Annotated in this window: 49 protein-coding genes, 9 tRNA genes, 1 rRNA gene and 1 other RNA gene; 54 read left to right on the top strand and 6 right to left on the bottom strand. The window is 46.8% G+C overall.

Annotated elements, in window-relative coordinates; genetic code table 11:
• The 33 genes from BM415_RS23385 to BM415_RS23220 form a co-directional block, all read left to right on the top strand.
• Positions 1-187 (top strand): 23S ribosomal RNA (locus tag BM415_RS23385); the annotation flags it as partial.
• 153 nt (positions 188-340) lie between these two features.
• A tRNA-Ser gene (locus tag BM415_RS23380) sits at positions 341-432 on the top strand.
• A gap of 66 nt (positions 433-498) precedes the next feature.
• Positions 499-575, top strand: a tRNA-Met gene (locus BM415_RS23375).
• Positions 576-584: 9 nt separating this feature from the next.
• Positions 585-660 (top strand) — tRNA-Val (locus BM415_RS23370).
• A gap of 5 nt (positions 661-665) precedes the next feature.
• Positions 666-741, top strand: a tRNA-Thr gene (locus tag BM415_RS23365).
• Positions 742-756: 15 nt separating this feature from the next.
• Positions 757-833, top strand: a tRNA-Asp gene (locus BM415_RS23360).
• A 95-nt stretch (positions 834-928) separates the two neighbouring features.
• Positions 929-1,001, top strand: a tRNA-Phe gene (locus BM415_RS23355).
• A 12-nt stretch (positions 1,002-1,013) separates the two neighbouring features.
• Positions 1,014-1,099 (top strand) — tRNA-Tyr (locus BM415_RS23350).
• 8 nt (positions 1,100-1,107) lie between these two features.
• Positions 1,108-1,180: transfer RNA gene (locus tag BM415_RS23345), tRNA-Lys, on the top strand.
• A 229-nt stretch (positions 1,181-1,409) separates the two neighbouring features.
• Entirely contained in the window at positions 1,410-2,522 is a 1,113-nt protein-coding gene (locus BM415_RS23340) for a PucR family transcriptional regulator (protein ID WP_091161705.1), read from the top strand.
• A gap of 143 nt (positions 2,523-2,665) precedes the next feature.
• Complete coding sequence (ugpC, locus tag BM415_RS23335; protein ID WP_091161703.1) at positions 2,666-3,790, top strand: ABC transporter ATP-binding protein; 1,125 nt, start codon at positions 2,666-2,668, stop codon at positions 3,788-3,790.
• 352 nt (positions 3,791-4,142) lie between these two features.
• Entirely contained in the window at positions 4,143-5,081 is a 939-nt protein-coding gene (gene hprK, locus BM415_RS23330) for an HPr(Ser) kinase/phosphatase (protein ID WP_091161702.1), read from the top strand.
• Between the two features lie 75 nt (positions 5,082-5,156).
• The gene (gene lgt / locus BM415_RS23325) at positions 5,157-6,179 is read left to right on the top strand and encodes a prolipoprotein diacylglyceryl transferase (protein ID WP_091161701.1); all 1,023 of its coding nucleotides are present in this window, start codon (positions 5,157-5,159) and stop codon (positions 6,177-6,179) included.
• Positions 6,180-6,185: 6 nt separating this feature from the next.
• The gene (ppaX, locus tag BM415_RS23320; RefSeq protein WP_091161699.1) at positions 6,186-6,830 is read left to right on the top strand and encodes a pyrophosphatase PpaX; all 645 of its coding nucleotides are present in this window, start codon (positions 6,186-6,188) and stop codon (positions 6,828-6,830) included.
• Positions 6,831-6,832: 2 nt separating this feature from the next.
• On the top strand, positions 6,833-7,354 hold the full coding sequence (locus tag BM415_RS23315; RefSeq protein WP_091161698.1) for an acyltransferase: 522 nt from the start codon (positions 6,833-6,835) through the stop codon (positions 7,352-7,354).
• Positions 7,355-7,580: 226 nt separating this feature from the next.
• On the top strand, positions 7,581-8,801 hold the full coding sequence (locus tag BM415_RS23310; RefSeq protein ID WP_091161696.1) for an ATP phosphoribosyltransferase regulatory subunit: 1,221 nt from the start codon (positions 7,581-7,583) through the stop codon (positions 8,799-8,801).
• Positions 8,802-8,834: 33 nt separating this feature from the next.
• Entirely contained in the window at positions 8,835-9,470 is a 636-nt protein-coding gene (gene hisG, locus BM415_RS23305; protein WP_091161695.1) for an ATP phosphoribosyltransferase, read from the top strand.
• 175 nt (positions 9,471-9,645) lie between these two features.
• Positions 9,646-10,932 carry a histidinol dehydrogenase gene (hisD, locus tag BM415_RS23300; protein ID WP_091161693.1) on the top strand — a complete coding sequence of 429 codons (1,287 nt, stop codon included), beginning with the start codon at positions 9,646-9,648 and terminating at the stop codon, positions 10,930-10,932.
• A gap of 108 nt (positions 10,933-11,040) precedes the next feature.
• Positions 11,041-11,667 (top strand): imidazoleglycerol-phosphate dehydratase HisB, encoded by a 627-nt coding sequence (gene hisB, locus BM415_RS23295; RefSeq protein ID WP_091161691.1) that lies wholly within the window; start codon positions 11,041-11,043, stop codon positions 11,665-11,667.
• Positions 11,668-11,671: 4 nt separating this feature from the next.
• Entirely contained in the window at positions 11,672-12,295 is a 624-nt protein-coding gene (gene hisH / locus BM415_RS23290; protein WP_091161690.1) for an imidazole glycerol phosphate synthase subunit HisH, read from the top strand.
• 76 nt (positions 12,296-12,371) lie between these two features.
• Positions 12,372-13,118 (top strand): 1-(5-phosphoribosyl)-5-[(5-phosphoribosylamino)methylideneamino]imidazole-4-carboxamide isomerase, encoded by a 747-nt coding sequence (gene hisA, locus BM415_RS23285; protein WP_170862597.1) that lies wholly within the window; start codon positions 12,372-12,374, stop codon positions 13,116-13,118.
• Between the two features lie 28 nt (positions 13,119-13,146).
• Complete coding sequence (hisF, locus tag BM415_RS23280) at positions 13,147-13,905, top strand: imidazole glycerol phosphate synthase subunit HisF (protein WP_091161687.1); 759 nt, start codon at positions 13,147-13,149, stop codon at positions 13,903-13,905.
• Positions 13,902-14,594 carry a bifunctional phosphoribosyl-AMP cyclohydrolase/phosphoribosyl-ATP diphosphatase HisIE gene (gene hisIE, locus BM415_RS23275; RefSeq protein ID WP_091161685.1) on the top strand — a complete coding sequence of 231 codons (693 nt, stop codon included), beginning with the start codon at positions 13,902-13,904 and terminating at the stop codon, positions 14,592-14,594. Before hisF ends, hisIE begins: the two co-directional genes overlap by 4 nt.
• A gap of 22 nt (positions 14,595-14,616) precedes the next feature.
• On the top strand, positions 14,617-15,435 hold the full coding sequence (gene hisJ, locus BM415_RS23270; protein ID WP_091161712.1) for a histidinol-phosphatase HisJ: 819 nt from the start codon (positions 14,617-14,619) through the stop codon (positions 15,433-15,435).
• Between the two features lie 89 nt (positions 15,436-15,524).
• The gene (locus BM415_RS23265) at positions 15,525-16,475 is read left to right on the top strand and encodes a ribose-phosphate diphosphokinase (protein WP_091161683.1); all 951 of its coding nucleotides are present in this window, start codon (positions 15,525-15,527) and stop codon (positions 16,473-16,475) included.
• 214 nt (positions 16,476-16,689) lie between these two features.
• Complete coding sequence (locus BM415_RS23255; RefSeq protein ID WP_091161680.1) at positions 16,690-18,474, top strand: tetratricopeptide repeat protein; 1,785 nt, start codon at positions 16,690-16,692, stop codon at positions 18,472-18,474.
• Positions 18,475-18,506: 32 nt separating this feature from the next.
• Positions 18,507-19,466 carry a thioredoxin-disulfide reductase gene (trxB, locus tag BM415_RS23250; RefSeq protein WP_091161679.1) on the top strand — a complete coding sequence of 320 codons (960 nt, stop codon included), beginning with the start codon at positions 18,507-18,509 and terminating at the stop codon, positions 19,464-19,466.
• Between the two features lie 228 nt (positions 19,467-19,694).
• Complete coding sequence (locus BM415_RS23245; RefSeq protein WP_091161677.1) at positions 19,695-20,645, top strand: ROK family glucokinase; 951 nt, start codon at positions 19,695-19,697, stop codon at positions 20,643-20,645.
• Between the two features lie 51 nt (positions 20,646-20,696).
• Positions 20,697-21,596, top strand: a complete 900-nt coding sequence (gene rapZ, locus BM415_RS23240; RefSeq protein WP_091161676.1) for an RNase adapter RapZ — start codon at positions 20,697-20,699, stop codon at positions 21,594-21,596.
• A 348-nt stretch (positions 21,597-21,944) separates the two neighbouring features.
• A complete protein-coding gene (locus BM415_RS23235) occupies positions 21,945-22,931 on the top strand; it encodes a gluconeogenesis factor YvcK family protein (RefSeq protein WP_091161674.1) in 987 nt (328 codons plus the stop codon).
• Between the two features lie 5 nt (positions 22,932-22,936).
• Complete coding sequence (gene whiA, locus BM415_RS23230) at positions 22,937-23,893, top strand: DNA-binding protein WhiA (RefSeq protein WP_091161673.1); 957 nt, start codon at positions 22,937-22,939, stop codon at positions 23,891-23,893.
• 106 nt (positions 23,894-23,999) lie between these two features.
• Complete coding sequence (locus tag BM415_RS23225; RefSeq protein ID WP_047913898.1) at positions 24,000-24,269, top strand: HPr family phosphocarrier protein; 270 nt, start codon at positions 24,000-24,002, stop codon at positions 24,267-24,269.
• Positions 24,270-24,470: 201 nt separating this feature from the next.
• Positions 24,471-25,229, top strand: a complete 759-nt coding sequence (locus BM415_RS23220; RefSeq protein WP_091161671.1) for an SIMPL domain-containing protein — start codon at positions 24,471-24,473, stop codon at positions 25,227-25,229.
• Between the two features lie 112 nt (positions 25,230-25,341).
• Here the strand turns inward: BM415_RS23220 and clpP are convergent, their stop codons facing one another.
• Both clpP and BM415_RS23210 read right to left on the bottom strand, forming a co-directional pair.
• Positions 25,342-25,941 carry an ATP-dependent Clp endopeptidase proteolytic subunit ClpP gene (gene clpP / locus BM415_RS23215; protein WP_091161670.1) on the bottom strand — a complete coding sequence of 200 codons (600 nt, stop codon included), beginning with the start codon at positions 25,939-25,941 and terminating at the stop codon, positions 25,342-25,344.
• Positions 25,942-26,147: 206 nt separating this feature from the next.
• Positions 26,148-26,222, bottom strand: a tRNA-Arg gene (locus BM415_RS23210).
• A gap of 323 nt (positions 26,223-26,545) precedes the next feature.
• On the opposite strand from BM415_RS23210, the gene BM415_RS23205 reads away from it, so the two are divergent.
• The 9 genes from BM415_RS23205 to rnr all read left to right on the top strand — a co-directional run bounded on the left by BM415_RS23205 (position 26,546) and on the right by rnr (position 37,428).
• Entirely contained in the window at positions 26,546-27,568 is a 1,023-nt protein-coding gene (locus BM415_RS23205) for a sugar-binding transcriptional regulator (RefSeq protein WP_091161711.1), read from the top strand.
• 87 nt (positions 27,569-27,655) lie between these two features.
• On the top strand, positions 27,656-28,660 hold the full coding sequence (gene gap / locus BM415_RS23200; protein WP_091161669.1) for a type I glyceraldehyde-3-phosphate dehydrogenase: 1,005 nt from the start codon (positions 27,656-27,658) through the stop codon (positions 28,658-28,660).
• A 251-nt stretch (positions 28,661-28,911) separates the two neighbouring features.
• A complete protein-coding gene (locus BM415_RS23195; RefSeq protein WP_091161667.1) occupies positions 28,912-30,093 on the top strand; it encodes a phosphoglycerate kinase in 1,182 nt (393 codons plus the stop codon).
• A 31-nt stretch (positions 30,094-30,124) separates the two neighbouring features.
• Positions 30,125-30,880, top strand: a complete 756-nt coding sequence (gene tpiA / locus BM415_RS23190) for a triose-phosphate isomerase (RefSeq protein WP_091161665.1) — start codon at positions 30,125-30,127, stop codon at positions 30,878-30,880.
• 1 nt (position 30,881) lies between these two features.
• Entirely contained in the window at positions 30,882-32,426 is a 1,545-nt protein-coding gene (gpmI, locus tag BM415_RS23185) for a 2,3-bisphosphoglycerate-independent phosphoglycerate mutase (RefSeq protein ID WP_091161664.1), read from the top strand.
• A gap of 191 nt (positions 32,427-32,617) precedes the next feature.
• Positions 32,618-33,904 (top strand): phosphopyruvate hydratase, encoded by a 1,287-nt coding sequence (gene eno, locus BM415_RS23180; protein ID WP_091161662.1) that lies wholly within the window; start codon positions 32,618-32,620, stop codon positions 33,902-33,904.
• 127 nt (positions 33,905-34,031) lie between these two features.
• Positions 34,032-34,211 (top strand): YjfB family protein, encoded by a 180-nt coding sequence (locus BM415_RS23175; protein WP_091161661.1) that lies wholly within the window; start codon positions 34,032-34,034, stop codon positions 34,209-34,211.
• Positions 34,212-34,306: 95 nt separating this feature from the next.
• Positions 34,307-34,537 carry a preprotein translocase subunit SecG gene (secG, locus tag BM415_RS23170; RefSeq protein WP_091161659.1) on the top strand — a complete coding sequence of 77 codons (231 nt, stop codon included), beginning with the start codon at positions 34,307-34,309 and terminating at the stop codon, positions 34,535-34,537.
• Between the two features lie 275 nt (positions 34,538-34,812).
• Entirely contained in the window at positions 34,813-37,428 is a 2,616-nt protein-coding gene (gene rnr / locus BM415_RS23165; RefSeq protein ID WP_091161658.1) for a ribonuclease R, read from the top strand.
• Between the two features lie 143 nt (positions 37,429-37,571).
• On the opposite strand, the gene BM415_RS23160 is transcribed toward rnr, so the two are convergent.
• Positions 37,572-38,624: a response regulator gene (locus BM415_RS23160; protein WP_091161656.1), complete on the bottom strand. Its 1,053-nt coding sequence runs from the start codon at positions 38,622-38,624 to the stop codon at positions 37,572-37,574.
• Positions 38,625-38,641: 17 nt separating this feature from the next.
• On the bottom strand, positions 38,642-40,462 hold the full coding sequence (locus BM415_RS23155) for a cache domain-containing sensor histidine kinase (protein WP_170862596.1): 1,821 nt from the start codon (positions 40,460-40,462) through the stop codon (positions 38,642-38,644).
• Positions 40,463-40,601: 139 nt separating this feature from the next.
• On the opposite strand from BM415_RS23155, the gene BM415_RS23150 reads away from it, so the two are divergent.
• The 10 genes from BM415_RS23150 (at position 40,602) to ssrA (ending at position 50,625) form a co-directional block, all read left to right on the top strand.
• Positions 40,602-41,975, top strand: coding sequence for an ABC transporter substrate-binding protein (locus BM415_RS23150; protein ID WP_244533699.1), 1,374 nt, complete (start codon positions 40,602-40,604; stop codon positions 41,973-41,975).
• Between the two features lie 23 nt (positions 41,976-41,998).
• Positions 41,999-42,961 (top strand): carbohydrate ABC transporter permease, encoded by a 963-nt coding sequence (locus tag BM415_RS23145; protein WP_091161653.1) that lies wholly within the window; start codon positions 41,999-42,001, stop codon positions 42,959-42,961.
• A 50-nt stretch (positions 42,962-43,011) separates the two neighbouring features.
• Positions 43,012-43,842: a carbohydrate ABC transporter permease gene (locus BM415_RS23140; protein ID WP_091161651.1), complete on the top strand. Its 831-nt coding sequence runs from the start codon at positions 43,012-43,014 to the stop codon at positions 43,840-43,842.
• 18 nt (positions 43,843-43,860) lie between these two features.
• A complete protein-coding gene (locus BM415_RS23135; protein ID WP_091161650.1) occupies positions 43,861-44,859 on the top strand; it encodes a sugar phosphate isomerase/epimerase family protein in 999 nt (332 codons plus the stop codon).
• Between the two features lie 58 nt (positions 44,860-44,917).
• Complete coding sequence (locus BM415_RS23130; RefSeq protein ID WP_244533697.1) at positions 44,918-46,033, top strand: Gfo/Idh/MocA family protein; 1,116 nt, start codon at positions 44,918-44,920, stop codon at positions 46,031-46,033.
• Positions 46,034-46,039: 6 nt separating this feature from the next.
• Complete coding sequence (locus tag BM415_RS23125) at positions 46,040-47,068, top strand: Gfo/Idh/MocA family protein (protein WP_091161648.1); 1,029 nt, start codon at positions 46,040-46,042, stop codon at positions 47,066-47,068.
• A gap of 58 nt (positions 47,069-47,126) precedes the next feature.
• On the top strand, positions 47,127-47,927 hold the full coding sequence (locus BM415_RS23120; RefSeq protein ID WP_244533695.1) for a glucosamine-6-phosphate deaminase: 801 nt from the start codon (positions 47,127-47,129) through the stop codon (positions 47,925-47,927).
• 277 nt (positions 47,928-48,204) lie between these two features.
• Entirely contained in the window at positions 48,205-49,338 is a 1,134-nt protein-coding gene (locus tag BM415_RS23115; protein ID WP_091161647.1) for an N-acetylglucosamine-6-phosphate deacetylase, read from the top strand.
• 135 nt (positions 49,339-49,473) lie between these two features.
• On the top strand, positions 49,474-49,953 hold the full coding sequence (smpB, locus tag BM415_RS23110; protein ID WP_091161645.1) for an SsrA-binding protein SmpB: 480 nt from the start codon (positions 49,474-49,476) through the stop codon (positions 49,951-49,953).
• Positions 49,954-50,263: 310 nt separating this feature from the next.
• Positions 50,264-50,625, top strand: a transfer-messenger RNA (tmRNA) gene (gene ssrA, locus BM415_RS23105).
• A gap of 62 nt (positions 50,626-50,687) precedes the next feature.
• Here ssrA and BM415_RS23100 read toward each other — a convergent pair.
• Positions 50,688-50,903, bottom strand: coding sequence for a hypothetical protein (locus BM415_RS23100; RefSeq protein ID WP_091161644.1), 216 nt, complete (start codon positions 50,901-50,903; stop codon positions 50,688-50,690).
• A 223-nt stretch (positions 50,904-51,126) separates the two neighbouring features.
• Between BM415_RS23100 and BM415_RS23095 the strand changes: the two genes are divergently transcribed.
• Positions 51,127-52,083: a hypothetical protein gene (locus tag BM415_RS23095; protein WP_091161642.1), complete on the top strand. Its 957-nt coding sequence runs from the start codon at positions 51,127-51,129 to the stop codon at positions 52,081-52,083.
• A 513-nt stretch (positions 52,084-52,596) separates the two neighbouring features.
• On the opposite strand, the gene BM415_RS23090 is transcribed toward BM415_RS23095, so the two are convergent.
• Positions 52,597-53,058 carry a hypothetical protein gene (locus BM415_RS23090; RefSeq protein WP_091161641.1) on the bottom strand — a complete coding sequence of 154 codons (462 nt, stop codon included), beginning with the start codon at positions 53,056-53,058 and terminating at the stop codon, positions 52,597-52,599.
• Positions 53,059-53,430: 372 nt separating this feature from the next.
• Here BM415_RS23090 and BM415_RS23085 point away from each other — a divergent pair, with 372 nt between their 5' ends.
• The gene (locus BM415_RS23085) at positions 53,431-53,898 is read left to right on the top strand and encodes a hypothetical protein (protein WP_091161639.1); all 468 of its coding nucleotides are present in this window, start codon (positions 53,431-53,433) and stop codon (positions 53,896-53,898) included.
• Positions 53,899-54,264 lie beyond the last annotated feature (366 nt).

Below are 54,264 nucleotides of genomic sequence, written 5' to 3'. Positions count from 1 at the left end.
AGGAGCACCGCTGGGTAGCTATGTACGGACGGGATAAGCGCTGAAAGCATCTAAGCGTGAAGCCCCCCTCAAGATGAGATTTCCCAACTAGTAAGACCCCTTGAAGACGACGAGGTAGATAGGCTGGGGGTGGAAGTGCAGCAATGCATGGAGCTGACCAGTACTAATCGGTCGAGGGCTTATCCAAAAAAACACCCCACAAAGTGAAGTGAATGCTTCCGGAGTAAATTCCGAATACTTTGCGGGGACCCCGAGAATAACGGGGAAAGCAATAAATCGCAGATTGTTTCGTATCTAGTTTTCAGGGAGTAAATCCTTGAAGGAAAATTACACATCTTTTGGAGAGATACCCAAGTGGCTATAAGGGGACCCTCTGCTAAGGGGTTAGACTGCGTAAGCGGTGCGAGGGTTCGAATCCCTCTCTCTCCGCCACTAATTATCTAGTTGATTTTCAGAATCGGCTGTGATAACATAGGACAAGTTGTGTGATAAAAATATGGCGGTGTAGCTCAGCTGGCTAGAGCGTACGGTTCATACCCGTGAGGTCGGGGGTTCGATCCCCTCCGCCGCTACCATATTATCCTGGAGACTTAGCTCAGCTGGGAGAGCATCTGCCTTACAAGCAGAGGGTCGGGGGTTCGATCCCCTCAGTCTCCACCATATACGCCGGTGTAGCTCAACTGGTAGAGCAACTGACTTGTAATCAGTAGGTTGGGGGTTCAAGTCCTCTCGCCGGCACCATTTTTCATAAAGTTAGGAACTGTGGTGTAGAGGCCTAACATGCCTGCCTGTCACGCAGGAGATCGCGGGTTCGAATCCCGTCAGTTCCGCCATTTAACTTTTTGAGAAATGTCAATGAAGCACATGTTCCACGTATAAAGTGGGAAGGGGTTTACCCGACACTTTATTTTTTTTGCCACAACACCTTGGCTCGGTAGCTCAGTCGGTAGAGCAGAGGACTGAAAATCCTCGTGTCGGCGGTTCGATTCCGTCCCGAGCCACTTTTTAATCCTGGAGGATTAGCGAAGTGGCCAAACGCATCAGACTGTAAATCTGCTCCCTTACGGGTTCGGTGGTTCGAATCCATCATCCTCCACCAGTTTTTATGAGCCATTAGCTCAGTTGGTAGAGCACCTGACTTTTAATCAGGGTGTCGAAGGTTCGAGTCCTTCATGGCTCATCACTAAAGTCATCAGTTCAATACTGATGGCTTTTTTTGTTGTATAATGAGTTCATTGCTTGGCCGTGTTTTTTGGAACATAGTCCTTTATAATAAAAATAATGAAGATAAAGATGTGCTTATAATCATTGAACCATCATTGATATCGAATAATCATGCATAAATATCTAAATACGCTTGCTCTACTTATTGATTTAAACATAAAGTCGCAAAGTGGTGAGGAATTGTGATGGATCATAAATCGTTATTACAGAAGCTGCAGCACATTATGGAGACACCGTTCGAAATTAATGGACTTCAAACCATAGAGAATGCCAAATTTAAAGCTGAAGAGAGTTTAGGAGAAGCGTCGTTCATTGTGAATGATCGGCTGTATTTTCATTTGAGTAATGAAAATCAAGAGCAGCCACTTGTGATATCTGTCCCAGCTCATCAGGTTAGTGCATCAGAGAGAGCTTTAATCGAATGGATTATTACTTCTATGCAGTCTGCTTCTCCGATGCATGCGGATCATACAACAGAGCAGTCTAATATGAATATGCTGGGCGCCTGGATTATTGAACAGATCGACAGTTCGGATGCAGTAACTATACCAGAAGGACTGGATAATCTTACATCTGTTTTTAGAGTAGGGATCGTTCCCTTTTATATAACGTATGAGGGCGGACATGATTCTGGTGTTGCTCCAAAATCGATGTACAAGCTGCTTCAATCTTACTTTGGCGGAGAGATCATGCTTGTACTCTTGCAACAAGATAAATGGCTCGTTCTTGCAGAAGAAGCTATGGTTCTGGATCGGACAGAGTTAAAAGATGTGGATCAAGGTGCGGAAAGAACAGAACTGGCACTTGAGAGCGAACTGATGGCATTTGCCGAAGGCTTATATGAAGTCGTAGCTAATGAGTGGGTAGGCGTATTTAATCTATCCGTTCATTCTCCGCTGTATTCCTTGGACAGCCTGCCGCACGTAACCTCTCTGCTGATGGAGACGATTCAGCTTGGGAAGATTTTTAGAATGAGTGAACATGTGCATTTCCCTTGGCGGTTTACACTTGAGCGCTTGGTATCCAGAATACCAGAAGAGCAGAGATCAAGTTATTTGAACGAGGTGAAAGATTCCTCCATACTATTTGATGAAGAAACGATATCAACACTAGAGATTTTCTTTCAGCTGGATTGTAATGTCAGTGAAACCGCAAAACGTCTCTACATTCACAGAAATACCCTGATATACCGGCTGGACAAGATTAAGCAAGAGACCGGTTTAGATGTTCGAAGCTTTAAGGACGCCGTTTTGGTGAAGCTGACACTGCTCTTGTACAAAGTGACGAAAAGGCTCTGATTTTTTTGTATGAATTGTGCATAGTCATAAGAGACCGAACTAGGTTAATATAAGAACAGAAAATGAATTCGATTACATTATTGATATTGCTGTGTGTATTCGTTTACATGAATTAATGAAATTATGCTGAGGAGGCAATAATCATGGCTGGTGTACGTTTAGAACATATCTACAAACAATATCCAGGTTCAGATAAGGCGACGGTAGTTGATATCAACTTAGACATTAAGGATAAAGAGTTTCTGGTACTTGTAGGTCCTTCCGGTTGCGGTAAATCCACAACACTTCGAATGATTGCCGGCCTTGAGGAAATCTCCGACGGTAAACTATATATCGGTGATCGTGTCGTTAACGACGTGGCTCCAAAAGACCGCGATATCGCGATGGTATTCCAATCCTATGCCTTGTATCCGCATATGAACGTATATCAGAACATGGCATTCGGTTTGAAGCTTCGTAAAGTGAAAAAAGAAGAAATCGATAAGAGCGTTCGCGAAGCAGCTAAAATTCTCGATATCGAGCATTTGCTGGATCGCAAACCAAAAGCTCTTTCCGGTGGTCAGCGTCAGCGTGTCGCATTGGGACGTGCGATCGTCCGTAATCCTCAAGTCTTCTTGATGGATGAGCCGCTCTCCAACTTGGATGCTAAACTTCGTGGACAGATGCGCGCGGAGATTACTAAACTGGCTAAACGTTTGGAAACAACCGTTATCTACGTAACGCATGACCAAATCGAAGCAATGACGATGGGTGATCGTATCGTTGTAATGAAAGACGGATATATTCAACAAGCGGCTTCTCCGGAAGAGCTGTATAACAATCCGACGAACTTGTTCGTTGCCGGCTTTATTGGATCTCCAACAATGAACTTCATCAAAGGTAAGCTGTCTCAGCAAGGAGACACTCTTCGCTTTACAGCTACTGGTGTTGATGTAGAGATCCCGCAAGGGAAAGCTCAGATTCTGAAGAGCAAAGGCTATGCGGGTAAAGATGTGATTCTGGGTGTTCGTCCAGAAGATATTCATGAAGAGCCTGTATTTCTGGAAGCTTCCCCACACACTGTGTTTACGGCTAAAGTAGATGTAAGTGAGAACCTTGGTCATGAATTGCTCTTGTACCTCAGCGGTGTAGGCAGCGATGTTACTATTGCCCGTGTTGATGGACGCTCCAATACTCGTGATGGCAGCACTGTAAAAATGGCAATCGACATGAACAAAGTTCATATCTTCGATATCGAAACAGAAGCTAATGTACTTGTTCAAGACTAAGATCTTTGGACAGAATAGAGAGGGTTGTCTTGGCTTAGCGCCAGGGCAGCCCTTTTCATTTTATATTAGTACTGAATAAATCATTCATGGCATGAACATTGCATTCAGACCTAATTTCCTATACGATAATGACATTGAAACTTCCGATTATAGGTAAAGAGATGTACATAACATATGTTAACCGAATCAATTTCATAACTCATTAAAAAGGTGAATCGAAACTATATAGACAAAAAATCAATTTGATCTATATATATCCCTGATTTAAGCAGCTAAAGGTATTATGAAATTGATTCAACAGCAAGATAATTCGCAGGAGTCATCCTGATTGTAATGGAAGGAAGAATCCAACATGGCTAAAAAAGTAAAAGTAACAGAGCTAGCTAACGAATTTCAGCTTGAGGTCGTTTCAGGCGAGAAAGGTCTTAAGCGGCCTATTACAGTAGATGATCTGAACAGACCAGGCCTTGAAATGGCCGGTTATTTTGAATACTATCCAACGGAACGAGTACAGCTGCTGGGCAAAACAGAGCTTGCCTTCTTGCAGATGCTGCCTGAAGAAGAGCGTCGAGATCGAATGAGCCGTTTATGTCATGAAGAAACACCGTGTATTGTGGTGACTCGCGGTCTGGATGTGCCTCAGGAGCTGGTTGATATCAGTAATGAGCGTGATCTGCCTGTTCTGCGCAGTTCAATGTCGACAACGATCTTATCAAGTCGTATTACAGGTTTCTTGGAGGGTAAGCTTGCACCAACGACAACCATTCATGGGGTTTTGTGTGATGTGTATGGCATTGGTCTTCTCATTACAGGAAGCAGTGGGATTGGTAAGAGTGAGGCAGCTCTTGAACTCGTAAAACGGGGTCACCGCCTTGTCGCGGATGATGCAGTCGAAATCAGCCAAACGGCAGATAATCAATTACATGGTACCGCACCTGAGCTCATCAGACATTTGCTTGAGATTCGCGGAGTGGGGATTATCAATGTAATGACACTATTTGGTGTGGGCGCTATTCGGAATCACAAGAGGATTACGCTTGTTGTTCGGCTTGAGGCTTGGCAGCAGGATAAGCAATATGACCGTCTTGGGCTTGACGAGGAGACGACTCGTATTATTGATACGGATGTGCCGCTCGTTACGATTCCGGTCCGCCCTGGCCGTAACCTGGGTGTCATTATTGAAGTAGCAGCTATGAACTTCCGTTTGAAACGAATGGGTGTTAATGCTGCGCTTCAGTTTACGAACAAACTGACGGCAACGATTGCAGAAGACAATGATGATATGGACTGATTATGTCCATACCTATGCACCTATCGACGCGAATAAAGTATAACAAAAGTGATGATAAATTTAAGGAGTGGACAAATGGGTACCTTATTACTTGATCCTATTGCTTTTTCCATTGGTTCTCTTAATGTTCATTGGTATGGGCTGATATTAGGGACTGCAGCCATTGTAGGCTTACTGCTGGCCATGCAGGAAGGCAAACGTTTCGGTATACCTTCTGATTTCTTTATGGATTTATTACTGCTGGGTGTCCCTTCGGCCATTATCGGGGCAAGGATTTATTATGTTGCCTTTCAATGGGATGACTACAAGGACAACTTCTGGGATGTGTTTAAGATATGGCAGGGCGGTATCGCCATATATGGTGCGCTGATTGGCGCAATCATTTGTGCATTTTTCTATTTCAGGCATAAAGGATATAACTTCTGGCGAATCGTAGATATTTGTGCGCCAGGATTGCTTATCGGTCAGGCCATCGGCCGTTGGGGGAACTTCGTTAACCAGGAGGCATACGGTGGATCTGTGGAAGAATCTTTCCTGAGAAATACACTTCATCTGCCTGACTTTATTGTTAATCAGATGAACGTGCAAGGTACATATCATCATCCGGCATTTTTGTACGAATCGGTTTGGAATATCGTGGGCTTGCTGATCCTGTTTATTCTGCGTCGTCAGAAGTTCATGCGTGCCGGCGAGCTGTTCATGTCCTACTTCATCTGGTACTCTATCGGACGTTTCTTTATCGAAGCACTGCGTACAGACAGCCTGGCATTCCAAGGTCCAGAATGGCTTGCATCGATGATTCACGGTATGTGGTCACCTATGATCGCTATGGGCTTCGAAATGGGTTATTTGGATCCCGAATATGGCAATATCCGGATTTCGCAGCTGCTGTCTATCGCTTTTGTATTGATTGCAATCGTTCTGATCGTTGTGCGCCGAGTGACTGGTGCCTCCAAGGAACGTTATTCAGATCCGATTGTGTCAACGAAGACACCGGCAGTTAAGGAAGATGACGAGCTGACAAGTATGGATAAAGAAAAGGACATCAAAGATGCTTCTCACAGCAACAAGGGGAGCTCTGATCAGAAAAAGGAGTAGTCCAGCATGATTAACACCGTTTTATTTGATTTAGATGGAACAATAATAGATACGAACGAGCTGATTATCAGCTCGTTTCTGCATGTCCTGGATCAGCTTGGTCCAGGAGCTCTTCCGCGCGAGGAGATTATTCCGCATATGGGCGGAACCCTGGAGCAGCAGATGCAGGCTTTTACAGGGAAGTCAGATGTAGCTGAGTACGTCACAGGCTATCGTGCATACAATGCGATCCACCATGACGCAATGGTTAATCCGTTCCCTCATGTTACAGAGGTCTGCGAGAAGCTTCGTGAGCAAGGAATCCGGATGGGGGTTGTAACGACAAAAATTCGGCCAAGCACGCTCAAGGTGCTTGAAATGTATGATCTTAAGAAGTATATGGAGGTCATCGTTACAGTATCGGATGTGACGCATCCCAAACCGCATCCGGAACCGGTTCAGAAGGCAGTTGAAGAGCTCGGAGCCGATCCAGCCCAAACCTTAATGGTTGGTGACAGTCCAGTTGATATCCAGTCAGCGAAAGCAGCTGGAGTCAAAGCGGCGGGAGTGGCTTGGTCATTGAAGGGTGAGGCGAAGCTGCGGGAGTACGGCCCGGATTATATTTTGCATGATATGAACGATATATTGACTATAATCCAGAAGGAGCAGTAAACGTGAGAAAGGTGGAGCGTTATCCTGTAGAGGGGCACAATGCACTATGGCATATTTACCGTACGGTGAGTCCCTTTAAAGGGGTTCGCAATTTCATCTGGATCCAGCTCTCAAGATACTGCCCTATCCTGCCATTAAAGAACTGGATCTATCGAAGCCGGCTTCGTATGAAGGTAGGAGATTATACCGCATTTGGACTTATGGTGATGGTGGATGTGTTTTTTCCGGAAAGGATCAAGATTGGCACAAACTCCGTCATTGGATACAACACTACAATTCTCGCACATGAGTATCTCATTAAGGAATATCGGCTAGGAGATGTTATCATAGGTGATAATGTGCTGATTGGAGCAAATTCAACGATCCTGCCTGGAGTCACCATTGGAGATGGTGCGGTCGTTGCTGCCGGTTCCGTTGTTCATAAGGATGTTGCGCCGGGTGCTTTTGTTGGCGGCAATCCGCTTCGTGAGCTGAAGTCTAAGGCCGTTATCCCCAGTGATAGTGAGTCAACAGAAACAGAATAGGTATGACTTGGATAGAAAAAGGACCCGGCTGCAGGTCCTTTTTGCATATAAAAAAGCTTCATTATTGTGAGTGCAGACAACCTCTTGCAATTCAAGGTGAATTGACGTGCCATGGAAGACGTGATATTATATCGAATAATTCTTTAATTTGTTAGATTGGTAGTACATTAACGCAATAAAGATATTGTTCGTGATTAAAATATAAATAAAATGAGGGGAAATTCATATGTCTAAACCAAAGGGTTTCGAAAAACCAGCTGGTGTACGCGATTATCTGCCTCATGTGGTTGATAAACTGCGCCGCATCGAGCATCGGGTACTGGAGTGCATGGGCAGCTGGGGATATCGTCAGATCATAACACCCTCCATGGAATACTATGACACCGTGGGTGTTGCCAGCTCTACCTCGGATCGGAAGCTATTTAAACTGCTTAATAATCGGGGAACTACACTTGTCCTTCGTTCTGATATGACAGCACCGATTGCACGGGTTGTATCTTCACTTCTCAAGGAGGAGAAGCTGCCTCTGCGTCTGTCTTATCATGCAAATGTGTTTCGGGCGATTGAAGAGGAAGCAGGAAGGGAAGCGGAATTCTTTCAGACCGGTGTGGAGCTGGTTGGAGACGACTCGCCGGAAGCGGATGCAGAGGTTGTCGCTCTGGCTATTGCTTCTTTGAAAGCTGCAGGAGTTCAGTCCTTCAAGATTGCGATGGGACATGTAGGATTCTTGAACGGACTCTTTGAAGAGATTGTTCCGGGTCAGAAGGAATTGCAGAAGGAGCTTAAGGAAGTCCTGCTGAAACGTGACTATGTCGGTTATCGTGAGAAGATTGATGCATTGCCTCTGGAAGATGAATCGAAGGAACGGATGAACGCGATTCTCCGCCTACGTGGAGGGAAGGAGATTTGCAGCAAGGCAGAACAGCTGAGTACAAGCAGTGAAGCCCGCAGCTCCATGAACCATCTCTGCAGCGTGTGGGAAGTGCTAGAAGCCTACGGCGTATCACAGCATGTTCTGATTGATCTGACGATGATTGGTGACTTTTCTTATTACACAGGTATGACCTTTGAGGGATACGCAGCAGAGCTGGGTTCACCCGTATGCAGCGGAGGCAGATATGACAAATTGCTGAAGCAATTTGGAAAAGATGTGCCTGCTACCGGTTTTGCTCTCAAGACAAACCGAATTGTCGACGGAGTAAGAGGAATTCGTGTAGAACAGCCGCTCCCTGTACTTATTGAATATACCAAGGAGCACCGGGCAGAGGCTTTGTCACGGGCAGGCGAGATGAGAAGCGAAGGACGGATTGTTGTAACCAGGCTGATGGGAAGAGATGACGATTGTTATAACCAGGCAATAGAAATGGGGGAGCAGGGCTCCAACTATGCGGTGTCTATGCTCCAGGGAAAATATGAGAAGGTATATACTTACAGTAATTCAATATAAGTCAGCAGAAGGCAGAGGGAGGGAGTATCAAGCATGAGCGAAATTTTGAAGGTAGCTATGCCGAAAGGAAGAATATATAAGAAAGCTTCTGAGCTGTTTCGTGCGGCAGGCATTGCAATTCCAGCGGATATCGATGAATCCCGCAAGCTGGTCATTCCACTGCCAGAGGCACAGCTTGAATTTATTATGGCCAAGCCGGTAGATGTTCCAACTTATGTAGAGTATGGAGCAGCCGATATCGGTATTGTCGGTAAGGATGTCTTGTTAGAGGAAAACAAAGACGTGTATGAGCTGCTTGATTTAGGGATCGCTCGCTGCCGAATGTCGGTCATCGGACTACCGGACTGGGAGCCAGGCATCAGGCAGCGAGTGGCCACGAAATATCCGAATGTGGCTTCACAGTATTTTAGGGAGCAGGGCCAGCAAGTAGAGGTCATTAAGCTGAACGGGTCAATTGAGCTTGCTCCATTAATCGGTTTGGCCGACCGGATCGTTGATATGGTCGAGACCGGACAGACGCTTCGCGAGAACGGGCTCATTGAATTCGAAAGCATGTTTGAGATCACTAGCCGATTGATTGCAAACCGGGTAAGCTACCGAATGAAGAATGCACAGATTCAGAGTTTATGTGATGCATTGCAGCAGGTTATTACAGCACCTGCTGAATAGATGATAAATAGTTCACGGCATGAAATGATAGAGCTGCTTCATTGATGTAATCCCTGACAATATAAGGTTCAACATGACCTTGATCTATGGAATGAACAATTAAGCAACTGAATACTTAACAAGATAAATAAAGGATTGTAGCCCTGAAGGTATGTTGATAAAGGAGGATTGGAAGATGAGAATCGTACCGGCGAAGGAGTTCCGTCTACAGCGTGATGTGGATTATGGAACGAAGGAACAAAATGAAGCGGTTCGTCAAATCATTCAGGATGTCCGGAGCGATGGAGATGCAGCTGTGCTAAAGTATACTGCTCTCCATGACCGGACCGAAATAAGTGCAGCTGAGCTGAAGGTGACCGAGGCGGAGATGAATGCAGCTTATGATGTAGTGGAGCCTTCATTTATCACCGCGATTCGAGCAGCTGCGCACAACATACGTAAATTTCATGAGAAACAGAAACGAAGTTCCTGGATGGACTTTGAGCCTGATGGAAGTCTGCTCGGACAGATTATCCGGCCGCTGGACCGTGTCGGTGTCTACGTGCCGGGCGGCAAGGCAGCATATCCTTCCTCTGTGCTGATGAATGTCATTCCAGCACAGGTGGCCGGTGTGCGTGAGATTGTGATGGTGACGCCGCCGGCTACGAGCGGCGGCGAAGGCGTTGACCCGTACATTCTCGTGGCTGCTGCGGAAGCAGGCGTTAACGAGATGTACCGGGTGGGCGGCGCGCAGGCGATTGCCGCCTTGGCTTACGGCACGGAGAGCATCCAGAAGGTCGACAAGATCTGTGGACCGGGCAATATTTATGTGGCGCTCGCGAAGCGTGAGGTGTTCGGGGCCGTCGATATCGACAGTATTGCAGGCCCGAGCGAAATTGTGGTCCTGGCGGATGAAACCGCGAAAGCGGACTATGTTGCCGCCGACCTGTTATCTCAGGCGGAGCACGACGAAATGGCGTCCGCCATCCTTGTGACGACATCCCAGCAGCTGGCTGAAGAGGTACAGCGAGAGGTGGAAGAACAGCTTAGCAAGCTGCCGAGAGAAGACATTGCGAGAGCTTCGGTCGAGGCGCATGGAGCGATTATCGTCGTGAGCTCCCTGCTTGAAGGCATTGAGGTTGTGAACCAGCTGGCACCGGAGCATCTTGAAGTGATGGTGGCGGAGCCGATGTCTTATGTATCTTATATCCGTCATGCTGGAGCGATCTTTCTCGGACCGTACAGCTCTGAGCCGGTAGGGGATTATTTTGCAGGGCCGAATCATATTATTCCGACCAACGGAACGGCAAGATATGCATCGCCGGTCGATGTGGACGATTTTACGAAAAAATCGAGTCTTATCTATTACAGCAAGGAAGCGCTCCTCAGGAATGGAGAAGCCATTATGGAGCTGGCTCGTCATGAAGGATTAGAAGGGCATGCACGAGCGATTGAAATTAGATTACAGCAGGAACGCAATTAATTGCATAAGATGATTTCTAACTGCCCTGCGTTTGCTTTAAGCAAGAGTATAAATATCAAAACAATCATAACGAAATAAGAGCGAGATGCTGGAGAGCGGAGGCGTAAAATGGGAAATCAGGACAACAGCGTTAACAGTTTTATTGAAGAAGGCCGCGGAGCAAGTGTCAGCCGAAAAACGAACGAGACCGACATTCAGCTTGCCTTCGGTGTGGATGGAACAGGTCGTTCCGAGATTGAGACAGATGTACCTTTTCTGAACCATATGCTTGACTTGTTCACGAAGCACGGGCAATTTGATCTCCAAGTCGTCGCCAAAGGCGATATTGAAATTGATGACCATCACACGGTGGAGGATATCGGCATTTGTCTGGGGCAAACGTTGCTAACTGCATTAGGCGATAAAAAAGGAATCAAGCGGTATGCAAGTGTGTTTGTTCCGATGGACGAGGCTCTGGCGCAGGTTGTCATTGACATCAGCAATCGTCCGCACTTTGAATATCGGGCAGAGTATCCTTCCCAGCAGGTAGGAAGCTTCTCCACAGAGCTGGTACAGGAATTTCTGTGGAAGTTCGCGCTTGAGGCACGAATTACGCTTCACGTTATCGTTCATTACGGACAAAATACCCATCATATGATCGAGGCTGTGTTCAAGGCGCTCGGAAGAGCACTGGATGAAGCGACAGCAGTCGATCCGCGTGTTACCGGTGTGCCATCAACGAAGGGAGTGCTGTAGCCTTATGACCATAGCCATTGTTGATTACGGAATGGGGAACCTGCACAGCGTAAGCAAGGCTGTCGAAAGACTGGGTTATACCGCACTGGTAACAGGGGATGAACAAGAGATTCTAGGGGCTGCCGGCGTCATTCTGCCGGGTGTAGGGGCATTTGGAGATGCGATGCAGCATCTTCGGGAAGCGAAGCTTGATACCGTCATTAAGCAGGTGAGCGAGGATGGAACACCGCTGCTCGGCATTTGTCTAGGAATGCAGCTGCTATTCAGCAGAAGTGAGGAGCACGGGAATCATGAGGGTCTCGGTATTTTGCCGGGGAATGTTATAAGGTTCGAAGAGAGGGCAGATTACAAGGTTCCGCATATGGGATGGAATGAGCTCGAATTTATACATCAGGACAGCCCCCTGTTTGAAGGACTGGAGGAAGGCCATGTGTACTTTGTCCATTCTTATCACGCTAAGCCTGAAGTAGAATCAAATCTGCTGGCGGTTACAGATTATGGTTATCCGGTGACGGCCATTGTCGGCCATGGCTCCGTGTATGGTATGCAGTTTCATCCCGAGAAGAGCGGGAAGCTTGGGATGCAGCTCTTAAACAATTTTCTGCGTTTAGCAGAAGCTTCTGAATGAGGTCTTGAGGACATAATGTAGCGATAGTTCAAGTTGATGTGAGAATCAAGAGAAGATGGGGGAGGCCTGAATTAGTATGTCTTTGTTCACTATATATCCAGCCATTGATATTCTAGGCGGCAAATGTGTAAGGCTGGTACAAGGAGACTATAACCAGGAGACTGTGTACAACGACAATCCGGTTGCAGCCGCTAAGGAATGGGAAGCACAAGGGGGCACCTTCATTCATTTGGTCGATCTTGATGGAGCAAAGGAAGGCAAGCCAGTTAATGCAGAAGTAATCGGACAGATTGCTTCCGCTGTAAATGTTCCTGTACAAGTCGGAGGCGGTCTCCGCCGAATAGAGGATGTGGAACAGCTTCTGTCTCTTGGCGTCAGTCGGGTTATTCTCGGCACTGCGGCAATCGAGGATCGAAAATTTACAGAAACCGTACTAGCTTCATATGGTGACAAGGTGGCTATTGGCATTGATGCACGAGATGGCTATGTTGCGACGAGAGGCTGGCTTGAAACTTCTCAGGTCAAAGCAGAGGTACTCGCCAAGGAGCTTGCCGCATACGGAGCTAAGACTTTTATTTTCACGGATATTTCGAGAGACGGAATGATGCAGGGGCCAAATATTGAAGCCATTGTATCATTAGCTGAAGTCAGTGGACAGCAGGTCATTGCATCAGGAGGAGTCAGCACGATGGAGGATCTTGTGCGTCTTCACAGATACAGAGATCAGGGCGTCAGCGGCGCAATCGTTGGAAAGGCATTGTATACGGGTGCCGTTGATCTGAGGCAGGCCATCGAAACGATCAATAACAGTGGTTTAACATAGACGAAATAGAGGAGAGGAGGGTGAACCTATGCTGGCCAAGCGGATCATACCATGCCTGGATGTGAAGGACGGCAGAGTTGTAAAAGGAGTCAATTTCGTCAATCTAAGAGATGCCGGTGATCCTGTAGAGCTTGCTGCCTTATACGATAAGGAAGGTGCAGACGAGATTGTCTTCTTGGATATATCGGCTTCAGCAGAAGGACGGGAAACGATGATCGAGGTCGTCCGTCAAACCGCTGGAGAAATTGCGATTCCTTTCACGGTAGGCGGGGGAATTAAGCATGTGGATGATATGAAGAAAATTTTGCGTGCGGGTGCGGATAAAATCGGGATTAATACAGCAGCTGTACTGAACCCTGATTTAATTACTCAAGGTGCACAGCGGTTTGGATCTCAGTGTATTGTGGTTGCTGTTGATGCCAAGTGGAACGAGTCGATCAACGACTGGGAGGTATATACACACGGCGGAAGAAAGGCAACGGGCATTCGAGCACTGGATTGGGTCAAACGAGCTGAGCAGCTGGGAGCTGGAGAATTGCTGCTTACGAGCATGGATACAGACGGAACGAAGGACGGATTTGATATCGCACTGACGAAGGCTGTGAGTGAGGCAGTCTGGATCCCCGTTATTGCTTCAGGCGGTGCAGGGCAAGAAGCGCATTTTGAAGAAGTGTTCACAGAAGGCAAAGCAGATGCAGGGCTTGCTGCAACGATCTTTCACTATAAAGAGATCGCTATACCGCATCTCAAACAGCAGCTGAAATCCAAAGGGGTTGAAATTCGATGAGTACAGAACTAGCAATAGAAGCAGTCCGTTTCGATGAAAAAGGGCTTGTCCCTGCCATTGTTCAGGATGCGGACACCAAAGAAGTGCTGATGATGGCCTATATGAATGAAGAGTCGCTGCTTAAGTCGATCTCATCGGGAGAGACCTGGTTCTGGTCCCGTTCACGGGGTGAGCTATGGAATAAAGGAGCGACGTCCGGCAATGTACAGTCGATTGTTTCATTAAAATATGATTGTGATGGAGATACGCTGCTCGTACTGGTGAATCCCAAAGGACCAGCATGCCATACGGGTGAGAACAGCTGCTTCTTCCGTGAACTTAGTGGTGTGAATCAGGCGAGGACTTATGTGTCCGGTACTGGTGAGGCTGGTGCAGAAGTGCAGGCAGGCAGCCGGTTTGATGTGCTGGCGGAGCTGGAGCGTGTCATCACAGAGCGCGAGAAGGAGCGTCCAGAAGGTGCGTACACGACATATCTGTTCGATAAAGGCGTAGATAAGATCCTCAAGAAAATTGGTGAGGAAGCGTCAGAAACGATCATCGCTGCCAAGAACAAGGATAACCAAGAGCTTAGACTCGAGGTCAGTGACCTGATCTATCATTTGCTCGTTCTTCTTGAAGAGCGGAAGCTTCCACTGGATGAAATCATGCAGGAGCTCAGTCTTCGCCATGAACGTCCACGCCGGGATTAAGGCAGGTGGGAACTCTATGTCTATGCTAATCGACTTCCATACACATCATGCCAGATGTGGACATGCGGTAGGAGAACTGGAAGCCTATGTACAGCAAGCAGTTCGGCTCGGCTACAGTCAAATTGGGCTGTCGGACCACATGCCGCTGATCCATGTCAATCCGGCAACGTATTATCCTGAAATGGCGATGCCAATGGAGGAGCTCCCCCGTTACGTGGAGGAGTGCCTATCACTTAGGGAAAAGTACAAGGGACAAATTAAGGTGCTTGTCGGTCTAGAGGGAGACTATATTGAGGGATTTGAAGAGAAGATTGAGCAGATCATTAACGCCTATCCTTTTGATTATGTCATTGGATCCGTTCATTTCCTTAAGGAATGGGACATTTCGGATTATCGGCAGGTGCACAACTGGGAGAACAAGGATGTCCTTGAAGTGTACAAGACGTATTACGATGCGGTTGAGAAGGCGGCGCGCTCAGGTCTCTATGATTATCTCGGGCACATCGATGTGATCAAGCGTTTCGGTTATACACCAAAGTCATCGGAAGCAGAGGAATGGCTGCAGCTGGAATTATCTGTCCTTAAGACCATTGCAGCGAGCAAGTTGGCAATAGAGCTGAATGCGTCTGGTCTATCCAAGCCTTGTGCCGAAATGTTCCCGAGCCGGCGAATACTTGAGAAAGCTTTTGAATTGAACATTCCAATCACGGTTGGATCAGATGCGCATGATCCGGCAAAAGTGGGTGAGCATGTCGATCAGGCAAGAGATCTTCTACGGGAAATCGGATATACAGAACTTGCCGTATTCGAGCATCGAAAACGGTCGTCTGTTCCATTGTAATCCAGTCGTCGCAGAGTATAATGGAAATATAAGGATGAAAAATGAAGTGCTCGGTAGTGATGTCTAAAATTTTGATTCGGGAGGCATGTATGCAGCATTCTCTCCGTATATTTTCGGGATCGTCTAACCCTCAGCTCGTGCAAAATATTTGCCGCAAGCTTGGAGTCGAATCGGGCAAGATCAAAATAGCCCGTTTCCAGAGCGGTGAGATATATGTCCACTATGAGGAAACGATCCGAAATTGTGACGTGTTCCTAGTACAATCGCTGTCGAGACCGATCAATGAGCTGCTTGTTGAGCTGCTCGTGATGATTGATGCCGCCAAGCGGGCATCTGCACGGACGGTTAATGTCATATTGCCCTATTACGGCTATGCAAGGCAGGAACGCAAATCTGCACCGCGTGAGCCGATCTCTGCCAAGCTGCTGGCTGATGTACTGACGACAGCGGGTGCGAGCAGAATTGTAACGATAGATTTGCACGCCGCCGCGATCCAAGGCTTCTTCAATATACCTGTGGATCACTTGACGGCTCTTGACTTGATATGTGACTACTTGAAGAGTAAGAATATTGTGAATCCGGTCATTGTGTCGCCGGATGCAGGCCGGGCGTCCATGGCGGAGAAGCTGGCCAGCAGGCTGGATTCGCCATTCGCCATTATGATCAAGAAGCGTCCCAATCATAATGAATCAGTTATTACTCATGTCATCGGGGATGTAGATGGCAGAACACCAATCATCATTGAAGATCTAATTGATACAGGTACGACCATTGTAAATGTGGTGGAGGGGCTTAAGGAGAGAGGGGCCGGCTCTGCTATTGTAAGCGCGACGCATGGTCTTTTTTCAGGGCCTGCCTTGGAAAGGCTTACGCACCCTCACATCTCTGAGATTGTAGTTACCGACTCTATTGCTCTGCCGGAGTCCGGTGATCCATCGTGTTTCACAGTCTTGTCGGTTGCACCCATGCTGGCGAGGGCCATTCGTATTATTCTAGATGGCGGCTCAATCGCTACGTTGTTTAAGGATGCTGGTGTATAGAAGTTCTCCCGTCTATAGGGAGAGCTTTTTTTATTGTTGATCTATATACGCTTGATTAGAGCAAACAACGGTATGAAGATATTGATTCTTTTGATGGTGGATAGTATAAATTTTCATGGAGTGCATAGTTTTGCAATACCGGCGAAGACTTGCTCAGATTATGTTATACTGGAGAGTATGAAATTGTATGTTATAGGGAGGTGCCTTGGCACATATGAAAAGCAAGCCACAGCGGACTGACAGCTCTTCTAATAATGTTATACAGGTTCATCTCGATGCTTCTTTCTTCTTTGAAAGAGCCGTCCGCGAGCTGGATCGCAATCATTATGACAAGGCGCTTAAATATTTTCGCAAAGCTGTTGAATATGAACCGGACAATCCGGTGAATCATTTTAATATGGCGGGTATATTATCAGAGATGGGTGACTATGCCGGCTCGAATGAAGTATTGGAACATATCATGAAGCACGTTGATTCTGGAATGACAGAATGCTACTTCTATATGGCCAATAACTATGCCAACATGGAGCAGTTTGAATCTGCAGAGGAAGCACTGGTGACCTATTTGGAGGAGGATGAGCAAGGGCACTTTCTCGAAGAAGCAGAAGAAATGATAGAGCTTCTATCTCACGAACTCAAACGCAAGCTTCATGTAAAAAGGATTAAAGCAAGAGAAGGTGTTGCAGAGCATGATGTTGCACGCAGTTTGCTGGAGGAAGGCAAGTTTGCACAGGCAGCAGAAATGCTGGAGAGCATTGCTTCCGAGCATCCCGATTTTGTATCCGCGCGCAACAATCTAGCTCTGGCTTATTATTATATGGGACGATTCCCAAAAGCCAAGCAAACGATATATGATCTGCTTGAGCAGGAGCCCGGCAATTTGCATGCGCTGTGCAATCTGGCGATTTTTTATCAGAATGATGGAGACGAAGAGCAAGTTGCACTTCTCTTGAAGCAGCTCTTGACCTTGGTTCCGTTTGAACAAGAACATGTATTTAAGCTGGGCACTACGATGGGGATAATGGGTCAGCACGAAGCTGCCTATATGCATTTCCGCCGGCTGCTAAGGAGCGGGGAAGCAGCGAATGATCCTTCGCTCGTGCATTATACGGCCGTCGCTGCTTGCAATACGGAACAGTATGATGCGGCGAAACGTCTGTGGCAGATGGTCAGCAAGCTGGATCCGGACTCAGAGGTGCCAAAGTTTTATTTGGACCAGCTTCATTCGAGAAAAATGGATCAAAGAGTGGGTCCTGTAAGCTATCACTATCACTTGCCGTTTGAAGAGCAGTTTCGTTTGTGGGAGAAGTATGGAAGCCATGTGCCTGAAGATATCAAAAAAGATCCTTTAATTCGTTCTTCTTTCTTCTGGGCTCTTCATCGCGGCGATGATCCAACGAAGGCTAATGTGATTCGGGCGCTTCAGATTATCGGGGACTATGAGGTTCAGCAGGCCCTTACCTCTTTTTTGGAGGAGGAACAGAGTCTGGAACTGAAGCAAATGGCGCTCTCTGTACTACGTGAGATTGGAGATCTGAACGAATCTGATGTGGATACTGGAGCTTCTGAATCCTCAGCGAATCCTTACGGTCAAGGCACACCGGTACTGACGCAATACCTTTTTGGCCGGAGCGAGCAGGGGCAGGAGCCTTCACCCGTACTGGATGATCAGCAGCAGGCAGTCTTAGACATGGCACTTGAGGAGATGCACAAACGATCTGAGCATTTGCGTGAAGGTGTTCAACATTTATGGGCAGACTATCTAATGAGAGTGTCTCCTGACATGCCAACCATTCAGCATGTGGAAGGGTGGTCAGCTGCCCTGGAATATTTGACGATGAAGTATGTGTCTAAGGGAATAACGTATTCAGAACTGGCTCAAAGATACGGGATTTCAGCATCAACTGTAAGCAGATACGTGAAACAAATTGATCGTGTATGTGATATTCAGCATCGTATGGAACACATCTTTCAAGCTCTGAAGGAGAAGAAATCGTAGCATTCCACAATAAACGCTAGGGAGGTATTAGCATGTCTCACTATAGATCGGTTATTATTGGAACAGGACCAGCAGGCCTGACTTCAGCCATATATTTGGCTCGTGCGAGTATGAATCCACTCGTAATCGAGGGTCTTGAGCCGGGAGGACAATTGACAACCACAACAGAGGTAGAGAACTTTCCGGGCTTTCCCGAAGGTATTCTAGGTCCCGAGCTGATGGATAACATGCGTAAGCAGGCTGAACGCTTTGGGGCAGAGTTTAAGAGCGGCTGGGTGGACGACATCGACTTGTCTGTGCGTCCTTTCCGGATCAAAGTGGAAGGTCGGGAGGAAATAACAGCCGATGCAGTTATTATCTCGACAGGTGCTTCTGCCAAGTATTTGGGTATTCCAGGGGAAAAAGAAAACGTAGGCCGCGGTGTTAGCACCTGCGCGACTTGTGATGGTTTCTTCTTCCGAAGCAAGAAAATTGTCGTTATTGGCGGAGGAGATTCAGCGATGGAGGAAGCAAACTTCTTGACTCGCTTTGCCTCCAGCGTAACCGTCGTTCACCGCCGCGAGGAGCTCCGCGCTTCAAAAATTATGCAGGACCGTGCACGTGGGAATGAAAAAGTGGATTGGGCTCTTAATCGGACTCCGCTTGAGGTCGTTGTGGAGGAGTCAGGGGTCAAAGGTCTCAAGGTTCAGAACAATGAGACGGGCGAGGAAGAGTTGATTGAAGCTTCCGGCGTGTTTGTCGCGATTGGACATCGTCCAAATACGGAGTTCTTGAAAGAGCAGATTACACTGGATGCCGGAGGTTACATTGCGGTTAATCCAGGCACAACGGAAACGAATATTCCAGGGGTGTTTGCTTGCGGCGACGTTCAAGATACGAAGTATCGCCAAGCAATTACGGCAGCGGGCTCAGGCTGTATGGCCGCTATGGACTGTGAGAAGTTTTTGGAAGGCAGCATGACACATGACTGGAGCGAGACACTCAATCCATAATGAATATAAGCTTCAAATGACCAGCCGGGCACGATCCTATTGTGCGCGGCTGATTTTATGCACGGCTTTTCAGCTAAAATTCTGCAGAGAGCATCCAAGAATTTTTTGTTAAAGGTCGTTTTTTGTCAAGTGTTTTAGCACTTTCTTCGTCTTGACCGACTTTGTTCCTTCAATTATAGTGATAACGTAAGAATAAATATTACAGATGATAAAGGTGGCTTGCTAGCAATGTCTGAAAATATCTACGTTGGAGTGGATTTGGGCGGAACGGCGATCAAAGTCGGAATCTGCGACGAGCAAGGAAAACTTCTACATACCTATGAAGGACCTACAGAAGTGGACAAAGGTGTAGATACTGTTATTGACAACATCGAAAAGTATGTCCGTCAAATCGTAGAGGAGTCACCATACAGTTGGGACCGGCTTGCAGGAGTTGGTGCAGGAGTTGCCGGATTCACTAATGTGCGTGAAGGAATTGTTATTCTCGCACCCAACGTAGGATTTCGAGATGTTCCAATTCGTTCCATTCTCGAAGAAAGACTTGGCAAGCCTGTCAAAATAGATAATGACGCGAATGTAGCAGCACTTGGCGAGGCATGGGCGGGTGCGGGCGCAGGCGTTGAGAATTGTGTGTGCTATACGCTTGGAACAGGCGTTGGCGGTGGAATTATTATTAATGGCAAGATCTATCAAGGCTTCTCGGGTATGGCCGGAGAGCTTGGTCATGTCAGCATTGTGCCGGATCTTGAGGCTATTAAATGCGGCTGTGGCAAGATGGGCTGTTTAGAAACCGTTTCATCCGCAACGGGTATTATTCGTATGGCGAAGGATGCTGTAGAGCGCGGAGATCACACGAGCCTCAGTACAGTCCCGGTAATTATGGCGAAGGACGTGTTCGATGCAGCCAAAGCAGGAGATGAGGTAGCTCTTCGCATTGTTCATCGTGCAGCTTTCTATCTGGGTAAATCCCTGGCTGCAGTGACAGCTGTACTGAATCCGCAAGCATATATTATCGGTGGCGGTGTATCGAAGGCAGGAAACATCCTGTTCGACGAAGTACGCAGCGTATTTGCGAGTTACACGCCTGAACCTCTGCAAGAAGGGGTATCTATTGTACCAGCCACACTTGGTAATGATGCAGGAATCGTCGGAGCCGCAGGATTGTTGATTCGATCTTAATCCATACAAGAAATCATACTGGACGAACTGAAATTGATAGGGGGGATATTCATGTCAGAAGGTGAAAATTCACCAGCAGGAGGAGCAACCCTTATTATCATTACAGGGATGTCAGGAGCAGGGAAGACGATTGCAGTGCAAAGTCTTGAAGATCTGGGCTTCTTCTGTGTCGATAACCTGCCTCCGGTGCTCATTCCTAAGTTTGCGGAGCTCATTGTACAGTCAAACGGGAAGATCTCTAAAGTGGCGCTCGTCATTGATTTACGGGGACGTGAATTTTTTACGGCATTGTCCGAATCTTTAAACTACATCAAGGATCACTTCACAATCCATTGTGAGATCATGTTCCTGGATGCACAAGATGGAGTATTGGTACAGCGTTATAAGGAGAGCAGACGCCGTCATCCGCTTGCACCTGATGGTATGCCGCTTGACGGGATAAGACTGGAGCGCAAGATGCTGGAGGAGCTCAAAAATTCAGCTAACCAGGTCATCGATACCAGTAATATGAAGCCTGCTCAGCTGAAGGAGCGCATCATTTCCCGCTTCTCACATCTTGAGGCGAATATGCTTTCGGTCAATGTAACGTCGTTCGGATTCAAATACGGAATTCCAATTGATGCTGATCTTGTATTTGATGTACGGTTCTTGCCGAACCCTCATTACGTGGAGCATCTGCGTCCAAATACTGGACAGAACAGTGATGTCTATGAATATGTTATGAAATGGCCAGAGACGCAGTCCTTTTTAACAAAGCTGCTGGATATGCTGCATTTTCTTATTCCGCAATACCGGAAGGAAGGGAAGAGTCAAGTCATTATTGGGATTGGCTGCACAGGCGGCAAGCACCGCTCGGTTGCCATTTCTGAATACCTTGGCAAGATGCTTGGCGCCAGCGAGACGGAATCTGTATCTGTAACTCATCGAGATGCGGATCGAGATCGTCATTAATGCGTCAGAATTACGAGATTTAGTACAGACAAGTTGCAGGTAGGCACAATTCACCTTAAGGGACAGAACATGACCATTCTACAGGCTGACCGAAAGAATCAATGGTGAGCATATTGTGTAAAAGTTTATCCTAATAATAGCCATTGCGGAGGTTTATGATGTATAATCCGCTCTTGCCTGAATCAATTTCATAAATAAATTTAAAGGTGATTTGAAACTATATATAGACAAATAAAATCATTTTGATCTATATATACCCTTGATTGAAGCAGCTAAAGGTATTATGAAATTGATTCGCCTAGGTGATAAATAGCTTAACTTGAGCAACTTCTTATAGAAGGTGAAGTGATGAAAGTGGCTGTTGAACAAATGAAACGTCCGCATATCGTCGTAATGGGCGGGGGTACGGGGCTGTCTGTTATGCTGCGGGGGTTAAAGAATAAGCCGCTTGATATCACGGCAATCGTTACGGTAGCTGACGACGGGGGGAGCTCAGGCATATTGCGCGATGAGCTGCAAATGCCGCCTCCCGGCGATATCCGTAATGTACTCACAGCACTTGCTGATGTGGAACCGCTGATGTCAGAATTGCTTAATTATCGTTTCAGTGGAAGTAATGGTTTAGCAGGACATAGTCTTGGCAATCTTATCCTGGCAGGCATGACAGATATTACGGGCGATTTCGTAACAGCAGTCCGAGAGATCAGCCGCGTCTTTGCAGTACGAGGACAGGTGCTTCCCGCTGCTGGTGAGGCAGTCGTCCTGCACGCAGAAATGGAAGATGGCACAATCGTAACCGGTGAGTCACAGATCCCTGAACATGGCGGCCGGATTAAACGTGTATTCCTTGAACCGGACCACGTGGAGCCGTTGCCAGAAGCTGTTGCAGCTATTGAACAAGCGGATGCCATTATTATGGGTCCTGGCAGCCTTTACACCAGTATACTGCCCAATCTGCTCGTTCCCAAATTGGCAAAAGCTGTGGTTGCTTCCCAGGCAGCGAAGATCTTTATTTGCAACGTGATGACCCAGCCAGGGGAAACCGACGGGTATACAGTAAGTGATCATCTAAAAGCTATTGATGCGCATATTGGGACGAGATTGTTTGACTACGTTATTGTAAATAATGGAGATATACCAGAGCCGGTACAGGAGATGTATGCAGAGAAAGGTGCTAAGCCTGTACAGATGGATCTGGAAGAAATTCTAAAGTTGTCTAACGAGTGTATTGCAGATCGGCTTGTATTGTACAGGACCTATCTTAGACATGATGCGAATAAGCTCAGTCATCATATCTATACACTCGTTCAAAATTGGATGATTCGAAAGAGGTGAGACCCTTGTCGTTTGCGGCACAGACCAAAAAAGAACTAACCATGATCGAAAGTGAGCCCTGCTGTGAAAAAGCGGAACTGTCAGCACTCATCCGTATGCTTGGAGCGGTTCAGCTCTCGAACAAAAAGGTTATTTTGGATGTTTCTACGGAGAATGCCGCGATAGCAAGGCGAATTTATTCTTTGCTCAAAAAACACTTTCAAGTGCATACCGAGCTGTTGGTTCGTAAAAAAATGCGGCTCAAAAAGAATAATGTATATATCGTCCGAATTCCGGCAAGAGTTCAGGAAATTTTGAAGGAGCTTCACATCGTTTCGGAAGGCTTTATGTTCACACCAGGCATAGAGGAAGAGGTTATCCGTAAGAACTGCTGTAAGCGGGCTTACTTGCGGGGTGCCTTCATGGCTGGTGGATCGGTGAACAATCCCGAAGGATCCTCCTATCATCTTGAGATTGCATCCATGTATGAAGAGCATTGCCAGGCCCTCGTTGATCTTGCGAATGAGTTCAATCTGAATGCACGCTGCATCGAAAGAAAAAAAGGCTTTATTTTTTACATCAAAGAAGGCGAAAAGATCATTGAAATGCTGAGCATTATAGGTGCTCATCAGGCGTTGTTCAAATTTGAGGACGTTCGAATTATGCGGGACATGAGGAATTCAGTGAACCGGATTGTGAACTGTGAGACGGCAAACTTGAATAAGACGATTGGTGCGGCAGTCCGCCAGATTGAGAACATCAAGTTCCTGGATAAGGAAGTGGGACTTGATACTCTGCCCGATAAGCTTCGTGAAGTCGCTGAAGTAAGGCTTGCCCATCCGGATATTAATTTGAAGGAAGTTGGGGAATTACTAAAAGGGACAGTGAGCAAATCGGGTGTGAATCATCGCCTGCGCAAAATTGATGAAATGGCCGAAAAAATTAGAACAGAGAAGGGTTTATTTACGAACTCAAAGTTATAAGCAATAACTCTTTTTTTTTCTAGTTTCATTCATGCTATAATGGTATAATGTTTATAATTATGAAGTATTGATTGTTGTATAGATTTTGAAGAGGGGGTAAGTTTCCATGACAAAGCACCCGGTAGTAGTCCGTTTGAAGACGGGTCTTCATGCCAGACCAGCCGCACTATTCGTACAAGAAGCGAATAAGTATTCGTCTGAGATTTTTGTGGAAAAAGATGATAAAAAAGTAAATGCAAAGAGCATCATGGGAATTATGAGCCTTGCAATCAGCACAGGGACTGAAGTAGTCATTAGTGCAGAAGGTGCGGATTCAGAACAGGCTGTAAACGCTTTAGTAAGTCTCGTAAGCAAAGAAGAGCTGGAGAACCAATAATTCACCATCTTTTTTGTAACGCCAAAATACAGAGAGAAAGCTCCGAGAAATCGCAATATCATTAAGCTAGAGCCTAGCCTTAATGACATTGCGAGAAATCGGGGCTTTTTCGTATTTTGGACATGCTTGTACATATTGAAACTTTTTTCTAAGAGACTGCGTCCAATGGTATAGATTGCAAATTGAAGGAGGTTAGATGAAGTGGGGAACAAGAAATGGATTAAACCTTTCGCTGCCGCAGCCATCGCTGGAGCACTATTAATTGGAGGATGGAGCTGGTCTGCAGGGGGAACAGCATTAGCCCAGGAGGCAGCAGCGATGCAGAACTTCATTTCGGTCACAGGGAAAGGTGAAATAGCAGTTAAGCCGGATATTGCCTATTTGTCGATTGGAGCATCATCAGAAGCGGATACCGCTGCAGCAGCGCAAAAAGCGAACGCAGCCAAAATTCAAAAGATTAATACACTGCTGAAGAATACCTGGAAAGTGGACAGCAAGGATATTCAGACCAATCAATTCTATGTACAGCCCAATTATACTTACAGCGAGAAGGATGGACAGAAAATTAAAGGCTACACTGCTTATCATACGCTCAAAGTGTCTTACCGTAATCTTGAGAAAGTCGGCGAGCTGCTGGATGCTGCAACAAATGCGGGTGCGAATCAGATCGATAATGTTGTGTTCTCGATAGAGGATACCGAAGCGTTTGAAACACAAGTTATTGATAAGGCCATGGCGAATGCGAAGCTTAAAGCTGGAGCGATAGCGAATGCGGCTCAGCGTCAGCTGGGTATCGTGCTCAGCGTCAGCCAGGGAAGTCTCGACGAACCCATTACTTATTACAGAGAGTCGCTGGAATTGCAGTCAACTAGTAAAGCCGAAGACAGTGCAAACACAGCAATTGAGAGTGGAGAAATTAAGTTGTCTACTCAGCTGACAGTACGGTATGAGCTGAAGTAGCAATGTCAGAGCTTCACACAATGGTGTTAAATAAACTGAAAAATGGTATTCAAAAAAACATAAAATCCTCGTCCCTTCAAATCAGGAACGAGGATTTTGGTGTTATTACAGCTTATAGACCTTGCGCAGATGTGGAAGACTCAAGAACTTGGTCAACCAATCCGTATGCCTTCGCTTCTTCAGCGGACATGAAGTTATCGCGGTCTGTGTCGCGTTCAATGCGTTCGAGAGGCTGACCTGTACGTTCAGCCAGGATGTGGTTCAGCTTATCGCGCATTTTGAGAATACGGCGTGCACGAATTTCAATATCAGAGGCTTGGCCTTGCGCTCCACCAAGCGGCTGATGGATCATCACTTCACTGTTAGGGAGAGCAAAACGCTTGCCCTTCGCACCTGCGTTAAGCAGGAAGGCACCCATTGAAGCAGCCATACCCATACAGATCGTGGAAACATCGGGTTTAATAAATTGCATTGTATCATATATTGCCATACCCGCCGTGATGGAACCGCCAGGGCTGTTAATGTATAAATGAATGTCTTTCTCTGGATCTTCCGCAGCTAGAAACAGCATTTGAGCAATGATGGAATTAGCGACGACATCGTTGACATCACTGCCAAGGAAAATGATACGATCTTTCAGCAGTCTGGAATAAATGTCATAAGCGCGTTCACCGCGATTGCTTTGTTCTACGACCATAGGAATATAACTCATGCGAAAAACCTCCTCAAAAAAATTTAGAGTCTTAAGTTCACGAGACACGAGAACAGGAACTTCATCTACATATACTTACTGTTTCCGTATTAACCACATCATAAACAATTTCAAACAAAAAGTCAAAGAAAGTCAAACTAATTTGATAAAAAAAGAAACCTGTTCGGTTTCATTGGTTAAATGTATATGAAGCCACTATATAGTAATGGCGCGCCCGCGAGGAATCGAACCTCGATCTCAGGCTCCGGAGGCCTACGTCATATCCGTTGGACCACGGGCGCACATTCAAGTAACTGTCTATGACAGTAATATTGATTATATCTGAATGTAAAAAAATTTGCAAGAGAGTTCCATGATAGAGTTTGATGTTGAACATATTTGTACAACCTATAGATGAAGGGATGAAAACCGATGGTATCGCTTTTTTAATTGTGATATTTTACACAAGCGAATAAAGGGAAACGGCTTTGTAAAATATACTTTTGGACCCCTTGCATCCCACGTTAGATTTGGTTAAAATAAACGTGGGACTTAAAAAGTTAACCCGGGACATTTTTAGTCCACCTCAGAGACCGGAATGAAGGAGCTTGCGGAAGTGGATAGCATGCGAACGATATTAGAAGTGCAGAAGCAGCTTCTACCTGATCTCATGGACGTAATGAAGAAGAGATATACGATTCTACGCCAGATCATGATTTCGGAATTGATTGGCAGAAGAACACTTGCGAACGCCATGGATATGACGGAGCGTGTACTCAGAGCAGAGACGGATCTGCTGAAATCGCAAGGACTCATTGAGATTGAAACGGTGGGAATGAGAATAAGTCAGGCTGGAGAAGAGCTGCTTGAAATGCTTGAACCTGTAGCCAAGGAATTGTTTGGACTATCAGAGATGGAAGAGCAGATCAGAAGAACTTATGGACTTCAGAAGGTCATTGTCGTTCCAGGGGATTCTGAGCATTCGGAATATGCTAAGCGAGAGCTGGGGCGCGCCGGAGCGAAAGCACTGCTGAGTGTCATGCATGATGAGGATGTGGTAGCTGTAACGGGCGGTTCCACAACAGCAGCGATTGCAGAGCATCTAACCCCATCATCATCCAAGCGAGATGTATGGCTCGTGCCTGCACGAGGTGGTCTTGGAGAGAGCTTGGAGCTTCAGGCGAATACGATTGCTTCCATGATGGCGAAGAAGCTTGGAGCACAATATCGGCTCTTGCATGTACCGGATCTATTAAGCAATCATGCCTATGATTCACTGATACAAGACTCCAACATACAGGAAATTCTGGATATGATCCGTAATGCGCGCATCGTGATTCACGGAATAGGCGGTGCGATGGAAATGGCCAAACGGCGCAAGCTGGCACCACAGACGGTCACTGAAATACGTGATGAGGGTGCCGTGGCAGAATCCTTCGGCTATTATTTCAATAGCGAGGGCGAGATTGTTCATACGATGCTGACCCTGGGTATGCGCTTAGAGGATATCAGACGTACCGAGGTTGTTATCGCTATTGCAGGCGGTAAGAGCAAGGCAGCTTCGATACAGGCGGTGCTTCGCTTCGGACAAGAAGATATTCTAGTCATAGATGAAGCGGCAGCAGCTGAAATTGTTAAAGATTTATAGAGTTATGGATTCGTTGTCTTGATGGGCCTTAACAGGCTTGTCTTGAATATATAAAAATTTAAAGCAAAACTTGGGAGGAACTTACTCATGGTAAAAGTAGGTATTAACGGTTTTGGACGTATTGGACGTAACGTATTCCGCGCAGCGCTGAACAACAGCGATGTAGAAATCGTAGCAATCAATGATTTGACAGACGTGAGCACTTTGGCTCACTTGCTTAAATACGACACAACTCATGGTCGTCTGAACGCAACTGTAGAAGCTAAAGAAGGTGCGCTGATCGTTAACGGCAAAGAAGTTAAAGTATTTGCTGAGCGTAACCCTGAGAACCTGCCTTGGGCAGCTAACGGCGTTGAAATCGTTGTTGAGTCCACAGGTATCTTCACAGCAAAAGAAAAAGCAGAAGCTCACCTTAAAGGCGGAGCTAAAAAAGTAATCATCTCTGCTCCAGCTACAAACGAAGATATTACAGTTGTTATGGGCGTAAACGAAGACAAATACGACCCAGCTAACCATACAGTAATCTCTAACGCTTCTTGTACGACGAACTGCTTGGCACCATTTGCTAAAGTTCTTGACGAGTCCTTTGGTATCGTTAAAGGTATGATGACAACTGTTCACTCTTACACTAACGACCAGCAAGTACTTGACCTGCCGCACAAAGACCTTCGTCGTGCTCGTGCAGCAGCTGAGAACATCATTCCTTCAACAACAGGTGCAGCTAAGGCTGTTAGCCTTGTATTGCCACAGCTGAAAGGTAAACTGAATGGTATGGCAATGCGCGTTCCTACTAAGAACGTATCCGTAACTGACCTGGTTGTTGAGCTTGGCAAAAACGTAACTGTAGACGAAGTAAACGCAGCTCTTAAAGAAGCAGCTAACGGACCACTGAAAGGGATCCTTAACTACTCCGACGAGCCGCTTGTATCCAGCGACTACAACAGCGACCCAGCTTCTTCTACAATTGACGCTCTCTCCACTATGGTAGTAGGCGACAACATGGTTAAAGTTGTTTCTTGGTATGACAACGAGTGGGGCTACTCCAACCGTGTCGTAGACCTCGCTGCTTACATTGCAAGCAAAGGTCTGTAAGACAAACGATAGGAATTCAAAATAAGGTGAAGAGGAGAACAAGGTTTTTGGTCTCCTCTTCACCATGATTTTATCTTTAATGCCAGAGAACCGGGGATACCGGATATAGAAGATTACATTATATAGAGATTATTATTTATATCATGCTGCTGTTTAATAAACATGAGCTGTCCACCTTAAGGCCGGATGGCAACTGCACACAAGATGCCGGTGATTGGCTGTGGTAGATAGCGCTTAGGAGGAACGTGGAGATGAACAAGAAAAGTGTACGTGATGTAGAAGTAACAGGAAAGCGCGTATTTGTTCGCGTCGATTTTAATGTACCGCTCGAAGATGGAAAGATTACGGATGATACTCGTATTCGTGAAACACTGCCAACAATTAAGTTTCTGATTGAGAATGGTGCAAAAGTGATTCTTGCAAGCCATATGGGACGTCCGAAAGGTGAGTTCGTTGATTCTCTTCGTTTGACACCTGCTGCAAACCGTTTGTCCGAGCTGCTTGGCAAACCGGTTGCAAAAGCGGACGAGGCTGTTGGCGAAGCAGTTAAAGCAGAAATCGAGAAGTTGAACAACGGTGACGTGCTTGTGCTTGAAAACGTCCGTTTCTATCCTGGAGAAGAGAAAAACGATCCAGAACTAGCAAAACAATTTGCAGAACTGGCTGACCTGTTCGTGAATGATGCATTCGGTGCAGCACACCGTGCTCATGCTTCCACAGAAGGTATCGCGCATCATCTTCCAGCTGTATCCGGCCTATTGATGGAGAAAGAATTGTCTGTACTTGGCAAAGCATTGTCCAACCCAGAGCGTCCTTTCACAGCCATTATCGGCGGATCAAAAGTAAAAGACAAAATTGATGTGATCGACAACCTGTTGAATCTTGCAGACAACGTATTGATCGGCGGAGGTCTCACATACACATTCTTCAAAGCTCAAGGTCATGAAATTGGACTGTCCCTTCTGGATGAATCCAAAATGGACGTTGCTCTAAGCTTCATCGAAAAAGCGAAAAAGCTTGGTAAAAACTTCCTTCTTCCTGAAGATATCGTGATTACGAAAGAATTCAGTGCAGATGCAGAAACGAAGATCGTAAACATCGATGAAATTCCTGCAGATTGGGAAGGTATTGATATCGGGCCGAAGACTCGTGCGAAATATGCTGAAGTGATTAAGAACTCCAAGCTGGTTGTTTGGAACGGACCAATGGGCGTATTCGAGATTGAGCCATTCTCCCATGGTACTCGTCAAGTTGCAGAAGCTTGTGCAGCAACAGAAGGCTACACTGTAATCGGCGGCGGCGATTCTGCAGCAGCAGCAGAGAAATTTAATCTTGCTGACAAAATGGACCACATTTCTACAGGCGGTGGTGCTTCCCTGGAATTCATGGAAGGTAAAGCACTCCCAGGTGTTGTGGCATTGAACGATAAATAAATTTGAATCCCATTTGAGGAGGCGATAAACGGTGAGCAGAACAAAAGTCATCGCAGGTAACTGGAAAATGTTTAAAACTGTACCGGAAGCCACTTCGTTTATCGAAGCGGTAAAAGGCAAAGTCGAAGCAGAAGGCGTGGAGAGCGTGATTTGTGCTCCTTTCACGAACCTGCCGGCTCTGGTAGAAGCAGTTAAAGGCACGAATATCAAAATTGGTGCACAAAACCTTCATTTTGAAGACAATGGCGCATTCACAGGTGAAATCAGCGGTGGGATGCTGAAGGATCTGGGTGTGGATTACGTTGTAATCGGACATTCTGAGCGTCGCCAGTACTTCAATGAAACCGACGAAACCGTGAACAAGAAAGTCCACGCAGCATTCCGTCATGGTCTTACACCGATCGTATGTGTAGGCGAGAAATTGGAAGAGCGTGAAGCAGATCAAACGAAGGATGTTTGCAAAGTGCAAACAGAAGCGGCTTTTGCAGGACTTGCTGCTGACCAAGCAGCTCAAGTCATCGTAGCTTATGAGCCAATCTGGGCGATCGGAACAGGCAAATCTTCAACTGCACAAGATGCGAACGAAGTCATTGCTTACATCCGCAGCATCATTAAAGGTCTGTACAACGAAGATGTAGCGAATGCTGTTGTTATTCAATACGGCGGAAGCGTGAAGCCAGCTAATGTAGCTGAATATCTTGGACAAAGCGATATTGACGGTGCATTGGTAGGCGGAGCAAGCCTGGAGCCTGAATCCTACATCGCGCTCGTTCAGGGGGCGAAGTAAGATGACTGCACCAAAACCTGTAGCTCTGATTATTATGGACGGCTTTGGACTGCGCAACACAGAAGTGGGTAACGCAGTAGCTCAAGCGAAGAAGCCGAATTATGATCGTTACATGGCGAAATATCCGCATACAACACTTACTGCTTGCGGTGAAGCGGTTGGACTGCCGGAAGGACAAATGGGGAACTCGGAAGTAGGTCACTTGAATATTGGCGCAGGCCGTATTGTATATCAGGATCTTACCCGGATCTCCAAGTCAATTCGCGAAGGCGAGTTCTTCGATAACGAAACACTCCTAGGTGCAGTGCGTGCTGCTAAGTCCACGGGTAAAAAGCTTCACCTGTACGGACTATTGTCCGACGGTGGGGTTCACAGCCATATTAATCACCTGTTCGCAATGCTCGATCTTGCCAAAAAAGAAGATATGCACGATGTTTACATCCATGCATTCCTCGATGGGCGCGACGTATCCCCGGACAGCGGTATCAAGTTCCTTGGGGAGCTGAATGCCAAAATTGCTGAAGTCGGCATTGGTAAGATCGCAACTGTTCAAGGACGTTACTACGCGATGGACCGCGACAAACGCTGGGAACGTGTAGAGAAGTCCTACCGTGCAATCGTGTATGGAGACGGACCGGTATATACCGACCCGATGGTGGCGGTCAAAGAATCCTACGAGAAATCCGTATTCGATGAATTCGTTGAACCAACGGTAATCGTTAAGGAAGATGGACAACCTGTTGGACTCGTGGAAAGCGGCGATTCTGTCATATTCCTGAACTTCCGTCCTGACCGTGCAATCCAGCTGTCTCAAGTGTTTACCAACCAGGATTTCCGCGGCTTCGATCGTGGAGATAAATTCCCTGAGGGACTTCATTTTGTATGTCTCACACTCTTTAGTGAAACGGTTGAAGGGTATGTGGCTTACTCGCCGAAGAACCTGGATAATACACTTGGCGAAGTACTTGTACAGAACAACAAGAAACAGCTTCGTATTGCGGAGACGGAGAAATATCCGCACGTTACTTTCTTCTTCAGCGGCGGCCGCGATGTTGAGCTTCCTGGCGAGACTCGCATTCTCATCAATTCGCCGAAGGTGGCAACTTATGACCTGAAGCCTGAGATGAGCGCTTATGAAGTAGCGGATGCTTGTGTGAAGGAGATCGAGGCAGACAAACATGACGCGATCATTCTGAATTTTGCAAACCCGGACATGGTAGGTCACTCCGGTAAGCTTGAGCCAACGATCAAAGCGGTAGAAGCAACCGATGAATGTATGGGCCGTGTGGTAGAGGCTGTTCTTGCAAAAGGCGGCGTTGTACTGATTACAGCAGACCATGGTAATGCGGATATGGTATTTGACGAGAATGGCAAACCGTTCACAGCGCATACAACGAACCCGGTTCCGTTCATCGTGACGTCTGAGAACGTAGAGCTCCGTGATGGCGGAATTCTCGCAGATATCGCTCCAACGATCCTAGATCTGATGGAACTTCCGCAGCCTGCGGAGATGACCGGACATTCTGTTATTTCAGGACGCAAGTAAGCTGTAAAATGAACCGATTTGCAATCCTATGCGCGTATAGGGTTTAATGATAGAAGGTATGCTGGCAAGATAGAATGAACTAAAGAAATGAACAGTTATCTACTGATCTATTCTACAGCAGGACTGATTTAGACTTTAGCTCAATCTATATAGCAAAAAAAGAAACGAAGAATAAAGGAGAGTAATTACTCATGACAATTATTTCTGACGTATACGCACGCGAAGTCCTTGACTCCCGCGGTAATCCTACAGTAGAAGTTGAAGTATATACAGAGTCCGGTGCAATCGGACGCGCAATCGTTCCATCCGGTGCTTCCACTGGTGCACACGAAGCAGTTGAGCTTCGCGATGGTGACAAAGACCGTTACCTTGGTAAAGGTGTTCTGAACGCAGTTAAGAACGTAAACGAAAAAATCGCTCCAGAAATTATCGGTATGGACGCGCTTGATCAGCTTGGTATCGACAAACTGATGATCTCTTTAGATGGTACGCCAAACAAAGGTAAATTCGGTGCGAACGCAATTCTTGCTGTATCTATGGCAGTTGCTCGCGCAGCTGCAGACGCTCTTGATCTTCCACTGTATGTATACCTTGGCGGATTCAACGCGAAACAGCTTCCAGTTCCAATGATGAACATCGTTAACGGCGGTGAGCATGCGGACAACAACGTTGACGTACAAGAGTTCATGATCCTGCCTGTAGGTGCTCCTTCCTTCAAGGAAGCTCTTCGTACAGGTGCTGAAATCTTCCACAGCCTGAAATCCGTTCTGAAAGCAAAAGGACTGAATACAGCTGTTGGTGACGAGGGCGGTTTCGCTCCTAACTTCACTTCCAATGAAGACGCTCTTGGCGCGATCATGGAAGCTATTGAAAAAGCAGGCTACAAACCAGGTGAAGACGTTCTTCTTGGTATGGACGTAGCTTCTACTGAATTCTACAAAGATGGTAAATACACGCTGGCTGGTGAAGGCAAATCCTTTACTTCCGCTGAGTTCGTAGACCTTCTTGCTTCTTGGGTTGATAAATACCCGATCGTTACAATCGAAGATGGCTGCTCCGAGGATGACTGGGAAGGTTGGAAACTCCTTACTGAGAAGCTGGGAGACAAAATCCAACTCGTTGGTGACGACTTGTTCGTTACAAACACGGAGCGTCTGTCTAAAGGTATCGACGAGAAGATCGGTAACTCGATCCTTATCAAAGTTAACCAAATCGGTACACTTACTGAAACATTCGATGCAATCGAAATGGCGAAACGCGCTGGCTACACAGCAGTTATCTCCCACCGTTCCGGTGAATCCGAAGACAGCACTATTGCTGACATCGCGGTTGCAACAAACGCTGGCCAGATCAAAACGGGTGCACCTTCCCGTACGGACCGTATCGCGAAATACAACCAACTTCTTCGCATCGAAGATCAATTGGGTGAACTCGCTCAATACAACGGCCTGACTTCCTTCTACAACTTGAAAAAATAATAAGCGCTAAGCTTATTACAGGAGTCGCCCATCTGGGCGGCTCTTTTTTTGCTTAAACGCAGTGTATGCTGATGATTGCAGTTTAATGTCCATGATGCCGATATAGAGGAGAGAAAGGAGGTGCGTAATGGATATCGCAGCAATGTCTACAGTCATGTCAATGACAGCCGTTAAGCAGGCAGCATCCATTCAGGTGCTGAATATGGCGAAGAGTCAAGCGGAAGTGATGGGTACACAGATGGCACAAATGCTCTCTGAGAGTGCTCCGCATCCGACCTCAGGCCATTCGATTGATGTAAAAGCTTAAGGACTTTCGGATTGTATAAGTGCAGAGCGTATGGTACAATAAAAATATTGTTTACTGCGTGGAGTTACGCACATTTCGTATAGGAGGTGGAAGTTATGGATATCGTTTTGAAATTGCTTCTCGTTATTTTCGCCATCGGTTTAATCGTCGTCGTTCTTCTTCAACAAGGTAAAAGTGCGGGTCTTTCCGGTGCCATCTCCGGCGGTGCGGAACATCTATTTGGCAAAACCAAAGCACGCGGATTGGAACTTGTATTGCAACGGGTTACCGTTGGTCTCGCAGCAGGGTTTATGATCCTTGCGATTCTCGTAGCTGTATTTGAATAATTCAATCTTTGACGCATAGAACCTTCGTTCCTCAGAGGAACGAAGGTTTTCTTTGTAACTAGGGCTATTCGCCTGATTTGAGAGCTTTATCGACGGAAGATCCCTATTTGGATATATACAAAATCCATTCTTGGATTAAATTCGTGTATACTAGGGTAAGATTTTACTAATGATATCAAGGCGTATGTTATGACGGAGAAATAGATCGACCGTCAATAACAATGAATAACAAAGTACATAAAGGCCTACTCTTATGTTTCCTAGAGGTGAACTAAATGATAACTGAACAACAATTACTTGATTTTATGCTGGAAACGGCCTATAAACCGATGACTTATCAAGAGCTGGAGCAGCATTTCGGTATTGAAGATGCCGCTGAATTCAAAGCGTTCTTGAAGCTTCTCAATCAGCTTGAGGATGAGGGAAGGATCGTCCTGACCCGTACGAACCGTTATGGCGTGCCTGGACGCATGCAGATGGTGAAGGGAAGATTGCAGGCTCATGCGAAGGGATTTGCTTTTCTTATCCCCGAGGATCGTGAGCATCCGGATGTCTATATTCATGCAAACGATTTGAAGAGTGCGATGAATGGGGATACGGTGCTGGTTCGTGTAACCTCAAAAGGCCCGGAAGGCGGAAGGCTTGAAGGTGAAGTCATTCGTATCGTCAAGCGTGCCGTAGTACAAGTCGTTGGCGTTTTCCAGAGCCAAGAAGTATACGGATTTGTGATTCCTGATGACAAGCGGATCAACCGCGATATTTTTATCCCGCGTACGAGCTTCAATAACGCGGTAGATGGCCAGAAGGTTGTCGTCAATATTGTAAGCTATCCGGAAGGACGCGCCGCTGCAGAAGGAGAAATCATCGAGATTCTGGGACATAAAGATGACCCGGGTATCGATATTCTGTCTGTTATTCGGAAGCATCAGCTGCCTGAAGCATTCCCGGAGGAAGTAATCGAAGAGGCAGAACAGGCGCCTGACTCCATTACGGAGGATGAAATTATTAAGCAGGGCCGCAGAGATCTGCGCGGACTGAATATTGTGACCATCGACGGTGAAGATGCGAAGGACCTGGATGATGCGGTCAACGTGGAGCGTCTGCCTAACGGTAATTATCGTCTAGGCGTTCATATCGCTGATGTCGGTTACTATGTACGTGAGAATTCCAAGCTAGATCAAGAAGCGTATAACCGGGGCTGCAGTGTGTATTTGGTGGACCGGGTTATCCCGATGCTGCCGCACCGTCTCTCCAACGGCATATGCAGCTTGAATCCCCAAGTGGATCGGCTGACCATGTCCTGTGTGATGGAATTCAATGAACAGATGAAGGTCGTGAACCACGAAGTCTTCACCAGTGTTATCAAAACCAAAGAACGTATGACATATAAGAATGTGTACAAAATTTTGGAGGAAGAAGACCCTGAGCTGATCGAACGGTACAGTGAGCTGGTAGATGACTTCAAGCTGATGAAGGAAATCGCCATGAAGCTGCGTGAGATGCGTATGCGACGGGGCGCGGTGGACTTTGATTTTGAAGAAAGCAAGATTCTCGTGGATGAGGAAGGCAAGCCGGTTGATATCGTCAAGAGAGAGCGCACGGTGGCGGAGCAGATCATTGAGGAATTTATGCTGGCAGCAAATGAAACCGTAGCAGAGCATTTTCACTGGCTGAAGGTGCCGTTCATCTACCGTGTGCATGAGGACCCAGATCAGGAGAAGCTGCAGAACTTCCTGGGCTTCGCTGCAAACTTTGGATTTCACGTTAAGGGGCGCGGGAACTCCATTCATCCAAGAGCGCTTCAATCTCTGCTTGAGGAGATCCAAGGCACGAAGGAACAGACGGTTATCAGCACGATGATGCTTCGTTCCATGAAGCAGGCAAAGTACGATTCGGAGATGTCCGGTCACTTTGGCTTAGCAGCAGAATTCTACAGCCACTTTACGTCACCGATTCGTCGTTATCCGGATCTTGTGATTCACCGTGTCATGCGAGAAGTGTTCGAGAATGGCGGTGCGCTTCCAGAGAATAGACAGGAGTACCTGGCCAGCCGGATGCCTGACATTGCTCAGCAATCCTCGGAGCGGGAACGTGTAGCCGTTGAGGCCGAGCGTGACACAGAGAAGATGAAGAAGGCACAGTACATGCTGGATAAGGTCGGAGAAGAGTTTGACGGCATGATCAGCAGTGTTACCAGCTTCGGTATGTTCATTGAGCTTGAGAATACGGTAGAAGGTCTCATTCGCCTCAGCATGCTGACAGATGACTATTATCATTTTGATGATCAGCATATGATCCTTGTTGGCGAGCGGACCTCGAAAATATTCCGTATCGGAGATGAAGTGAAGATCCGTGTTGCACGGGTGAATATGGATGAATACACCATTGATTTTGAGATGGTAGACATGAAGCCCCGGCAGGAGCGCGGTCCTGGTGCCGGCTTCGGTGGTGCCTCCCGACGTGAAGGCCGTGAGGGCCGCGGAGGCAGAGACAGCCGAGGCGGTAATCAAGGCGGACGGGACAGCAGGGGCAAGGGCGGCGGTGGAAACCGCGGCAAAAATGGCGGCCGAGGCGGACAGCAGGGAGTATCCGGTACAGAATCACGCGGAGGGCAGAGCTTCGGCTTTGGCTCCGGCAAAGGTGGATACAGCTCGACAGGCGGATCAGCTAACGGCTTGGCAGAAGGCGGACGGGATGGACATTCAAGCCAGGGTAAAGGCCGTAAGAAAAAAACATCGAAGAGCGGCGTGTTCATTGGTGAACAAGCAGCTCAGACACCAAGTGGCAGCCCGTCAAAAGGCACAGAGGGCTCTGGCAAGCGCAAGCGTAAAGGGAATGGCAAAAACGGCGGAAACGGCATGGCCGCATTTGTCCGTAAGAAAAAGAAATAGCGTATTTGTATAAGCAACGTCGTTGGATTGCTCTCTAAATTAGGAGAGCCTCCGACGGCTTTTGTATGATTAGGTCAACCAGAGCTTCTGGTTGGCCTATTTCTGTAGGTTCGCATCATGCAAGAGCCATTCCTCTCTGCCGGTTATAAACTGCGGTGATGCTTCATATAATCGGCTGGGGCGACGCCATAATGCCGTTTGAACGTCTTGCTGAAATGGGGGTAATCTATATAGCCTGTTCGTTCGCACGCTTCGGATGCGCTGCAGGCTTGCTGCTCAAGCAGTGATCTGGCTTCCTCCATTCGCAGCTTAATGAGATACTGTACATAGCTCACACCTGTTTCCTCCTTAAACAGCCTGCTGAAATAGGTCACGGACATGCCTGCAATATCAGCAGCCTGCTGTACGGAGAGGTCGCTTGCATGAAGATGCTTCCGCGTATGAGCAATGGCTTTTAAAATCTGATTTCGTGAGCTGAAATTGCGATGTTGCTTAACCTGGTCTAAGAGAAGTGTAACGTAATGAAGAAAAGCGGCTTCGGGTTCGGCAGAATTCGGCTGAATCGCCGCTTCTTTGTTTGAATGAGGATAAGATACATCGATTCCCCGCGTCTTAAGCATCTCGTTGAGGTCTGATTTGATCTGATCGATGACCATGTTCGGCGGTGCAGCAGGCGCATCCCGCAGCAAGCCTTGATCTAGAAGGCGGACTGCCGCTTGATGTGCAGTCGTCTCATCAAGTCTCCATATGCTGCTCTCAAGCTCCCTCAGCAGCTCCAGCTGATGAACGACCCATTGCTTCTGGTGAAGGAGCTGCTGCTTGCGGGATTCGATTTTACGAAGGATCGATTCGAGTGCAGCTATGAATTTGTCGGGGCTTACCGGCTTTACTAGGTAATCTTCCACACCGAGCTGCAGCGCAGTCCGGGCATATTCGAAATCACTGTAACCGGAAATAATCAGGAACACAACATGGGGGTTCGCTGCTCTTGCCTGTTCGATGAACGTAAGTCCATCCATCGCTGGCATGCAGATGTCGGTTACAATAAGATCAGGCTGCTCGGATAACAGCAGGAGTGCTTCCTGTCCATCCTCAGCCTCACCGACAACTTGATAGGGGAGCCCGGAGGACTCCACCTGCTTCGCAAGACTGGCATGAATCATGTACTCATCATCCGCAATAATGACTTTATACATATAGATCCCTCCTCATTTTATGGACGGGCAGGCTGTAGATGGAGTGGAAGCTTAATTTCAATCACGGTACCGGCAGGACCGGAGGAATGAATGCTTAATCCGTAATCACATCCAAAGGACAGCCTAAGCCGATCATGAACACTAGTGAGCCCAATTCCGCTGGATTGAATAAGTGGCTCCCATTCTACTCTGGATTCTTCAGCATCACTGAAGAACTGATTCAGCAGTTCCATTCGCTTCTCTTCCATTCCTTTACCATGATCCATAATTCGCAATATATAATTGCCGTCCGTATCCGCAGTCCCGGTCAGACCGATATAGGTAGGCGGCAGACGATGGTGCTGATAGCCGTGGATAAATGCATTCTCAACGAGCGGCTGCAGTGTCAGCCGCACTAGTGGAATCTGATCCATTACAGACTCCTCAATGCAGATATCGACTGTTAATTTTCGGTATCTCGCCTTTTGGATATCCAAATACGCCTTTAAATGCCCGATCTCCTCCCGAAGCGTAACGATTTGATGCGCATTCTTCAGATTGTAGCGGAACAGATCTGCGAGGGAGGTAGTCATCCGGCTGATCACCATTTGGTTGTCGAGGATGGCATGAGCATTAATCACTTCAAGTGTATTGTACAGAAAATGGGGATTGATCTGAGATTGCATCGCGTGAAGTGCCGATTCCTTCTGCTTCAGGCTCAGCTCGCGCTCTTTGAGCTTGACGGATTGAACCTCGTCGATGAGTCGTTTCAGCTCCCCAACCATATGGGAATAGCTGCGGAACAGCCCGCCAATCTCATCCTTGCGTCCGGTCATACGGGTAATAGGGGGAGTAAAATCACCGGATTGTACACGTCTCATGAAATGCTGGAGCAGCGACAGGGCGCGGCTGATCTGTAAGGAGAATCCCCCCATAACAAGTAGCGTCACCAGCATAATGATGACAAACAAATACACGGTTGTTGATCTTAAATTAAGGAGCTCGAACACGACGGCATTCTTAGGCTGCTCCAGTGCCACAGCCCATTTGGAGAGAGTGGCCTCCTCATATAATAAAATATTTTCGGTGTTGCCTTTGTATTCATGTATTAGGCCGGCGGGCTCTGCTGAGAATTTCTTCGCAAGGGACGCAGGCAAGAGATCGCCAATTCGCTCCTTGTCCGGATGATACAGGATACGGTTATTTTGCATATCGGCAATCCACAGATGAAGGTCCTCCCTGGATACATTGCTGCAAATGCCGGCAATCTGGTCCAGATTCAGATCAACCACGAGCAGTCCCTCGTAGAGATAGCTTTTGCTGCTCGAAATTTTTCGGATTAATGTCAGCACAGGCTCTGAACCGAGGTAGCGGATGCCCGTCATATGGAAATCGTCCATCTGGTCCATGTCTGCTAGCAGCAGCTGATTACGCTGCCTGATGCTCCGCATATCGAGCATTTCTTCAGAGCGGCTGTAGTCGCTGACCTGCATACCGTTCTTGGCAAGAACAGACAGCCCGACAAGATCATCACGTCCATAGAGCATTTGGGCGAATAATCCTTTTTCGATGGCATCAGATAGCTTCAAGTATTCATAAGGGGTCATGCTGGTACGATTGATTAGTGTTTGGATATGCGAATTGGAGAGAAAGGGGTAGGTTGAAGTTTCAAGATTGGATACATATAAATTCAGGTATTCACTGGTCTGAGTAACGATACGTTCGTTGGATGCGATGGCGGACTCTTCAATTGTGCGGGTGGATGCATTGTACCAATAGGAGCCGAGAATGATCACAGGCAGACAGACAAAGATCAGGCTGATTGCAATCAGTTTCTTATTAATAGACAGGCTGGACAAGATATGAACCACCTCTTTTTACGATGAAAATAAGGTGAGTGCAGGAAAAGACAACTAGAGTAGGAATAACCATTCCACCTTTACTTACAATATTTACAATATAGATAGGATTGGAACTAATATAGCGGGGGGCGGTTAAATGGTCAAGCATAAGAAGGTGTCCATACTCGTATGTATGCTGCTTGTGTTCTCTGTATTCGCGGCAGCTTGCAGTGGAGGGGGAACAACGGGAAGCAGTGAGGTAGCTGGAACTGATCCCGAGAACAATGGGGGAGCTGCTCAGGAAGAAGTAGAAATCACTCTCGGATATTACTCCGATGGAAAGAGTGACGCCAAGATGAAGGAGCTGATCGAGAAGTTTACCGCCAAGTTTCCACATATCAAAGTAGATACGCAAAGTGCGCCGTATGGACAGTTCTATCAGAAGCTTGATACACAAATTGCCGCAGGCAAAGCGCCGGATGTTTGGCTCTCAGACGGAGCGCTCGTCATGAAGTATGCGGAGAGAGGCACGCTGAAGGACGTCACGGAGTGGATTGATCGTGATCTGAACAAGGATGACTATTACGGATTGGAATTTAACAAGGATGCAGATGGGCGTTACTGGGGTATTCCGCAAGGCATCCAGATCGGAGTTCTGTATTATAACAAGGACCTATTTGATAAAGCAGGAGTCGAATATCCGACAGAGGCATGGAGCTGGGAAGATCTGAAGACAGCTGCGACGAAGCTCACGGTAGACGGCAGCGGCAAGGTGGCGGCAGAGGAAGGATTCGATACGAATAACGTCAGTCAATTTGGACTTACTTTCTTCAGCATTACAGAAGGCTGGTTTACGGTACTGAAGTCATTTGGCGGCGGCATTCTTGACGAGACGGGTACACAGTCCATTGTGGATTCCGATGGCAATAAGGAAGCGATGAACTGGATCGTGGACGGTATGCAAAAAGGCATCTTCACTGATCCCGTGGATCTGAAGAGCTTCCAGAGTGCCATGGCCGTGTTCCCAAGCGGATCGGCCGCAATGCGGATCGGTATTTACGCCAGGGTGCAGGCTGCGAATGAAGCAGGACTGAATTACGATGTGACCGTGCTGCCGACAGGTCCGGATGGCAAGCGGTTTGCCCCGGTTATAGCAAACTCCTGGGTAATCAGCGCAAAAGCCGATGAAGCCAAAGCAGCTGCAGCGTGGGAATGGATGAAGTTCTGGGCTACCGAGGATGAGGTGCAGAAGGAATGGGCAGCGCTGGGTGAAGCCGTTCCGGTCAAGAAGTCAGTGGCCAACTCCGACGTATTCCTTATGGCAGGGGAGAAGCCTGCGAATCGTCAGGCGTTCCTCGACAGCTTTGAATTTGCCGGGACACTGGATACCAATGCCGTATGGGAAGAGTGGGTATCCAAATTCAATGAGAATGCAGAGCGCGCCTTCCTTGGTGATGCTACGGTGGATGATTCACTAACGAAGGCAAATGGAGAAATCCAGGATGTGCTGGATGCATTTTATGAGAAATAACGAAGCCAAAGGAGCTGCCGCGGATGACACTAAGCAAACCGACTAGGGCCGTGCCCAAGAGAGGGCAGAAGCTCAAGTCCGCGGGCCGCAGCCGATACTTGCGATCTGAAGGAAGGTGGGGACTCCTGATGGTGTCCCCGTATCTTATTCACTTTATCGTGTTCGTCGCCGGCCCGCTACTTGTCTCCCTGTATTTCAGCTTTTCCGATTATGACATGCTGACCCCGCCGCAGTGGATCGGAACAGAGAACTATAACAAGCTGTTTAACGAGCCGCTGTTCTGGAAGTCACTGTGGAACACGATCTATTTTGCCATTCTGTTTGTGCCGCTCCAGACGATTCTCGCTCTGGTCCTGGCTGTGATGCTGAATCAGAAGCTGAAGGGACTCAAGTGGTTTCGGATGGCGCATTTTATACCGGTGATCTCCTCGTGGACCGTTATTCTGTACGTAGCGGATGCGATATTCAATCCCCGGTTCGGGTTCGCGAACTCCCTGCTGGTCAAGTGGGGATTGGAGCCGCAGCAATGGCTGAACAGTGAAAACTGGGTTATTCCCCTGCTTGTGATCATTGCCGTCTGGAAAGGCATTGGGTACATCATGGTGTTGTTCTTGGCGGGTCTGCAAAATGTCCCGAATGAGCTGTACGAGGCAGCGGAGATGGATGGTGCAGGTACGCTTCGCAAGTTCCGGAGCATCACCGTACCGCTCATCTCGCCGACTACATTTCTCGTCATCATTCTCAGCACGATTTCTACGTTTCAGGCGTTTGAGCAGATTTATGTCATGACAGGCGGGGGAGATATTGCTGCTGCAGGAGGTCCGCGCGATTCCAGTCTCGTTCTTATGCTGTATCTGTACCGTGAAGGGTTCTCGTTCCTCCACATGGGCTATGCATCGGCCATTGCCTGGGTGCTGTTCGTGATCTTGTTCAGCCTAACTCTCGTGCAGATGAAGCTGCAAAATCGGTGGGTGCATTACAACTAGAAGGTCTCATTAATGAGAAGAAGTGTCTTCCTAAGGAAGGAGGTCAATCCATGCAATCCTCTCGTAAAAAGTCGGGTAAAATCCTGGCTTATATCGCCATCATTCTCAGCTCGCTCATTATGCTGGTCCCTTTTGCCAAAGCGATTCTGAATTCATTAAAAACGTATGCGGAATACACCGCTGTACCGCCGACCTGGTTCCCTAAAGATTTTCAGTGGTCCAACTATGCGGAGGTCTTGAAGCTCGGTGATTTCGGCACACAGACGATGAACAGCTTCATTGTTGCGATTCTGTCTGTCGTCGGCACACTGCTGTCCTGTTCTCTGGTCGGGTATGCCTTTGCCAGGCTCCGTTTCCCCTTTAAAAATATCCTGTTCATGTTCGTACTCGGTACGATGATGATCCCTCCGGTCGTCATCATCATTCCGCATTTCATTATCTTTAACTCGTTGAACATGCTGGACACCCTCACACCATTGTGGGTGATTGAGTGGCTGGCTCAGCCGTTCGGCATCTTCCTGATGCGGCAGGCTTTTCTCAGTATACCGGCAGATTATGAGGAGTCAGCCAAGATGGAAGGAGCCAATCCGCTGCGAATCTACTGGCGCATCTATATGCCGCTCAGTCTGCCGTCTCTCGCCACCCTTTCTATTTTTACGTTCATGACCAAATGGAATGAGATCTTGGCACCGTCGATCTACTTGAGCTCCAGTGAGAAGTTTACCCTTCCGATCGGCATCCTGGGTCTGAAGGGTCAATGGGTTGGCAATGAGCAGCTGATGGTGGCTGCGGCACTGATGAGTTTGCTCCCGATTCTGATCGTATTCTTGTTTGCGGAGAAGTACTTTGTGCAGAACCATACGGCATCAGGTATTAAGTGATAAGGAGGGAGAGTAAGGATGGATCATAATGAGGCAAGCCGAGATGGTCGGGACAAGACAACGTTATCTAATCATTGGCTATCACCGCAGGCTCATTGGCAGTCACGTACTGACGGGCAGGAGGATGGGTTGGAGCCTCACGATCGTTTATTTCCCATCGCGGCTTTCAGTGGGTCCCTGATCGAGTACAGCCTTCCGGAAGCAATGAGGATTACGGCTGAGCTTGGTTTTGATGGTATTGAGATTGCCTGCCGCGCTCCTCATCTTCCGCTTGATATATCGCTTAAGGAAGTGGGGGCGTTGAGAGAGCGGGCACAGGATCTGGATCTTGCCATTCCGGCATTAGCGGGATATGTCGGGTACTTTTCCAACTTAACTGAGGAGGAGTGTAAGGCCGCCTTAGAAGATGTTCGACAGCTCATTCAGATCGCAAGTGTAATGGGTGTCCCATATGTACGTGTGTTCCCGGGTGGACCGAATGCGTTTAAGGCAGGCGATCATCATTATGAACAGGCAGCCCGGCATTTGCGAGCCTGCGTAGAAGAGGCGTCCGAATCGGATGTTCAGATCCTTATTGAGATTCATAACCAGACGCTGACAGAGGACGCCGCAAGTGCTATGAAGCTGCTGGAATCAACAGGTGATGACAGGCTGGGATTCATCCATGATGCGGGCAATATGTACATCTCCGATGTCCACTATGGGGCTGAGTCTGTTCAGGAGCTGGGGGCTGCTCTCCGCCATGTTCATGTAAAGGATGAGAAGAGAATCGACAGTGCAGGCGAAGAGGGATCGTTCATGAATTTGACACGTCATGGCAATGAGGCATTTATGCAGTGCCGGCTGGGAGAAGGTGAGGTAGATCATGCTCCACTGCTGGCCGCTCTCTATAAGAGCGGATATAGCGGGTGGATTACGCTGGAATGTGCAGCTCCTTATCCTGCAGTCGAACGACTCGCTTATGATTTGAAGGAGATTCAAAGATTGATGGCAGAGGTGAAAGGTAAGTGCAATTGAAGGTAGAGAATGAAGATGAGATGTGGAGTCATTCAAGTAGAGTTAGGAGTATTTGAGCATGACATTTTGCGAAAATCTCTTCATGGAAGGAGCGGGATTGATGTCATCCTTAAGGGGCTTGCGTGGATCGGGAAGGACAGAGAAGTTTGCGGTGATTGGCTGTCAGCATCCGCATATCTCGATTTTTATTGAGGAGATGCTGGAGCTGGGTTATGCGTGTGCGGGCATATTTGAACCAGGCGATCTGGCGCTGGCAGCTCAACTGGCAGAGAGGTACCAGCTGGAGCTTGCAGGCAGCAGCAAGGAACTCCTTGAAGAGGAGCAGGTTCAGATGATTGGGAGCTCTGCCGTCAACAACCAGAAGCTCCAGATCGCACTGGATTGCGAAAAATACGGCAAGCACTTGATGCTGGATAAGCCAGCAGTTGTTAACTCGAATGGGTATAGCGAGCTTGAGGAGCTAATTAATAGAGGGAATATTCAAATTGGGATGCTGTTAACAGAGCGTTATCGACCTGCGTTATATACGCTGCGCGAATTCGTACTGGATGGCGAGCTGGGAGAGTTGATTAGTATCACGATGCGGAAGCCGCATCGGCTTCGGCCGGAGACCCGTCCAGCCTGGCATTTCAACAAGCAGGAGTCGGGAGGCATTATTGTCGACTTGCTGGTGCATGACTTTGATCTGCTGCGCTGGCTGACCGGACAAGAGATTCAAAGCGTTCAGGCAACGATGGGAAAAAGAATACTGCCACAATATCCAGATTTCTACGATACAGCAGCGGTCCAAACCGTGCTGGATGGCGGGGTAAGCGCTCAGCTGTATGCGGATTGGCATGCTCCGGAGAAATGCTGGACTTGGGGAGATGGGCGGATCTTCGTGACAGGCACCTTGGGCAGCGCCGAAATTCGGCTGGCAGGTGATCCTGCAGCGAAGTTGGATGGTGAAGGGGAGCTATTACTCGTGATGACGCATGAGGAGCCTTTGCGGCAAGTACCACTGCGTACGCCTTCGGTTCGCATCGTGGAGGATTTTTTAAACCGGATTAAGGGGAAGCCGCATGAATTTACGCATCAGGATCTCTTGGCGGCTACAGGAGCAACACTGCTGGCAGATGAGCAGGCAGAGCGGGTCCTTGTTTACTCAGGGAAAGAACATATAAGGAAAGGGTGAGCGGTTATGTCAGCAGGAATGAGGCCTGTGAGATATGGGATTGTGGGCTGTGGAATTATTGCAGAGGTGCATGCCAGTGAAATCGCAAAGCTACCGGAGGCAGAGCTTGTCGCGATATGTGATGTGAATCCGGATCAGGCCGCGCGATTCGCTGCACAATATGGAGCGGCGGCATACTCGGATCTGGATGAGATATTGGCCAGGCAGGATATTGAAGTGGTATCCATCTGCACACCAAGCGGGCTGCATGAGGAGCAGGTCGTTCGAGCGGCTAGAGCGGGCAAGCACATCCTCGTCGAGAAGCCGATGGCGATCCAGATGGAAGGCGTAGAGCGCATGATTAAAGCCTGTGAGAAGGCGGGTGTTCTGCTTGCCACCGTATTTCCCCGCCGTATGTCTCCGCAAGCGCAATATGCGAAACAGCTCATTGCTTCCGGTGCTCTTGGCAAGCTCAGTCTCTGTTCCGCCTACGTGAAGATCTATCGGAGCCAGGCTTATTATGACAGTGCCGGATGGCGTGGAACGTGGGCAATGGACGGAGGAGGAGCCATGATGAATCAGGGCATACATACCGTGGATATGCTCCAGTGGCTGGCGGGTCCAGTTGCTTCCATCGAGGGCAGAGCGAGAAACGTGCTGCGTGATATCGAGGTGGAGGACACCGTAACCTCCCTGCTCCAATATGAGAGCGGTGCGATGGGTGTGCTGGAGATTACGACCACCGCCTATAAAGGCAAGGGGCAGCGGCTTGAGCTGTATGGTGAGAAAGGAACACTGATTATAGAAGAGGATGATATCGTGATGCTTGAACTGGATGGAGCGGAGAGCAAGCTGCCGGAGTTCGCCCCTTTTGCCGTCATTCCGGATGGGCATCGGGAGCAAATTCGAGATTTGGCATATGCGGTACGTGAAGGTCGTGCGCCCGTTGTTCCAGGAACAGAGGGAAGGCACTCGTTGGAGATTATTCTGGGAACCTATGCTTCCTCGCGTCTGAAGCAGGAGATTAAGCTCAAGGAACATTTTTCGTTGGTGTAGGGGCATCAGCGAATTTGGATCAGGATTATGCTCTTTGAAGAGGAAGGTGGGGACGAAGGTGAGTGAGCTCATGATTACACCGATATTCCAAACGCATGCAGATCAGCTGCAGGTTCGTGTATTTGCAACACGTGAAGAGATGGGTAAGGCGGCTGCCGCAGAGGCAGTTCGCTCTTTACAGCAGCGGCTTCGCATACAGGAACGAGTAAGAGTTATTTTTGCCGCAGCTCCTTCACAAAATGAATTTTTGCATGCGCTTATGGAAGCAGCCGATGTGGAGTGGGATAGAGTAGAGGCTTTTCATATGGATGAGTATATCGGGTTGTCCCGTACGGCAGACCAAAGCTTTGCCAGGTTTGTAGAGGAGCGTGTTATACGTCTAGCAGAGCCTGGGCTAAATGCATGGCACCCACTAAACGGGACGGCAGAACCGGCAGAGGAGTGCCGCAGATATGAAGTGCTCTTGAGGGAGAGACCGATTGACTTTGTATTCATGGGGATTGGTGAGAATGGTCATATTGCCTTTAACGATCCCCCGGTGGCTGATTTTGCAGATAAAGCTTGGGTGAGGCCGGTGGAGCTCGATGAGGCGTGCAGACAGCAGCAGGTGAATGATGGATGTTTTCCGAGCTTCGAGGAAGTACCTACCCATGCGCTTACATTGACGGTGCCCGCACTCATGTCCGGAACAGAGCTGTTCTGCATGGTGCCGGGACCGACAAAGAAGCAGGCGGTATACTGCACTGTGAACGGTAAGATTAGCGAGGCTTGCCCGGCCAGCATTTTGCGTACGCACCAGAGGTGTACTTTGTATGTGGATGTGGAAGCTTGGGGAGAAGTGGCGAGTGAGCATGGCTAGAATAAATGTGTTCGTTCAAGCATCCACATAAACCTTTACTGCTAGGCTCAAACAACTGTTTTTCTGACACAAGCGCCGTACAGATACACAATACAGACTTCAAAGAAGCATACCAAAGCCACGGAAGCTGCTACAGTAAGCATTCATGCATATAACCCAATTAAACACAAACCTCAGTATGCCATTCCCTTAGCTTATTTCGTTAACTGCTTTAAGTATCTTACTGATACCCAGCGTCGTTAAGACGCTTTTTTATATGAGAAGGAGGCCTTTACAGATGGATAACGGACGTTATGTGGAAGCTGTGCATTATGCCACGGGGAATCGAATTGAAGTGGAGATGACCGATGACTGTTTCGCGGAGATAGCTGACGTGGCGGGTGGAACGGTCTATTTCGCTCCAGGCCTAGTGGACTTGCAGGTTAATGGGTATATGGGGATTGATTTTAACAGCCCGGCGCTTACTGTAGAGCAGGTTCATCAAGTAACTCGACTGTTACAAGCCGTTGGTGTCGTAAAATATTGCCCAACCGTAATTACAAACAGCGAAGAAGCGATGAGCCAGTCTATTAGAACGATTGCTGCCGCTTGTATATTGGATGAGGTGACGCAGAATAGCGTTGCAGGCATTCATTTGGAAGGACCTTTTATTTCGCGAGAGGATGGACCGAGAGGTGCGCATCCTGCAGAATTCGTTACCCCGCCTGATATTGGTTTATTGCAGCGCCTGCAGAGAGCAGGGAATGGATTAATTCGGATCGTAACAATGTCGCCTGAGTGGGATTGCAGTGATGCTTTTATAGAACAGTGTGTGCAAGAAGGAATCATTGTATCCATAGGTCATACAGCGGCGAGCAGTGAGCAGATTGTGGATGCGGTGAGATGTGGGGCTGCTATGTCTACTCACCTTGGCAACGGTGCCCATCTCATGCTTCCTAGACACCCTAACTACCTGTGGGATCAGCTGGCAGCAGATTCGCTTCATACCTGCTTTATTGCCGATGGGTTTCATTTGCCGGATGCTGTTCAGAAGGTCATTATGCGCGTGAAAAAGGAAAAGGCCATACTCGTCAGCGATGCAGCGCATTTGGCGGGTTTACCGGCAGGAGATTATAAGACACATATCGGTGGAAGAGTAACGCTGACGGAATCGGGAAAGCTTCATTTAACCGATCAGCCTGAGCTGCTTGCCGGGTCTGCTCAAATGCTGATTCAAGGGATCAGCCAACTGGTTCGCAAGAGATTGTGCGCAATGGAGGAAGCCTGGAATATGGGATCTATTCATCCTTGGAGACTACTGAATATATACAGTGAGGCTCAGCCGGAGCTTGGGCCGAGTGTTCTTTTTACAATACGAGATGGAGAATTCCAATTGCTTCAAACCGTCGGCAGCGGGGTACAACGCATATAGGGGTTTGTTACCTTGATTTCTCATCACAGTATTTGATACAATGAAGTCCGGAAATGATTATTATTTCCCAATGTCTTATAGACGAAGTAACCGTCAGTGCTTGCTACATTACGATAACGAAGAGGTGAAGAGAACATGGCGAAGAAGAATGACGGCAAGGTATTAGCGCAGAATAAGAAGGCTTCCCATGACTATTTCATCGAGGATACGTATGAAGCAGGAATGGTGCTGACCGGGACTGAGATCAAGTCTCTGCGGAATGGACGTGCGAATATTGGAGATGCGTTTGCGACGATTCGGAACGGCGAGATCCATATTCATAACATGCATATCAGTCCATTTGAGCAAGGGAACCGCAATAATCCGGAAGATCCTACGCGTACGCGTAAGCTGCTCTTGCACAAGGCGCAGATTAACAAGCTGCTGGGTCTGTCGAAGCAGGAGGGGTACTCCATCGTACCGCTCAAGATTTATGTCCGCAATGGATATGCGAAGCTGCTGCTCGGACTGGGTAAGGGTAAGAAGCAGTACGACAAGCGTGACACAGCTGCGAAGCGGGATGCACAGCGTGATATCCAGCGTGCACTGCGCGAGAAGCAGAAGATTGCTAGGTAACTTAATTTAGCCTAGCTTCTATCGAGTTGAATGAAATGCATGGGTCTGAGTCAGCTCTGAAGTAGCTGATAAGGATAGGTTAGGTATGACGCGCTTTCCAACTCTCTCCTTGTTTACCTGCAAGTTATAGGTTAGAGTAAGTCGCATTATATATACTTTTGTGATATACTAAGGAAGTACGAGAGAGAACAAGTGCTCTGGTACAACCAATTGCTTCTAGTTCATCCTTTCACCATGGAGGGGAAGGATGCGGAATAGATCTACTGGTGCTCTAATTGAACCGATCTATCCAGGAGGCCCTTTATAACAAGGGGGCGTTTTTGGATTCGACGGGGATAGTTCGAGCATGAGTAGCGGGTAGTGGGGACGCGTCCGCTTCATCAACGCTAAAGCCTATTAAACGGCAAACAACAAAACAACTACGCTTTCGCAGCTTAATAACCTGTGTGCGTGCTCTCGCTCTGTATCGCCCATGTACCGGGATGAGGGCCCAACTTTAGTGGGATACGCTGTCTAGTCTCCGCCTGCGGCTAGCTGAAGAAGACAAACAGGCTGACCCAACGTAGAGCCGGTTACGGGGCGCTACTCGGGTGACATCAAAACTGTGACTACACCCGTAGAAGCTTATGTGGCGTTATCTTCGGACAGGGGTTCGACTCCCCTCGCCTCCAAGATGGTACTTAATGAAAAGTATCATGTTGAAGGCGTTTAGGAAACTCCATGAAGGAAAAGAATCAGACAGTGAGCATTTGAACGACGCTCCACTTGTCTGATTCTTTTTTTATTGTAATCTGACGGAACATGGACTGAACGAGCAACTTTTGCGTTTCAGGTTCGATCAGGGCCCAATTCTCTTTTAAGTTGACCATCATATCCTTTATCTCTTCTGTGGTTAGCTCATTAATATAATAGTCTTCTTTCTCTTCGTATTGGGCAGTGATTAGTTTCATTCTGGCTTCCTCTTCGTCAATTATTGGGCTTGAGGGTTTATTTTATTAAGCAATATGTAAATATGAAACTGATGCTTAAGTATTGAAATGAATGTTAGATAAATAAAAAGATAGACAATTAATACGAATATCCATTAATATGAAAAGGTCTTTTCTTTTGCCAATAATAAGTAATAATATTAGAAAAGACTTACATCTTAGAAATTACACAGAGGGAGTAAGAATGAAAAAAGTAGCAAAAATTGGTCTCACGATGAGTCTTCTAATGGGGATTATTGGTGGAACAGCTAGTGCAAGTGAGCTTACTAACGAGCAAAAAGTTATAGAAACTGTAAATAAGGCGTATACTGCTGCTCAAAATCTAGATGCAACAACATTTGCAGAGTTGACTACAGACATTAAATGGGGGTCTGAAGAGGAACAATTAAAAGTTGTTACTTCTTCATATGAGATTCTTAAAAATAGTATTGCAAATGAAAGTGCAGAAAACGCAGATCTGCTAATTTCCTTTAATGTGGGAAATGTAACTGAAGTAAATGAAAATGAATATTCAGTAGAACTTTCTCTAACTTTCTCAAATTCCGGAAAACTGCCAACGTACAATGTACCTGTTAAAGTAATAAATGGTGAATGGACAGTGGTTCTTGAAAATATTATCTTGCTTGATAAGGATAACCCTGAAGCAAGGGAGATTTTAGAACAAACTAGTACAAGCTTTGAAAGAACTAGCCCTCTAGAATTATTGGGAGATAATAGTCAGGTCGAAGTATATAAAAACAACAAACCATCTTTTAATCATTCAGATGTATCGGTACCAACTTCAAGAGCTGCAATAAGTTACTACGCATCAACACTTGAAGGATTAGAAGCAAAAAATTCTTCGAATATATTTACACGTACCTACAGTTCAAACGCAATCTCAATCAAAGGATGGCAAGAACCAGATCACAATACTAAACAAGCTCACATGATGTATTCGATATGGAAACATGGAGTAGTTGGTGAGATTAATCCGCAATCTAAAATTAGTTATTGGGGTACTAAAAAACAATCAATTCCGGAACAATGGTTTTACCATACATTTACAAGTAGCGAAGTGCCAACTGGAATTCCGCTCTACTTGAATATGAAAAATCTTATTAGCCAAGGTACAACAGTTGCCGGTAATCTATATAACTAAAATCTAATTACCAACTTGCCCCGGTTCTTTCAGAGCTGGGGTGTTCTATATCTTTAGAAAAGAAAAATTATACATTGGATAAGAACTAATGTTCGTAATATAATAAGTCCTGAGGTGATCAGGATGAAAGGGAACAAGCTTACACCAGAAAGTAATATGTTCTGGGAACTCAGAGCTGATATCGAGGATTACGATTAATTACATAACTGATAGAAAAGAGCGACGTGAAGACGCTTTCTTTATTTTCATTTTGTTAAGCTAACGGGCAGGTTATGTTAGTTTAATTAGAGCAACATTCTGTTCATCAACTTTGGGAAAACAAAAACAACCTAATTACGAGCTGTTTGCATTTGATAAATATAATCTTGTCATTCGTGTTATCCTTTGGGTTAACTTCAATGATCGAAACTCCGCTTCTGGTAAAGAAACCCCGCCAGCAACGGACACAACTCAATGTTCGTTAATGTAGGAGACATTGATAATTGAGTTCATTTTGGAGACGAGTGTTTTTTGTTAAATAGACATTTCCATTGCTTCAAGCACTTTTTTAGCAAGAAGATGCTCGTCAGTTGCTTCTTCCTGAGTTATCTCAAATGTTTCAGTAGGCACAAAAACGCTAGGCTTTAAAGTTTTGTGAGCACTTATCGAATATTTAAAAGTACTAGACAAAATCGTTACAATGTTCTTATCTTTGGTAGCTGCTCTGTAACTCTTTACTTTTAAATACTGTTCAATTCCTAGACGTTTAGGAAACTCATTGAGAAAATACTGGTTGGAATTATTAAAATTTTCTAACAATGAATATTGTAACCTTTCAATAGAAGGATTGCGCTCTAATTCTGAAACTGGTCCTTCATCTCCAAATCCTAGTAACCCTCCGTCTACCTTAATTACCGGATGATGAGGACAAATTAAGATACACTCCTCATTAAAATATATAATTATTAGTTTACCGTAATCATTTAAGTCAGGCACAAAACCATTCCTTTATAATTGTATTTCACTAGGAATGTTATAAGGAAAATGTGGCTTTTACAAGTAAATTTTTGGCTTCATCCAACCATTAAGCCTATTCAGCAGCCATTTTAACTGGTGGGACAGTTAGTGTAAGTTCACATATTTTGATCCTGTCGGTTATACTCCTTTATAAATCTACTTTTGTCCTGGAGCAAGAACAGGATCCGATTGCCGATTAGATATATGTATAATCGGACTCTGCCCGCTAAATCATTAAGTTAACGGGCAGGTTAACGTAACGAATTAGTGCGAAACTTTATCTCTCTGAATAATAAGTATTGCTCGGGTAACCTTAATAAACACATTGGTTTTTATTAAGGAGGAACAAAATTGTTTAATTGCGTGGTAATCGTATTAATGGTGATGATAAACGCATTAGGGCATAATGAATGGGTGAACTTTGATCAAACACAAGAGAAAGTAATCAAGTCATATGAAAATCGGACTGGGTTAAAAATTACTCTTCCTACGTTTATTCCTTACAGTATAAAAAAAACTGAAACAAATGATATCAGTAAAGAGCAAATTGAAATTCGATATTATGGTGTTGAGACAGGAGATCAAATATTATTAAGCATAAGCAAAGAGAATAAGAAATTCGATCGTATTAATCATTATGATGGAGCTCCCTATGCTAAGAAAATATTTTTAAAAGGAAATGTTCCCGCTGTTATGTTAACTAGAGATTATAAAAGCTTAACTTTTGTTGACTCAGGAATACAGTATATAATTACAGATTTTACAGGAAGGCCCCTTAATGATCAGGAAATCGAGAGGGTAGCAAATTCAATGTTGTAATCTAAATTTATTATTAAACTCCCTCAATATAATTCGTTTTCCTCACTCAAGCTCATGAATTCGTAGGATTTCATCCCTTGTTTAATTCGAAGAAAGAGATGTTTGAGGAGCTGGTAGTCAGTTAAAGGAGAATTGGGCATGCAGAAATAAAGGGTGAGCATTAATCACCCAAATTATTCCATATTTGCACGTCTCCACTTCGCCTTAGTGATTCTCACTCCCATGTCTCAACGGGTCCAAGCCCTATCATTCCTTCGTCACATCTTAACCAAGGGGTGGAGGTCGGTCTTTCTAACGGAACGGGTCCGAGCCCTTTTGTTTAACGTCTCCCGATACTCCGTGCTTCTTGAAATCCTACGAATGCAT

It is taken from the genome of Paenibacillus sp. 453mf, from assembly GCF_900116105.1.
Classification (GTDB): Bacteria; Bacillota; Bacilli; order Paenibacillales; family Paenibacillaceae; genus Paenibacillus; species Paenibacillus provencensis.
This window is presented reverse-complemented; position numbering and strand designations above follow the sequence as displayed.

Excerpts from the sequence above, each read along its gene's own strand:
- BM415_RS23340 (WP_091161705.1), top strand. The coding sequence starts at position 1,410 with ATGGATCATAAATCGTTATTACAGAAGCTGCAGCACATTATGGAGACA.
- ugpC (WP_091161703.1), top strand. The coding sequence starts at position 2,666 with ATGGCTGGTGTACGTTTAGAACATATCTACAAACAATATCCAGGTTCA.
- hprK (WP_091161702.1), top strand. The coding sequence starts at position 4,143 with ATGGCTAAAAAAGTAAAAGTAACAGAGCTAGCTAACGAATTTCAGCTT.
- lgt (WP_091161701.1), top strand. The coding sequence starts at position 5,157 with ATGGGTACCTTATTACTTGATCCTATTGCTTTTTCCATTGGTTCTCTT.
- ppaX (WP_091161699.1), top strand. The coding sequence starts at position 6,186 with ATGATTAACACCGTTTTATTTGATTTAGATGGAACAATAATAGATACG.
- BM415_RS23310 (WP_091161696.1), top strand. The coding sequence starts at position 7,581 with ATGTCTAAACCAAAGGGTTTCGAAAAACCAGCTGGTGTACGCGATTAT.
- hisG (WP_091161695.1), top strand. The coding sequence starts at position 8,835 with ATGAGCGAAATTTTGAAGGTAGCTATGCCGAAAGGAAGAATATATAAG.
- hisD (WP_091161693.1), top strand. The coding sequence starts at position 9,646 with ATGAGAATCGTACCGGCGAAGGAGTTCCGTCTACAGCGTGATGTGGAT.
- hisB (WP_091161691.1), top strand. The coding sequence starts at position 11,041 with ATGGGAAATCAGGACAACAGCGTTAACAGTTTTATTGAAGAAGGCCGC.
- hisH (WP_091161690.1), top strand. The coding sequence starts at position 11,672 with ATGACCATAGCCATTGTTGATTACGGAATGGGGAACCTGCACAGCGTA.
- hisA (WP_170862597.1), top strand. The coding sequence starts at position 12,372 with ATGTCTTTGTTCACTATATATCCAGCCATTGATATTCTAGGCGGCAAA.
- hisF (WP_091161687.1), top strand. The coding sequence starts at position 13,147 with ATGCTGGCCAAGCGGATCATACCATGCCTGGATGTGAAGGACGGCAGA.
- hisIE (WP_091161685.1), top strand. The coding sequence starts at position 13,902 with ATGAGTACAGAACTAGCAATAGAAGCAGTCCGTTTCGATGAAAAAGGG.
- hisJ (WP_091161712.1), top strand. The coding sequence starts at position 14,617 with ATGCTAATCGACTTCCATACACATCATGCCAGATGTGGACATGCGGTA.
- BM415_RS23265 (WP_091161683.1), top strand. The coding sequence starts at position 15,525 with ATGCAGCATTCTCTCCGTATATTTTCGGGATCGTCTAACCCTCAGCTC.
- BM415_RS23255 (WP_091161680.1), top strand. The coding sequence starts at position 16,690 with ATGAAAAGCAAGCCACAGCGGACTGACAGCTCTTCTAATAATGTTATA.
- trxB (WP_091161679.1), top strand. The coding sequence starts at position 18,507 with ATGTCTCACTATAGATCGGTTATTATTGGAACAGGACCAGCAGGCCTG.
- BM415_RS23245 (WP_091161677.1), top strand. The coding sequence starts at position 19,695 with ATGTCTGAAAATATCTACGTTGGAGTGGATTTGGGCGGAACGGCGATC.
- rapZ (WP_091161676.1), top strand. The coding sequence starts at position 20,697 with ATGTCAGAAGGTGAAAATTCACCAGCAGGAGGAGCAACCCTTATTATC.
- BM415_RS23235 (WP_091161674.1), top strand. The coding sequence starts at position 21,945 with ATGAAAGTGGCTGTTGAACAAATGAAACGTCCGCATATCGTCGTAATG.
- BM415_RS23225 (WP_047913898.1), top strand. The coding sequence starts at position 24,000 with ATGACAAAGCACCCGGTAGTAGTCCGTTTGAAGACGGGTCTTCATGCC.
- clpP (WP_091161670.1), bottom strand. The coding sequence starts at position 25,941 with ATGAGTTATATTCCTATGGTCGTAGAACAAAGCAATCGCGGTGAACGC.
- BM415_RS23205 (WP_091161711.1), top strand. The coding sequence starts at position 26,546 with ATGCGAACGATATTAGAAGTGCAGAAGCAGCTTCTACCTGATCTCATG.
- gap (WP_091161669.1), top strand. The coding sequence starts at position 27,656 with ATGGTAAAAGTAGGTATTAACGGTTTTGGACGTATTGGACGTAACGTA.
- BM415_RS23195 (WP_091161667.1), top strand. The coding sequence starts at position 28,912 with ATGAACAAGAAAAGTGTACGTGATGTAGAAGTAACAGGAAAGCGCGTA.
- gpmI (WP_091161664.1), top strand. The coding sequence starts at position 30,882 with ATGACTGCACCAAAACCTGTAGCTCTGATTATTATGGACGGCTTTGGA.
- eno (WP_091161662.1), top strand. The coding sequence starts at position 32,618 with ATGACAATTATTTCTGACGTATACGCACGCGAAGTCCTTGACTCCCGC.
- BM415_RS23175 (WP_091161661.1), top strand. The coding sequence starts at position 34,032 with ATGGATATCGCAGCAATGTCTACAGTCATGTCAATGACAGCCGTTAAG.
- secG (WP_091161659.1), top strand. The coding sequence starts at position 34,307 with ATGGATATCGTTTTGAAATTGCTTCTCGTTATTTTCGCCATCGGTTTA.
- rnr (WP_091161658.1), top strand. The coding sequence starts at position 34,813 with ATGATAACTGAACAACAATTACTTGATTTTATGCTGGAAACGGCCTAT.
- BM415_RS23160 (WP_091161656.1), bottom strand. The coding sequence starts at position 38,624 with ATGTATAAAGTCATTATTGCGGATGATGAGTACATGATTCATGCCAGT.
- BM415_RS23150 (WP_244533699.1), top strand. The coding sequence starts at position 40,602 with ATGGTCAAGCATAAGAAGGTGTCCATACTCGTATGTATGCTGCTTGTG.
- BM415_RS23145 (WP_091161653.1), top strand. The coding sequence starts at position 41,999 with ATGACACTAAGCAAACCGACTAGGGCCGTGCCCAAGAGAGGGCAGAAG.
- BM415_RS23140 (WP_091161651.1), top strand. The coding sequence starts at position 43,012 with ATGCAATCCTCTCGTAAAAAGTCGGGTAAAATCCTGGCTTATATCGCC.
- BM415_RS23135 (WP_091161650.1), top strand. The coding sequence starts at position 43,861 with ATGGATCATAATGAGGCAAGCCGAGATGGTCGGGACAAGACAACGTTA.
- BM415_RS23130 (WP_244533697.1), top strand. The coding sequence starts at position 44,918 with ATGACATTTTGCGAAAATCTCTTCATGGAAGGAGCGGGATTGATGTCA.
- BM415_RS23125 (WP_091161648.1), top strand. The coding sequence starts at position 46,040 with ATGTCAGCAGGAATGAGGCCTGTGAGATATGGGATTGTGGGCTGTGGA.
- BM415_RS23115 (WP_091161647.1), top strand. The coding sequence starts at position 48,205 with ATGGATAACGGACGTTATGTGGAAGCTGTGCATTATGCCACGGGGAAT.
- smpB (WP_091161645.1), top strand. The coding sequence starts at position 49,474 with ATGGCGAAGAAGAATGACGGCAAGGTATTAGCGCAGAATAAGAAGGCT.
- BM415_RS23100 (WP_091161644.1), bottom strand. The coding sequence starts at position 50,903 with ATGAAACTAATCACTGCCCAATACGAAGAGAAAGAAGACTATTATATT.
- BM415_RS23095 (WP_091161642.1), top strand. The coding sequence starts at position 51,127 with ATGAAAAAAGTAGCAAAAATTGGTCTCACGATGAGTCTTCTAATGGGG.